At 73.0% G+C, this 55818-nt stretch carries 52 protein-coding genes (2 of these 52 only partly in view); 30 read left to right on the top strand and 22 right to left on the bottom strand.

Annotated features, from left to right (window positions below; translation table 11 throughout):
• The 5 genes from AB5J54_RS11475 to AB5J54_RS11495 all read right to left on the bottom strand — a co-directional run.
• Window positions 1-1587 carry the 5' portion of an efflux RND transporter permease subunit gene (locus tag AB5J54_RS11475; protein ID WP_369143818.1) on the bottom strand. It extends 1527 nt beyond the left edge of the window, so the window shows 1587 of its 3114 coding nt (coding positions 1-1587); its start codon is at window positions 1585-1587; its stop codon lies beyond the left edge, outside the window.
• 160 nt (window positions 1588-1747) lie between these two features.
• Window positions 1748-2437: a response regulator gene (locus AB5J54_RS11480; protein ID WP_369143819.1), complete on the bottom strand. Its 690-nt coding sequence runs from the start codon at window positions 2435-2437 to the stop codon at window positions 1748-1750.
• Complete coding sequence (locus AB5J54_RS11485; RefSeq protein WP_369143820.1) at window positions 2434-3690, bottom strand: sensor histidine kinase; 1257 nt, start codon at window positions 3688-3690, stop codon at window positions 2434-2436. The genes AB5J54_RS11480 and AB5J54_RS11485 overlap by 4 nt, the downstream gene beginning before the upstream one ends.
• Before the next feature lie 293 nt (window positions 3691-3983).
• Window positions 3984-4262: a hypothetical protein gene (locus AB5J54_RS11490; protein WP_369143821.1), complete on the bottom strand. Its 279-nt coding sequence runs from the start codon at window positions 4260-4262 to the stop codon at window positions 3984-3986.
• A 24-nt stretch (window positions 4263-4286) separates the two neighbouring features.
• Entirely contained in the window at window positions 4287-5081 is a 795-nt protein-coding gene (locus AB5J54_RS11495) for a PspA/IM30 family protein (RefSeq protein ID WP_369143822.1), read from the bottom strand.
• Between the two features lie 273 nt (window positions 5082-5354).
• Between AB5J54_RS11495 and AB5J54_RS11500 the strand changes: the two genes are divergently transcribed.
• The 3 genes from AB5J54_RS11500 (at window position 5355) to AB5J54_RS11510 (ending at window position 7934) form a co-directional block, all read left to right on the top strand.
• Window positions 5355-5960 carry a DUF3043 domain-containing protein gene (locus AB5J54_RS11500; RefSeq protein ID WP_369143823.1) on the top strand — a complete coding sequence of 202 codons (606 nt, stop codon included), beginning with the start codon at window positions 5355-5357 and terminating at the stop codon, window positions 5958-5960.
• A gap of 65 nt (window positions 5961-6025) precedes the next feature.
• Complete coding sequence (locus tag AB5J54_RS11505; protein ID WP_369143824.1) at window positions 6026-6802, top strand: class I SAM-dependent methyltransferase; 777 nt, start codon at window positions 6026-6028, stop codon at window positions 6800-6802.
• Between the two features lie 64 nt (window positions 6803-6866).
• Window positions 6867-7934 (top strand): S1C family serine protease, encoded by a 1068-nt coding sequence (locus tag AB5J54_RS11510; RefSeq protein WP_369143825.1) that lies wholly within the window; start codon window positions 6867-6869, stop codon window positions 7932-7934.
• 266 nt (window positions 7935-8200) lie between these two features.
• On the opposite strand, the gene AB5J54_RS11515 is transcribed toward AB5J54_RS11510, so the two are convergent.
• Window positions 8201-8407 (bottom strand): hypothetical protein, encoded by a 207-nt coding sequence (locus AB5J54_RS11515; protein ID WP_351186224.1) that lies wholly within the window; start codon window positions 8405-8407, stop codon window positions 8201-8203.
• Between the two features lie 91 nt (window positions 8408-8498).
• On the opposite strand from AB5J54_RS11515, the gene AB5J54_RS11520 reads away from it, so the two are divergent.
• The 4 genes from AB5J54_RS11520 (at window position 8499) to AB5J54_RS11535 (ending at window position 13386) form a co-directional block, all read left to right on the top strand.
• The gene (locus AB5J54_RS11520) at window positions 8499-9701 is read left to right on the top strand and encodes a bifunctional adenosylcobinamide kinase/adenosylcobinamide-phosphate guanylyltransferase (protein WP_369143826.1); all 1203 of its coding nucleotides are present in this window, start codon (window positions 8499-8501) and stop codon (window positions 9699-9701) included.
• 38 nt (window positions 9702-9739) lie between these two features.
• On the top strand, window positions 9740-10816 hold the full coding sequence (gene cobT / locus AB5J54_RS11525; RefSeq protein ID WP_369143827.1) for a nicotinate-nucleotide--dimethylbenzimidazole phosphoribosyltransferase: 1077 nt from the start codon (window positions 9740-9742) through the stop codon (window positions 10814-10816).
• A gap of 108 nt (window positions 10817-10924) precedes the next feature.
• Entirely contained in the window at window positions 10925-12676 is a 1752-nt protein-coding gene (locus AB5J54_RS11530) for a phosphatidylglycerol lysyltransferase domain-containing protein (RefSeq protein ID WP_369143828.1), read from the top strand.
• The gene (locus AB5J54_RS11535; RefSeq protein ID WP_369143829.1) at window positions 12673-13386 is read left to right on the top strand and encodes a hypothetical protein; all 714 of its coding nucleotides are present in this window, start codon (window positions 12673-12675) and stop codon (window positions 13384-13386) included. The genes AB5J54_RS11530 and AB5J54_RS11535 overlap by 4 nt, the downstream gene beginning before the upstream one ends.
• Here the strand turns inward: AB5J54_RS11535 and AB5J54_RS11540 are convergent.
• Complete coding sequence (locus AB5J54_RS11540; RefSeq protein ID WP_369143830.1) at window positions 13323-14090, bottom strand: hypothetical protein; 768 nt, start codon at window positions 14088-14090, stop codon at window positions 13323-13325. The two genes, AB5J54_RS11535 and AB5J54_RS11540, sit on opposite strands and share 64 nt — an antisense overlap.
• A gap of 67 nt (window positions 14091-14157) precedes the next feature.
• Between AB5J54_RS11540 and cobS the strand changes: the two genes are divergently transcribed.
• On the top strand, window positions 14158-14922 hold the full coding sequence (gene cobS / locus AB5J54_RS11545) for an adenosylcobinamide-GDP ribazoletransferase (protein WP_369143831.1): 765 nt from the start codon (window positions 14158-14160) through the stop codon (window positions 14920-14922).
• Here the strand turns inward: cobS and AB5J54_RS11550 are convergent.
• Genes AB5J54_RS11550 through AB5J54_RS11570 form a run of 5 tightly spaced genes read right to left on the bottom strand, consistent with a single transcriptional unit; the run spans window position 14919 to window position 21479 of the window.
• The gene (locus AB5J54_RS11550; protein WP_369143832.1) at window positions 14919-15734 is read right to left on the bottom strand and encodes an endo alpha-1,4 polygalactosaminidase; all 816 of its coding nucleotides are present in this window, start codon (window positions 15732-15734) and stop codon (window positions 14919-14921) included. The two genes, cobS and AB5J54_RS11550, sit on opposite strands and share 4 nt — an antisense overlap.
• On the bottom strand, window positions 15731-16351 hold the full coding sequence (locus AB5J54_RS11555) for a spherulation-specific family 4 protein (protein WP_369143833.1): 621 nt from the start codon (window positions 16349-16351) through the stop codon (window positions 15731-15733). Before AB5J54_RS11555 ends, AB5J54_RS11550 begins: the two co-directional genes overlap by 4 nt.
• Before the next feature lie 7 nt (window positions 16352-16358).
• Window positions 16359-17792 (bottom strand): hypothetical protein, encoded by a 1434-nt coding sequence (locus AB5J54_RS11560; RefSeq protein ID WP_369143834.1) that lies wholly within the window; start codon window positions 17790-17792, stop codon window positions 16359-16361.
• Window positions 17789-19321, bottom strand: coding sequence for a GT4 family glycosyltransferase PelF (gene pelF, locus AB5J54_RS11565; RefSeq protein ID WP_369143835.1), 1533 nt, complete (start codon window positions 19319-19321; stop codon window positions 17789-17791). Before pelF ends, AB5J54_RS11560 begins: the two co-directional genes overlap by 4 nt.
• A 34-nt stretch (window positions 19322-19355) precedes the next feature.
• Window positions 19356-21479, bottom strand: coding sequence for a hypothetical protein (locus AB5J54_RS11570; RefSeq protein WP_369143836.1), 2124 nt, complete (start codon window positions 21477-21479; stop codon window positions 19356-19358).
• A 304-nt stretch (window positions 21480-21783) separates the two neighbouring features.
• Between AB5J54_RS11570 and AB5J54_RS11575 the strand changes: the two genes are divergently transcribed.
• The 6 genes from AB5J54_RS11575 to AB5J54_RS11600 all read left to right on the top strand — a co-directional run bounded on the left by AB5J54_RS11575 (window position 21784) and on the right by AB5J54_RS11600 (window position 31623).
• Window positions 21784-23292, top strand: a complete 1509-nt coding sequence (locus AB5J54_RS11575) for a leucyl aminopeptidase (RefSeq protein WP_369143837.1) — start codon at window positions 21784-21786, stop codon at window positions 23290-23292.
• 279 nt (window positions 23293-23571) lie between these two features.
• Complete coding sequence (gene lpdA / locus AB5J54_RS11580) at window positions 23572-24960, top strand: dihydrolipoyl dehydrogenase (RefSeq protein ID WP_369143838.1); 1389 nt, start codon at window positions 23572-23574, stop codon at window positions 24958-24960.
• A 62-nt stretch (window positions 24961-25022) separates the two neighbouring features.
• Window positions 25023-26789, top strand: a complete 1767-nt coding sequence (sucB, locus tag AB5J54_RS11585) for a 2-oxoglutarate dehydrogenase, E2 component, dihydrolipoamide succinyltransferase (RefSeq protein ID WP_369143839.1) — start codon at window positions 25023-25025, stop codon at window positions 26787-26789.
• Window positions 26790-26920: 131 nt separating this feature from the next.
• Entirely contained in the window at window positions 26921-27544 is a 624-nt protein-coding gene (locus AB5J54_RS11590; protein ID WP_189802173.1) for a GntR family transcriptional regulator, read from the top strand.
• 304 nt (window positions 27545-27848) lie between these two features.
• Entirely contained in the window at window positions 27849-30554 is a 2706-nt protein-coding gene (gene aceE, locus AB5J54_RS11595) for a pyruvate dehydrogenase (acetyl-transferring), homodimeric type (protein WP_369143840.1), read from the top strand.
• Window positions 30555-30660: 106 nt separating this feature from the next.
• A complete protein-coding gene (locus AB5J54_RS11600; RefSeq protein WP_369143841.1) occupies window positions 30661-31623 on the top strand; it encodes a helix-turn-helix transcriptional regulator in 963 nt (320 codons plus the stop codon).
• Window positions 31624-31653: 30 nt separating this feature from the next.
• On the opposite strand, the gene AB5J54_RS11605 is transcribed toward AB5J54_RS11600, so the two are convergent.
• Complete coding sequence (locus tag AB5J54_RS11605; protein WP_369143842.1) at window positions 31654-32574, bottom strand: SDR family oxidoreductase; 921 nt, start codon at window positions 32572-32574, stop codon at window positions 31654-31656.
• A 99-nt stretch (window positions 32575-32673) separates the two neighbouring features.
• On the opposite strand from AB5J54_RS11605, the gene AB5J54_RS11610 reads away from it, so the two are divergent.
• A complete protein-coding gene (locus AB5J54_RS11610; RefSeq protein WP_369149293.1) occupies window positions 32674-33195 on the top strand; it encodes a DUF4240 domain-containing protein in 522 nt (173 codons plus the stop codon).
• A gap of 42 nt (window positions 33196-33237) precedes the next feature.
• On the opposite strand, the gene AB5J54_RS11615 is transcribed toward AB5J54_RS11610, so the two are convergent.
• Both AB5J54_RS11615 and AB5J54_RS11620 read right to left on the bottom strand, forming a co-directional pair.
• On the bottom strand, window positions 33238-34071 hold the full coding sequence (locus AB5J54_RS11615; protein WP_369143843.1) for an SDR family NAD(P)-dependent oxidoreductase: 834 nt from the start codon (window positions 34069-34071) through the stop codon (window positions 33238-33240).
• The gene (locus AB5J54_RS11620) at window positions 34071-34865 is read right to left on the bottom strand and encodes an SDR family NAD(P)-dependent oxidoreductase (protein ID WP_369143844.1); all 795 of its coding nucleotides are present in this window, start codon (window positions 34863-34865) and stop codon (window positions 34071-34073) included. Before AB5J54_RS11620 ends, AB5J54_RS11615 begins: the two co-directional genes overlap by 1 nt.
• 119 nt (window positions 34866-34984) lie before the next feature.
• Between AB5J54_RS11620 and AB5J54_RS11625 the strand changes: the two genes are divergently transcribed.
• A complete protein-coding gene (locus tag AB5J54_RS11625; RefSeq protein WP_369143845.1) occupies window positions 34985-35656 on the top strand; it encodes a TetR/AcrR family transcriptional regulator in 672 nt (223 codons plus the stop codon).
• 15 nt (window positions 35657-35671) lie between these two features.
• Here AB5J54_RS11625 and AB5J54_RS11630 read toward each other — a convergent pair whose 3' ends face one another.
• Window positions 35672-36187 carry an N-acetyltransferase family protein gene (locus AB5J54_RS11630; RefSeq protein ID WP_369143846.1) on the bottom strand — a complete coding sequence of 172 codons (516 nt, stop codon included), beginning with the start codon at window positions 36185-36187 and terminating at the stop codon, window positions 35672-35674.
• Between the two features lie 46 nt (window positions 36188-36233).
• On the opposite strand from AB5J54_RS11630, the gene AB5J54_RS11635 reads away from it, so the two are divergent.
• Complete coding sequence (locus AB5J54_RS11635) at window positions 36234-37145, top strand: TIGR01777 family oxidoreductase (protein ID WP_369143847.1); 912 nt, start codon at window positions 36234-36236, stop codon at window positions 37143-37145.
• Window positions 37146-37368: 223 nt separating this feature from the next.
• Window positions 37369-38730, top strand: coding sequence for an FAD-dependent oxidoreductase (locus AB5J54_RS11640; RefSeq protein WP_369143848.1), 1362 nt, complete (start codon window positions 37369-37371; stop codon window positions 38728-38730).
• 421 nt (window positions 38731-39151) lie between these two features.
• On the opposite strand, the gene AB5J54_RS11645 is transcribed toward AB5J54_RS11640, so the two are convergent.
• Window positions 39152-40609: a regulator gene (locus tag AB5J54_RS11645; protein WP_369143849.1), complete on the bottom strand. Its 1458-nt coding sequence runs from the start codon at window positions 40607-40609 to the stop codon at window positions 39152-39154.
• Between the two features lie 287 nt (window positions 40610-40896).
• Between AB5J54_RS11645 and lipB the strand changes: the two genes are divergently transcribed.
• The 4 genes from lipB to AB5J54_RS11665 all read left to right on the top strand — a co-directional run bounded on the left by lipB (window position 40897) and on the right by AB5J54_RS11665 (window position 44016).
• The gene (gene lipB, locus AB5J54_RS11650) at window positions 40897-41742 is read left to right on the top strand and encodes a lipoyl(octanoyl) transferase LipB (RefSeq protein ID WP_369143850.1); all 846 of its coding nucleotides are present in this window, start codon (window positions 40897-40899) and stop codon (window positions 41740-41742) included.
• Window positions 41743-41845: 103 nt separating this feature from the next.
• Complete coding sequence (lipA, locus tag AB5J54_RS11655; RefSeq protein ID WP_041128874.1) at window positions 41846-42814, top strand: lipoyl synthase; 969 nt, start codon at window positions 41846-41848, stop codon at window positions 42812-42814.
• Between the two features lie 271 nt (window positions 42815-43085).
• Window positions 43086-43301, top strand: a complete 216-nt coding sequence (locus AB5J54_RS11660) for a hypothetical protein (RefSeq protein WP_041128875.1) — start codon at window positions 43086-43088, stop codon at window positions 43299-43301.
• Window positions 43302-43311: 10 nt separating this feature from the next.
• Window positions 43312-44016, top strand: coding sequence for a DUF4191 domain-containing protein (locus tag AB5J54_RS11665; protein ID WP_369143851.1), 705 nt, complete (start codon window positions 43312-43314; stop codon window positions 44014-44016).
• A 62-nt stretch (window positions 44017-44078) separates the two neighbouring features.
• Here the strand turns inward: AB5J54_RS11665 and AB5J54_RS11670 are convergent, their stop codons facing one another.
• A complete protein-coding gene (locus AB5J54_RS11670) occupies window positions 44079-44546 on the bottom strand; it encodes an RDD family protein (RefSeq protein ID WP_369143852.1) in 468 nt (155 codons plus the stop codon).
• A 221-nt stretch (window positions 44547-44767) separates the two neighbouring features.
• Between AB5J54_RS11670 and glnA the strand changes: the two genes are divergently transcribed.
• The 3 genes from glnA (at window position 44768) to AB5J54_RS11685 (ending at window position 48325) form a co-directional block, all read left to right on the top strand.
• Window positions 44768-46192, top strand: a complete 1425-nt coding sequence (gene glnA / locus AB5J54_RS11675) for a type I glutamate--ammonia ligase (protein WP_369143853.1) — start codon at window positions 44768-44770, stop codon at window positions 46190-46192.
• A 229-nt stretch (window positions 46193-46421) separates the two neighbouring features.
• Window positions 46422-47135 carry a tRNA-dependent cyclodipeptide synthase gene (locus AB5J54_RS11680; protein ID WP_369143854.1) on the top strand — a complete coding sequence of 238 codons (714 nt, stop codon included), beginning with the start codon at window positions 46422-46424 and terminating at the stop codon, window positions 47133-47135.
• Window positions 47132-48325: a cytochrome P450 gene (locus tag AB5J54_RS11685; protein ID WP_369143855.1), complete on the top strand. Its 1194-nt coding sequence runs from the start codon at window positions 47132-47134 to the stop codon at window positions 48323-48325. The genes AB5J54_RS11680 and AB5J54_RS11685 overlap by 4 nt, the downstream gene beginning before the upstream one ends.
• A gap of 57 nt (window positions 48326-48382) precedes the next feature.
• On the opposite strand, the gene AB5J54_RS11690 is transcribed toward AB5J54_RS11685, so the two are convergent.
• Window positions 48383-48658 (bottom strand): hypothetical protein, encoded by a 276-nt coding sequence (locus AB5J54_RS11690; RefSeq protein WP_369143856.1) that lies wholly within the window; start codon window positions 48656-48658, stop codon window positions 48383-48385.
• Window positions 48659-48819: 161 nt separating this feature from the next.
• On the opposite strand from AB5J54_RS11690, the gene AB5J54_RS11695 reads away from it, so the two are divergent.
• The gene (locus AB5J54_RS11695; RefSeq protein ID WP_369143857.1) at window positions 48820-49179 is read left to right on the top strand and encodes an arsenate reductase family protein; all 360 of its coding nucleotides are present in this window, start codon (window positions 48820-48822) and stop codon (window positions 49177-49179) included.
• 58 nt (window positions 49180-49237) lie between these two features.
• Here the strand turns inward: AB5J54_RS11695 and AB5J54_RS11700 are convergent, their stop codons facing one another.
• Window positions 49238-50092: an alpha/beta fold hydrolase gene (locus tag AB5J54_RS11700; protein WP_369143858.1), complete on the bottom strand. Its 855-nt coding sequence runs from the start codon at window positions 50090-50092 to the stop codon at window positions 49238-49240.
• 99 nt (window positions 50093-50191) lie between these two features.
• Here AB5J54_RS11700 and AB5J54_RS11705 point away from each other — a divergent pair, with 99 nt between their 5' ends.
• Both AB5J54_RS11705 and AB5J54_RS11710 read left to right on the top strand, forming a co-directional pair.
• Window positions 50192-50626 (top strand): MarR family transcriptional regulator, encoded by a 435-nt coding sequence (locus AB5J54_RS11705; protein ID WP_369149294.1) that lies wholly within the window; start codon window positions 50192-50194, stop codon window positions 50624-50626.
• Window positions 50623-52044 carry a PLP-dependent aminotransferase family protein gene (locus AB5J54_RS11710; protein WP_369143859.1) on the top strand — a complete coding sequence of 474 codons (1422 nt, stop codon included), beginning with the start codon at window positions 50623-50625 and terminating at the stop codon, window positions 52042-52044. The genes AB5J54_RS11705 and AB5J54_RS11710 overlap by 4 nt, the downstream gene beginning before the upstream one ends.
• On the opposite strand, the gene AB5J54_RS11715 is transcribed toward AB5J54_RS11710, so the two are convergent.
• Complete coding sequence (locus tag AB5J54_RS11715) at window positions 52013-52297, bottom strand: GNAT family N-acetyltransferase (RefSeq protein ID WP_369149295.1); 285 nt, start codon at window positions 52295-52297, stop codon at window positions 52013-52015. The two genes, AB5J54_RS11710 and AB5J54_RS11715, sit on opposite strands and share 32 nt — an antisense overlap.
• Window positions 52225-53130 carry a Gfo/Idh/MocA family protein gene (locus AB5J54_RS11720; protein WP_369143860.1) on the bottom strand — a complete coding sequence of 302 codons (906 nt, stop codon included), beginning with the start codon at window positions 53128-53130 and terminating at the stop codon, window positions 52225-52227. The genes AB5J54_RS11715 and AB5J54_RS11720 overlap by 73 nt, the downstream gene beginning before the upstream one ends.
• 217 nt (window positions 53131-53347) lie before the next feature.
• On the opposite strand from AB5J54_RS11720, the gene AB5J54_RS11725 reads away from it, so the two are divergent.
• A complete protein-coding gene (locus tag AB5J54_RS11725) occupies window positions 53348-54730 on the top strand; it encodes a hypothetical protein (protein WP_369143861.1) in 1383 nt (460 codons plus the stop codon).
• Window positions 54727-55818 carry the 5' portion of a hypothetical protein gene (locus AB5J54_RS11730; protein ID WP_369143862.1) on the top strand. 75 nt of this gene lie beyond the right edge of the window, so the window shows 1092 of its 1167 coding nt (coding positions 1-1092); it begins with the start codon at window positions 54727-54729; its stop codon lies off the right edge, out of view. The genes AB5J54_RS11725 and AB5J54_RS11730 overlap by 4 nt, the downstream gene beginning before the upstream one ends.

A 55818-nucleotide genomic window follows, 5' to 3' on the forward strand; every position in this document is an offset into this window, starting at 1 on the left:
GCGCCGGGTCGCGAACCGCAGCACCGGCACGTACGCGCGCTGCAGCCGGCTCCTGTTCTCCTTCTCCTCGGCCAGCCTGCGGGCCTCCTCCGGGTCCTCCGGGGTGCCCTTGGGGGCGCGCAGGAACCAGTACGAGAGGACCGGCACGACCGTGAGCGAGACGAGCAGCGACGCGAGGAGCGCGGCGGTGACGGTCAGGCTGAACGAGCCGAAGAGTTCGCCGATCATGCCGCCGACCAGACCGATCGGCAGGAAGACGGCGACGGTGGTGAGCGTCGAGGAGGTGACCGCGCCGGCGACCTCCCGGACCGCCGTGACGATCGCGGCCTGGCGCTCCTCGCCGTAGCCGAGGTGCCGCTTGATGTTCTCCAGGACCACGATCGAGTCGTCGACGACCCGGCCGATGGCGATGGTGAGCGCACCGAGGGTCAGCACGTTCAGCGACAGGTCACGGGTCCACAGCACGATGAGGGCGAGGACGACCGACAGCGGGATGGAGACCGCGGTGACCAGGGTGGAGCGCAGCGAGGCGAGGAAGACCAGGATGACGAGGACGGCCATGACGAGGCCGAGCGCGCCCTCCGTGGTGAGGCCGGAGATCGACTTGGCGACGGCCGGGCCCTGGTCGGAGACCACGGTCAGCTCGGCGCCCGCGCCGAGGTCCTTGCGCAGCTGGGGCAGCTTGTCCTGGACCGCGTCGGAGATGGCGACGGCGCTGCCGTCCTTGTCCATGGTGGCCATCACGGCGAGGCTGGGCTTGCCGTCGGTGCGGGTGATGGAGACGCGGCGCGACTCCTCCTGCTGAACGGTGGCGACGTCGCCGAGACGGACCGCCTTGCCCTTCTCGGGCTTGATCCGCAGGTCCTCGATCTGCCGGAGCGAGGTGTAGCCGCCGCCGACCTGGACGGTGCGGCTCTTGCCGGCCTCCGAGAAGGCGCCGGCGGGCATGGTGCCGCCGCCGTTCCTGATCGCCTCGGAGAGCTTCATCGGGCTCAGGCCGGCCGCCGCGAGCTTGCGGTCGTCGGGCGTGACGGAGACCTGGAGGTCCTGCACCCCGTCGACGGTGACCTGGGCGACGCCCTCGATGTCCTCGAGGACCGGGACGACGGTCTTCTCCAGCTGGTCGGCGAGCGCCTGCTGGTCCTTGTCGGAGGTGACGGCGAGGACGACGGTCGGGATGTCGTCGGTGGAGCCGGCCACCACCTGCGGGTCGACCGAGTCGGGCAGCGTGGCCCGGGCCCGGTTCACGGCCTGCTGGACGTCGGCGACGAGCTGCTTGGTCCCCTCGTCCCCGTAGTCGAAGCTGGCCATGATGACGGCGCTGCCCTCGGAGGCGGTGGACGTGATGCCCTTGATGCCGTCGACGGCCTTGAGGTTGTTCTCGATCGGCTGGACCACCTGCTTCTCGACCACGTCGGGCGAGGCGCCCTGGTACGGGGCGAGGATCGAGACCATCGGGAGCTCGATCGAGGGGAACAGCTGCTGCTTCAGCTGCGGGATCGCGATCACTCCGAAGAGGAGCGCGACGAGGGACATCAGCCCGATCAGGGCCCGTTGCGCGAGGCTGAATCTGGACAGCCAGGACATGGGGACTCTCTTCTGTGGCGTACTCGGCGGCCGGACACCCTCAGGGGTCCCCAGGGGTGTCCGCTTATACGATCAGCCACGCGAAGGGCCCGATCCTCGGCCCCCGGGCCCAATTCCTTATGCCGCGCATACCGCGTCTGGAGTACGCCCGCCCCTCGGGTCACTCCACCCTTGGGCGTACGAGCCCCGACTCGTAGGCCGTGACCACCAGCTGCGCCCGGTCGCGGGCGCCGAGCTTGGCCATGGTCCGGTTGACATGCGTCTTCACGGTGAGCGGGCTGACGTCGAGCCGCTCGGCGATCTCGTCGTTGGAGAGACCGCCCGCGACGAGGACGAGGACCTCCCGCTCCCGGGCGGTGAGCGCGCCGAGCCGCTCGGAGCGCGCCCCGGCGCCTTCGCCGACGGGCTCCGCGCCGGAGCCCTGTGCGAGGAAGGTGGCGATCAGGCCCTTGGTGGCGGCCGGGGAGAGCAGCGCCTCCCCGGCGTGCGCGATCCGGATCGCGCCGAGGAGCTCCTCCGGTTCGGCGCCCTTGCCGAGAAAGCCGGAGGCGCCGGCGCGCAGCGACTGCACGACGTACTCGTCGACCTCGAAGGTGGTCAGCATGACGATCCGTACGTCCGCGAGCTCGGGATCGGCGGTGATCATCCGGGTGGCGGCGAGGCCGTCGGTGCCCGGCATCCGGATGTCCATGAGGACGACGTCGGGCCGCGTGGCACGGGCGAGCGCGACCGCCTCGGCGCCGTCGGGCGCCTCCCCGACGACCTCCATGTCGGCCTCGGAGTCCACCAGGACCTTGAAGGCGCTGCGGAGCAGGGCCTGGTCGTCGGCGAGCAGTACCCGGATCGTCATGTGCGGTCCTCCCCCGTGCGGGACGTCACCGGCAGTATCGCCTGGACGCGGAAACCGCCGCCGTAGCGGGGGGCGGCGGTGAGGGTGCCGCCGAGCGCCCCGACCCGCTCCCGCATGCCGAGCAGTCCGTGGCCGCCGACCGGGGGCTGCTCGGAGGCCTGCGGCGGGACCGTCCGGGGCGTGCCGTTGTCGAGGACGGTGATCTCGACCGTACGGCCCACCCGGACGATGCTCACCTCGGCCTTCGCGTCCGGGCCCGCGTGCTTGCGGACGTTCGTCAGTGCCTCCTGCACGATCCGGTACGCGGCGAGGTCGACGGTCGCGGGCAGCGTCAGGCCCTCGTCGGCGCGGGCCAGGGCGACCGGGAGACCGGCCTTGCGGAAGCTGTCCAGCAGCCCGTCGAGGACGGCGAGGCCCGGGGCGGGCTCGGTGGGGGCCTCCGGGTCGCCGGACTGGCGGAGGAGGCCGACGGTGGCGCGCAGCTCGTCCAGGGCGGACCGGCTGGCCTCGCGGACGTGCGCGAGGGCCTCCTTGGCCTGGTCGGGGCGCTTGTCCATGACGTGGGCGGCGACGCCGGCCTGGACGTTCACCAGGGCGATGTGGTGGGCGACGACGTCGTGGAGGTCGCGGGCGATCCGCAGCCGCTCCTCGGCGACCCGGCGCCCGGCCTCCTCCTCGCGGGTCCGCTCGGCCCGCTCCGCGCGCTCCCGGATCGCGTCGACGAAGGCGCGGCGGCTGCGGACGGCGTCCCCGGCGGCCGCGGCCATGCCGGTCCAGGCGAAGACGCCGAGGTTCTCCTGCGCGTACCAGTGGGTCGGCCCGAAGACCATGGCCGCGGCGGTCAGCACCGCCATCGTGACGAGACCGACCCGCCAGGTGGTGGGGCGGTCGGTGCGGGAGGCGACCGTGTAGAGCGCGACGACGGCGCTCATCGCGATCGGGGCGGGGCGGTTGTCGTTGACGAGTTCGAAGAGGCTGATCGTGACGGTGAAGGCGAGCACCGCGAAGGGGCTGCGGCGGCGCATCACGAGGGCGGCCGCCCCCGCGATCATGATCAGCACGCTCCACACGTCGGGGCTGTGGTCCCCGAACGTCGGCCCGTCCGGGCTGCCGTGCGGGTCGGTGAACGACCCGGCGATCATGGCGACGAGCGCGCCGGCGGCGATGGTCGCGTCGAACGCGAGCGGGTGCGCGCGGAACCAGTCACGGAGACGGGCGTAGAGGGTGCCGGTGGCGGGGCCGGTGGGGGTCACGGGAGACAACGGTACGGGGCCGTTGTGGGACGCCCGTTGTGGGCAGGCGTTCCGCCGGGGCGATGGGGGTCCCCCTGCTCGAGCGAAGCCGAGAGCTTGGGGGAGGGTGGGCACAACGGACGGCGCCCTTGCCGGCGCCAGAGGCTTCCGTGCCTGGACCCGCACCCCTGGTGACGGCACGCTCGTGGTGCGGGTCAGGGCGCGGAACGCGGAGGCGCCGCTAGGGGCGCCGTCCCGTGTGCCCACCCGTCCCGCCCTGCGGGACGATTGCCCACACGGGCAGGGCGCGGGTGTCAGCCGGGGATCAGGCCGTCGTCCGAGAGCATCGCCCGGACCTCCTCCAGGCCCGCGTCAGGCGCCGGGAGGATCAGCTCCGAGGGCTCCAGGGCGTCGTCCGGCAGCGGGGCGCCGAGGCGGCGGACCGCGTCGAGGAGGGCGCCCAGCGTGCGCCGGAAGCCGTCCTCGTCCCCCGCCTCCAGCTCCGCGAGCAGCTCGTCGTCCAGCTTGTTGAGCTCGACGATGTGGCTGTCGGCCAGCGTCAACTGGCCCTCCCCCATGATCCGTACGATCATGACGCGTCCTGTCTGTCGCCGAGGCTACTTCTCGAAGCGCGGGTGCTGCTGCTGAGTGCGGTCCTGCGGCGCGGCCGCGCCGCCGCCCTCGATGGCCTGCTGCTGCGACGAGGGACCCCCGGCCAGCTCGGCCTTCATCCGCTGGAGCTCCAGCTCGACGTCCGTGCCGCCGGACAGCCGGTCCAGCTCCGCCTGGATGTCGTCCTTGGCCAGGCCCGACTGGTCGTCGAGCGCGCCCGAGGCGAGCAGCTCGTCGATCGCGCCGGCGCGCGCCTGGAGCTGGGCGGTCTTGTCCTCGGCCCGCTGGATCGCCAGACCGACGTCGCTCATCTCCTCCGAGATGCCGGAGAAGGACTCGGCGATCCGGGTCTGCGCCTGGGCCGCCGTGTAGGTCGCCTTGATGGTCTCCTTCTTGGTGCGGAAGGCGTCCACCTTGGCCTGGAGACGCTGGGCGGCGAGGGTGAGCTTCTCCTCCTCGCCCTGGAGCGTCTGGTGCTGCACCTCCAGGTCGCTGACCTGCTGCTGGAGCGCGGCCCGCCGGGACAGCGCCTCGCGCGCCAGGTCCTCGCGGCCGAGGGCGAGGGCCTTGCGGCCCTGGTCCTCCAGCTTGGCGGACTGGCCCTGCAGCTGGTTCAGCTGGAGTTCGAGCCGCTTGCGGGAGGTGGCGACGTCGGCGACGCCCCGCCGCACCTTCTGCAGCAGCTCCAGCTGCTTCTGGTAGGAGTAATCGAGCGTCTCGCGCGGATCCTCGGCCCGGTCAAGGGCCTTGTTCGCCTTCGCGCGGAAGATCATCCCCATACGCTTCATGACACCGCTCATGGGCTTCGCGCGCCCCCTTCTGACGGACTCGGCTCCAGCTCTTCAACAGGATCCACACTACGGGCCCTGTCTCCATTACCGCACTGTTCGGAGCGGGATGCGCTCCTCCCCAAGGACGACTGCGCGGGGTGTTCCCTCCCGCGCAGGGAGTAGACGGATCTCCGGGAGACCCCCGCCCCGCCCTTCGTACCTACCGCCCAAGACGCAGTCCGTTAGCGGATCGTTCCCGCCCAGCATGGGGTTCATGCCCGCCACCCCGTACCCTTGGGTTTTGTGTTCCGTAGCCGTTCGAAGGACGAGAAGGCCCCCACCGACAAGGTGACGGCGGACCTCTCCACCAAGCAGCCCCGCGACCCCGAGGCCCCCAAGGGCCGCCCGACCCCGAAGCGGAGCGAGGCGCAGACCCAGCGCCGCCGCGCCGCGACGGTGCCGACCGACCGCAAGGAGGCCGCCAAGCGCCAGCGCGAGGCACGCCGCTCGGACCTGGCCCGTCAGCGCGAGGCGCTGGCCAGTGGCGACGAGCGTTACCTGCCGCCCCGCGACAAGGGTCCGGTCCGCCGTTTCGTGCGCGACTTCGTCGACTCGCGGTTCGCGATCGCCGAGTTCTTCCTGCCGATGGCCGTGGTGATCCTCGTGCTGTCGCTGTTCGGCAACGCCAACCGGTCGCTGCAGAACATCTCCCTGCTGCTCTGGCTCGGTGTGATCATCCTGATCGTCATCGACTCGATCGGCATCTGGATCCGCCTGCGGAAGCAGCTCAACGAGCGCTTCCCGAACGAGCCGAAGCGCGGCGCCATCGCCTACGGCCTGATGCGCACGCTTCAGATGCGCCGACTGCGTCTGCCGAAGCCGCAGGTCAAGCGCGGAGAGCGGCCCTGAGCGCCGACAGCTCGGAGTTCGACGGGCGCGCGTTCGGCGAAGCCACGTCGGAGTCGGGCGGCCCGGTGCTGCCCGTCGTCGCCCACTGGCCCGCCGGTCCCGGCGGGCTGCGGGACACCATCCGGCAGGAGATCATCGCCCGTCAGCTCGACGAGCAGATAACCAGCCGCTACCCGGTGGGGCAGCGACTGCGGATCCTCGACGCGGGCATGGGGCAGGGCACCCAGGCCCTGCGCCTGGCCCGGGCCGGACACACCGTGACCGGATTGGAGGCCGACCCCGACCTCCTGAAGGCGGCCCGTGAGTCGCTGGCGACGGAGCCCGCCGGGATCCGCGAGCGGGTCCGGATGATCGAGGGCGACGGGCGCGAGACCGGGGTGCACTTCCTGCCCGGCAGCTTCGACGTGGTGCTCTGCCACGGCGTCCTCATGTACGCGGACGAGCCCGACGCGCTGCTCGCGGGCCTGGCACGGATGCTGGCCCCCGGCGGCCTGCTGTCCCTGGTGGTGCGGAACGCGGAGGCCCTGTCCATGCGGCCGGGGCTCGCCGGGGACTGGTCGGGGGCGCTCGCCGCCTTCGACTCGGACGTCTACACGGACGACAACGGCGTGAAGGTGCGGGCCGACCGGCTCGACGCGCTCACGGCGACGCTCGCGGGGATCGCGGCGCCGCTGCACGCCTGGTACGGGGTGCGGGTCTTCACGGACGACGTCCCCGCCGAGGCGGGGCTGCCCGCCGCCGAGGAGCTGGACCGGCTGCTCGCCGCCGAGGACCGGGCGGGGCGGACGGATCCGTACCGGCGGATCGCGGCGCTGCTGCATCTGTGCGGGGTACGCGGCTGACGACGCACGCCTGATCGGGTGCGCTCGCCGGGCCCGGGCCGGGACGGAATCGGATACTCCGGACATGGACGCCGTATCCCGTGCCCGCCGCCGCCTCCTCCTTCCGTTCACCGCCGGGGCCTGCGCCCTCGCGCTGGTCGGCGGCTGCTCCTCCGGCGGGGACGCCGCCGCCCCGGAGCGTTCCACCCAGGCGGCGGCGCCGCTCGCCGCCAACGAGCTCCAGGACGACTACCAGGCCGTCATCAGGAACGTCCTGCCCTCGGTCGTGCAGATCGAGGCGTCGAACAGCCTCGGCTCCGGGGTCGTCTACGACGCCAAGGGGCACATCGTCACCAACGCGCACGTCGTCGGCGAGGAGAAGTCCTTCAAGGTCACGGCGGCCACCGGCGGGCAGCCCGTGACGGCGCGGCTCGTCTCCTCGTACCCCGAGCAGGACCTCGCGGTGCTCAAGCTGGACACCGTGCCGAAGGGGCTGAAGGCGGCGACGTTCGGCAACTCGGCCACCGTCGACATGGGTCAGATCGTCCTCGCGATGGGCTCCCCGCTGGGCCTGTCCGGCAGCGTGACCCAGGGCATCGTCTCCGCCACCGGCCGGACGGTCAGCGAGGGGCGGACCGGGGGCGGGACGGGCGCGACGATCGGGAACATGGTCCAGACGTCCGCCGCGATCAATCCCGGCAACAGCGGGGGCGCCCTCGTGAACCTCGACAGCGAGGTCATCGGCATCCCGACGCTCGCCGCGACCGATCCCGAGCTGGGCGGGGGCTCGGCGCCCGGCATCGGCTTCGCGATCCCCGCGTCGATGGTGAAGACGGTCGCCGGCCAGATCGTCAGGAGCGGCAAGGTGACGGACTCCGGCCGGGCCGCCCTGAACATCACCGGCCGCACGGTCCTCGACGACAACTACGAGCCGGCGGGCGTGGCGGTGGTCGAGGCGCCTTCGGACGGGGCGGCGGGGAAGGCGGGCCTGAAGCCGGGCGATGTGATCACGCGCGTCGGCGACATGGACATCACGACGATCACGTCGCTGTCGGAGGCGCTGGCGTCGATGAAGCCGGGGGACGTGGTGACGGTGGTGTACACGCGCGGCACGACGACGCACAAGACCCAGGTCACGCTGGGCGAGCTGTAGCCCCGCGCGCCCGCGTGTGGGGCCCGCGCCCGTGTGGGCAATCGTCCCGCAGGGCGGGACGTGGGCACACGGGACGGCGCCCTCTCGCGGCGCCCCCGCGTTCCGCGCCTGGACCCGCGCCCCGAGCGGCGGTGCACACGGGGTGCGGGTCAAGGCGCTGAAGCCTCTGGCGCCGGCAAGGGCGCCGTTCCGTTGTGCCCACCCGTTCCGCCCCTTGCGGAACGCCTGCCCACAACGGACGGAAGCGCGCCCACAACGGGGGGTGCTCAGCCCTCCGCGTTCAGGGGCATCGGGCCGTAGATCTTCGCCCCGTCCTCCGACAGCGTCACCTGGTCCGCGCCTCCGCCCAGGAGGTCACGCCAGTTCTCGCCGAGCCAGCTCTCCGCGTCGCCCTGGGTGGTGAACTCCTCGGGGGTCACCACCGGCTCGACCTCGGTGCCGTCGGACTTCTCGAACCGCCACGTCCATGCCATGCAAGCCTCCTGGCGCTCACCGGATGATCGGTTTCCTGCCCGCAGCGTAGCCGGGCGCGCACGCCTCGCGGTGGCGCGGGAGGATCTGAGGGTGGAACTGACTCTGCTCGGCACCGGCGCCCCGCTCGGACTCCCCCGCCCCGACTGCCCCTGCGCCGTGTGCGCGCTGTCCCGTGGGGGGCGGGCGAGGGCTGCGACCTCGCTGCTCGTGGACGGGGCCCTGTTGCTCGATCTGACCCCCGGGGCCGCCCTCGCGGCCGCCCGGTCGGGGCATTCGTTGGTGGGAGTGCGGCAGGTGCTGCTCACGCATCCGCATGACGGGCCCGCCGTGGAAGTGCCCGCCGGGCTTCCCACTGCCGGGCGCGTCCCGGACGGACGCGAGTTGACGCTGATCAGCGGGCACCGGGTGCGGGCGGTCCCGATGGACTCCCCGGGGACCGGGTACGAGGTGACCTCGGCCGACGGGGAGCGGTTGCTGTATCTGCCGCCCGGGGGCGCGCCCGCGGGGATCGGGGACGAGCACCGCGCGCCGTACGACATGATCGTCGCCGATGTCACCGGGCGGCCGGACGGCCTGGCCCGGCTGCGGTCGACGGGAGCGATCGGCCCGGCGACCGAGGTGATCGCGGTGCACCTGGACCATGACGCGCCGGCGGGCGCGGAGCTGGACCGGCGGCTCGCGGCGGCGGGGGCGCGGGCGGTGCCGGACGGGACGACGCTGTACATCGGCGACTACCACGAGGTGCCGGAGGTGCCCCGGCGGACGCTGGTGACGGGCGGGGCCCGGTCGGGGAAGTCGGTGGAGGCCGAGCGGCGTCTGGAGACCTTCCCCGAGGTGCTGTACGTGGCGACGGGCGGGACCAGGGAGGGCGACCCGGAGTGGGCCGAGCGGGTGGGGCTGCACCGGGAGCGGCGGCCGGCCTCGTGGCGTACCGCCGAGACCTGCGAGCTCGTACCGCTGCTCGCGGAGGACGGTCCGGCGCTGCTGATCGACTGTCTGTCGCTGTGGCTGACGGATGCCATGGACCGGGTGGATGCCTGGGACGACGAGCGGTGGCGGGACGGCGGGCAGGCGGCGCTGCGGGAGCGGACGGCGGAGCTGGTGGCGGCGGTGCGGGCGACGGGCCGCACGGTCGTGACGGTGACGAACGAGGTCGGCTCGGGGGTGGTGCCGGCGACGGCGGCGGGGCGGCGGTTCCGGGACGAGCTGGGCCGGCTGAACGCGGCCTTCGCGGACGAGTGCGAGGAGGTCGTCCTCGTGGTCGCGGGTCAGGCCCTGGTGCTGCGCGGGTAGGGTGCGATCACCGAATTGGCTGTCACTAGGCGGAACCCTTGAACCTCGACGACTTCTCCGATCTGATCGAGCGCCCCGACGGCGGGATACGGCGTGATGCCGAGGAGCGCCGGGAGCGGCTGACCGTGCCGCCGGGGGCGCTGGGCCGGCTCGACGAGCTGGGCGAGTGGCTGTCCGCGGCCCAGGCCTCGGTCAAGGTGCGGGCGATCGAGCAGCCGAAGGTCGTGCTGTTCGCGGGCGACCACGGGGTGGCCTCGCTCGATGTGTCGGGCCGCGCGGCGGGTACGGCGCACGAGCTGGTGCGCGCGGTGCTGGACGGGGCGAGCCCGGTGGCCGTGCTGGCCCGTTCGATGGGTGTGCCGGTACGGGTCGTGGACGCCGGTCTGGACTGCGATCCGGAGCTGCTGCCCGCCGAGGTGGTACGGCACCGGGTGCGGCGCGGCAGCGGCCGGATCGACGTGGCGGACGCGCTGACGGCCGAGGAGACCGAGGCGGCGGTCCGGCTCGGGATCGCGATCGCGGACGAGGAGGCGGACTCGGGCACCGATCTGGTGGTGCTCGGGGATCTGAGCGTCGGCGGCACGACGCCGGCGTCGACGCTGATCGCGGCGCTGTGCGGGACGGACGCCTCGGTGGTGACCGGCCGGGGCGGTGCCGGGATCGACGATCTGGCGTGGATGCGCAAGTGCGCGGCGATCCGGGACGCGCTGCGGCGGGCCCGGCCGGTCCTGGGTGACCAGCTGGAGCTGCTCGGGGCGGTCGGCGGGGCGGACCTGGCGGCGATGACCGGGTTCCTGTTGCAGGCGTCGGTGCGGCGGATGCCGGTGATCCTGGACGGTGTGGTGGGCGCGGCCTGTGCCCTTGTGGCGCAGCGGGCGGCGTTCCGGGCGCCGGACTGGTGGCTGGCGGGTCAGGTGAGCGGGGAGCCGGCGCAGGCGAAGGCGCTGGACCGGATGGCGCTCAGCCCGCTGCTCGATCACGGCGTCCACGTGGGTGAGGGAACCGGGGCATTGCTCGCACTTCCCCTCGTCCAGGCCGCGGCGGCGTTCGCCGCGGAGCTGCCCGAGCGTCCGGATCCGACCACTCCGGATGCCGAGGACGCGGCGGAGGGCTGAGCGGGGGCGGAACGGAACGACTGAGGTCGGAGGCGGTCACGCGCGACGCGCGCGTGGCCGCCTTCGGCGTCTCCGCATGGCATGCGATGCCCCATATGATCCCTTTTCATGGGAGAAGTCCGCTTGCCTGCCGAAGCAGCACCCCGGGGCACGACCGCCCGTTCGCGTCGCAGCGCCGCGTTCGCCGTCTGGTACCTGCGCGTCGTCACGTTCATCAATTTCCTCGGCGCCGTCTGGGTCTCCTTCGGACAGGACCTGCGCCGCCACAACGAGGACAACTACTTCACCCCCTACCTGCTCACCGCGGGCTTCGCCTCGGGGGTCTTCACGCTCTTCCTGGCGATCACCATGCGGCGCCGCAAACGGGCCGCGTGGATCCTCAACATCGTGCTCAGCGGCCTCTTCCTGCTGCTCTTCGCCCTCGTGATGTTCTTCCCGGAGATCCGGCAGCACGCCCAGAACTGGATCTCGCTGGTCCTCACCGCCGCGTTCGTGCTCGCGCTGCTCCTCGGCCGCAAGGAGTTCTACGCGAAGGGCGACCGCTCCAACCCGAAGCTCGCGGCCGGGGTGGCCGTGGGCGGACTGCTCGTCACCTCGCTGCTCGCCGCCGTCCTGGTGACCGTCACCACCGAGTCCACCGGCTCCACCTTCCTGGAGCGCTGGAAGTACGGCGTGATGCGGCTGGTCACACTGGCCTCCGACGGCTCCGGCATCCACCCGCCCGGCTGGGTCGACGTCACCATCAACATCATGTCCACGCTGCTGCTCTTCGCGGTGCTCTTCGCGGCCTTCCGCTCCCGGCGGGCCGTCGACCCGCTGACCGCGGAGGACGAGGACCGGCTCCGGGTGCTGCTCGACAAGCAGGGCGAGCGGGACTCCCTCGGCTACTTCGCGCTGCGCCGCGAGAAGAGCGTCGTGTGGTCGCCGAGCGAGAAGGCGGCCATCGCCTACCGGGTGGTCGGCGGGGTCTCGCTCGCCTCCGGCGATCCGATCGGCGACCCCGAGGCCTGGCCGGGCGCCATCGAGCCCTGGCTCACCGAGGCGCGCGAGCACGGCTGGATCCCGGCGGTGATGGGCGCGAGCGAGGAGGCCGGGGTCATCTACGCCCGGCACGGTCTGGACGCCCTGGAGCTGGGCGACGAGGCGATCGTGGAGACCGACGAGTTCACCCTGGACGGCCGGGCCATGCGCACCGTCCGGCAGGCCTTCAACCGGGTCAAGCGGGCCGGGTACGAGGTCCGCATCCGGCGCCACGAGGACATCCCGGCCGACGAGATGGCCGAGCTGCTCCGCAAGGCGGACGACTGGCGCGACGGGGCCACCGAGCGGGGCTTCTCGATGGCGCTGGGCCGGCTCGGCGACCCCCGGGACGGCCGCTGTGTGATGCTGGAGTGCACCGACGAGAAGGGCGAGCTGCGGGCCCTGCTGTCCTTCGTCCCCTGGGGGCCGAAGGGGCTCTCGCTGGACCTGATGCGCCGCGACCGGGACTCCGAGAACGGCCTGATGGAGTTCATGGTCATCGAACTTCTGCAGCGCGCCAAGGAGATCGGGATCACTCAGGTCTCACTCAACTTCGCGATGTTCCGCTCCGTCTTCGAACGTGGCTCGAAGCTCGGGGCGGGACCCGTGCTGCGCATGTGGCGTTCACTGCTCAGCTTCTTCTCCCGCTGGTGGCAGATCGAGTCGCTGTACCGCGCCAACGCCAAGTACCGACCGATCTGGGAGCCCCGATTCATGCTCTTCGAGAAGAGTGCGGACCTGCTGCGCATCGGCCTCGCCGCCGGTCGGGCCGAGGGCTTCCTGGAGGCCCCCGGTCTGCCGAAGTGGCTGCACCGCAGGCATCTGGAGAGCAGCCGTTGAGACAGGCAGTGAGGGAGTTCGCCCACCGCGAGTGGGGGCCGCTGTTCAGCACCGTACGGACGGCGCTCGTCACGAAGAAGTGGAGGGCGGCTCCCCTGACGCTGGGCGCCGTCTGCCTCACCTCCCTCTTCCAGATCGTGCAGAACCAGGACTGGGGCTATCAGCCGGTCCAGGACATCGGTTCCGTACGGGCCGAGGACCCGCTGTGGCTCGCGCTGCTCCGGACCCCGCTCTCGCTGTTCGTGCCCGCGCTCGACCTGCCCGTGTGGGGCGCCCTGGCGCAGGTCCTGCTGGTCTTCGGGATCGCCGAGATCTGCGTGGGGCGGTGGCGGACGCTCGGCATCGCGTACCTCGCCACCGTCGTCGGCACGCTCTACGCGCGCGTGGGCATCGCGCTCGGCCCGGACAGCCCGTTCGGGCTGCCCGCCTCGGACGCGCTGGTGGTGGACACCGGCCCCTCGGCGGCGGTGGTGGGCCTCGCCGTGTACGTGTGCTGGCGCTACCGGGCGTACTGGACCGGCGGGCTCGTGGTCGTCGCGATGGTCGTCGAGGTGATCGTCAAGACGAACCTGGCGGGCAAGGAGCACCTGGCGGCGATCGCCGCCGTCCTCGTCCTGATCGCGGTCGAGGCCCGGCGCGGACGCGGTCAGGACGGCGGGGTCGAGCCGCGCCCGGGGACGCGCTCCTGGAAGCCGCCGATCAGGTCCTGAACGCGGCGCCGGACCTTGGTCCAGCGCCTGTCGTGGCGGTACGTACGGATCCGGGAGCGGGCCCTGGCCCGGTGGCGGTTCCGGTAGAAGCGCCTGGACCACCAGGAGCCCGGGCGGGCCAGCCGGACGGCGCCGACGATCGCCACGAACGGGACGAGGGCCCCGAACACGGCCATCCGGAACTTCCCCTTCACCAGGGTGACCAGGATGAGGAGGAAGTTCAGCGCGAGGGTCAGGATGAAGGTGACCCGGTCCTGCTGCTCCTCGGCGGTCATGTCGTTGACGCCGAGCGGCGAGAAACCGCTGAGCGTGAGCCCCACGAGGGCGGTGGTGAGCACGACCACCTCGACGCTCTTGCGGCCGTCCTCCGACCAGTACACGTCGTCGAGATGGAGGATGAGCGCGAACTCGTCCAGGACGAGCCCCGCGCCGATCCCGAACACGACCGCGAAGATCGCCCCGCCGGCGCCGTGCCGGTCGCTGGCCACGGCGCCGAAGCCGCCGAGGATCGTGAGGACGACGCCCGGCACGACGTGATGGATGTGGACGCCTCCGGAGGAGACGTTCCGGAAGGGCCCCTTCCCCGCCCGGATGAGCCGGGTGACGGTGCGGGTGACCAGGAATGTCAGGACGAAGGAGGTCAGAGCGAGCAGCATCGGAAGCTTGCCCGGCTCGACGATGTTGCGGGAGAACCAGTGACCCATGCCACCCCGTTCCGATATGCGCGGTATGCGCAATCTACCGTCCCGGGGCGGCGATTACCCTGCCCGGATGGACGGCCTGCGTTTCGCCTTCGGGACCCTCACCGTGTTCCCCGCCCGCATCACCCGCTGGGACCGGGACGCGGCGCGCGCCGGCATGCTCTCGGCCCCGCTCGCCGGCCTGGCCGTCGGGCTCTGCTCCGCCGCGGCCGGCGGTCTCTTCCTGCTGCTCGGCTCGGGCCCGCTGCTCGCGGCCGTCGCCGCCACCGCCGTCCCCGCCCTGCTCACCCGGGGCCTGCACCTCGACGGCCTCGCGGACACCGCCGACGGCCTCGGCAGCGCCAAGCCGGCCGAGGACGCGCTGCGCATCATGAAGCAGTCGGACATCGGCCCGTTCGGCGTCATCGCCCTCGTCCTCGTGCTGCTCGCCCAGGTCGCCGCGCTGTACGAGCTGTACGGGGAGGGCTGGGCGCACGGCACCGTCGCCGCCGCCCTCGCCGCCACCGTCGCCCGCCTCGCCCTCACCCACGCCTCCCGGCACGGCGTCCCGGCCGCCCGCCCCGAGGGCCTCGGCGCGATCGTCGCCGAGACGGTCCCGACCCGGTCCGCGACCCTCACGACCGCCCTGGTCCTGGTCCTCTGCGCCACGGCGGGCCTCCTGCTCTCCCCGTACGACGCCGTCCGCTCGGTCCTCGCGGCCGGTGCGGGCCTCGGTGCGGCGGCGGTGCTGCTCCGGCGGTGCGTGCGGCGCTTCGGCGGGGTGACGGGCGATGTGTTCGGCGCGGTGGAGGAGACGGCGGCCACGGCGGCGCTGATCGCGCTGACGCTGGGTTAACCGCCGGACCGGCAGGGCTCGCGCCACGCGTCGAGCGCGTACCGCTTCCGCATCGAGCTGAGGCCCAGCTTCCTCGCCTGGGGGCAGAACTGGTCGGTCGTCCGTTCGTACTCGACGTGGAAGACGGCCTTGCCCGCCGCCACGAACGGCGCGAGACGGCCGCACTCGTCGTACTCGGCGCACTGCTCGTTGACCGCGAAGTCGAAGTCCGGGAGCAGCTTCGGGATCTGGTCCAGGTCGTTCTTGAGGCCGACCGCGAGGCCCCGGTCGTGGGCCATGGTCGCGATGAGGCGGTTGTAGCGGAGCTGGTCGGCGGCGGTGAGGGGGAATCCCGTGCGGTTCTTGTAGCCGTCCATGTTGTCGGGTTCGACGGCGTCGAAGCCCTTGTCCCGGCACATGTCGAGGCGCTTCGCCATGAGCGGTCCGAGGAGGTCGGTGCGGCGGATGTCGAGCCAGCGCTCGCCGTCCCAGCCGTTGCCCTCGCCGAGGAGGCCCTTCGGGAAGTCGTCGGCGTCGGGGCGGAAGTCCTCCCAGGCGCCCGTGGACAGATAGCAGATGACCTTGCGGCCGCGGCGGTGGAGGTCGGCGACGGTCGACGCGGGGTGGTCGAAGCCGTCGATGTCGTACACCGGGACGTCGACGGCCGGGTCGAGCCGGCCGCTGAGCTGCCACTGCCAGGCGAGACCGGGGGCGGGCCGCCAGCGCTGCTCCCCGGTGGTCTTCGGGTCGGGGGCGGGGTCGGGGCCGGGGGCCGCCGTACAGGCCGTGGCGAGCAGGAGGAGCCCCACGAGCGGCGGCAGCGGTCGTCTCATCGGGCGGGCTCCAGGAGGTGCGGAAGGGTGCCCCAGGGGTGGGCGCCGGTGCCGGGGACGGCGCAGTGCACCGGGGTGGCCGGGCGGAAGCCCGCGGGGGCGGCGTACACGAGGTGGCAGTAGTGGGCGGCGACCGGCAGGTCGAGGGTCCGGTACGTGTCCCAGGGGCCCTCGAAGGTGACGAGGAGGTCGGCCTGGGCCTCGTAGCCCGGGTCCGGGTGGGCGCCGTGGTTGAAGACGAGGGTCGCGGCCCCGGCGGCCCGGGCGGCGACCGCGATGCGGCGGTAGTGGGCGAGGGCGGCGGGCGCGGTCGCCACCTGGTCCAGGAAGGCGCCGTCGGCGCCGTACCAGTCGCGGTGGCGGAGCAGTTCGGCGACGGCCTCGGCGTGCGGGCGGCGGCCGTAGGCGGTGTCCACGTAGCCGAGGACCCGGACCCCGGCGGCCCGCAGCCGTGCGGCGGCCTCGGCGAACGCCGGGTCGGGCGCGGCACCGGCGCCGCTCGCCGGGTTGAGGACGACGCCGTACAGGGTCGGCGCCGCGTCGACGAGCGCCGACCAGGCCTCGGGGCGTTCGGCCGGGTGCTCGTAGTACGGCACCAGGAGGGAGGGGTTGGTCATGGCGTCCCTAAGCGCGGTGGGCGGTCGGTCGTACCAGGAGGGCACAGGTCAGGGCGGCGAGCACCGCGGCCGCTCCCCCGGCGGCCACCGGGCCCGCCACCGATTCCACGGTCTGCGCCGCCGCCGCGAGCAGGCAGACGGTGGCGGCGCTGAGCACCGCGCCGAAGGCCTGGAGCAGCAGCCCGAGCCAGAGCACGGTCCCGATCAGGAGCAGGGTGAGCAGGCGCGGGAGCGTCGGCCACGGGACCCCGGGCCAGGCGAGGGTCGCGGCGAGCGCGAGGGCGAGGAGGACGGTGAGGTAGCCGCCGAGGCAGAGCACGAGGGTGCCGGTGACGGCCCGGCGGAACTCGCGGGCGGTGGTGAGGGTCCGCAGCCGGGTCAGGCTGCCGTCCCGGAAGCGGTACAGCAGCCATTCCGCCGGCCCCATGGAGAGGGTGAGGGCGATGACCGCCCCCGCGCCGCTCACCCTGGTGTCCCCCACGCCCGCGTGGAGGACGAGCAGGCCGCTGCCGAGGCCGAAGAGGCCGTACGGGAGGGAGGCGGCGCGCGGGGGTCCGCCGCGGCCGCCCGCGTCCCGGCGGAGGCCGGGGCGCAGGACGAGCGCGGCGAAGGCGACGGAGGCGGTGAGCGAGGCGAGGAGGAGCCCGGCGCGCAGGGCGTCCGGCAGGTCCCAGCGGAAGGCGGCGGCGGCGCCGGTGAGCGGCAGCAGGGCGCAGAGCAGGGCCCGTTCGCGGCCGAGGACGAGGAGCACGGTCGCGGCGGCGAGGTAGAGCGACTGTCCTGCGGCGAAGACGGCGGCGGGGGTCTCGCCGGGCGCGGCGGTCGCGAGGGCGACGGCCGTCCCGGCGAGGGCGCCGGCCGGGGCGCCGGTGAGCAGGGCGCGGGCGGCGGCGGGCCGGTCGCCGAGCCCGAGCCAGGTGTACGCGCGGTGGGAGAGGGCCTGGTTCCAGACCCAGCCGGTGACGGCACCGGCGAGCAGGGGGACGGTCCCGGCGGGGAGCCCGAACCGGCCGTGCCCGCCGGCGAGCAGCGGTGCGGCGAGGACGTACGCGAGGCCGGGGAGCGCGAAGACGAGGCCGCGCAGCAGACAGCCGGCGAGCTCGCCGTACCAGGCGCCGGAGGGTGGTGCCGCCGGTTCGGGGTGGCGCCGCTCCACGCGCGCGTAGAGGTCCTCGGCGAGGGAGAAGGAGTCGGCGCGGCCGTAGGTGAGCCGGATGTGCTCGTCGGTCATGCCGTCGGACTCGAGGAGCGCGGCGATCTCGTCCGGGTGTACGGCGACGGCGACGAACCCGTCGAGCCGCCGGGCGAGTTCGTCGAGCGGATCGTCGGCGAGGCCGCCGCCGTCGGGGGTGCGGGCGGGCTCGGCCGGCCGGCGCGGGCGCGGGATCGCCGGAAGCGGGGTCTCCGTCTTCGGGGGTGTCAGCCAGAGGGAGCCGCTCATGCCCGGGTGCCTCCTGTGGCGAGGGCCGCGGTGGTACGGCGGGGGGCGGGGATGCGGAGGCGCAGGGGTTCCTGGGGCAGCGGGACCGGGCGCGCCGGGCGGGCGCCCGCCAGTTCGCGGTAGATCTGGCGGAAGCCGTCCACCGAGCGGTGCAGGGTGAACTCGTCGATGACCCGCTGCCGGGCGCGGCGGCCGAGTTCGGCGCGGCGGGTGCCGTCCCGGAGGAGGGCGGAGACGGCGGCGGCCATGACGGCCGGTTCGCGGGGCGGGACGACGATCCCGGTGTCGCCGACGGCCTCCCGTACGCCTCCGACGTCGGTGGAGACGGTGGCGCGGCCGCAGGACATGGCCTCGATGAGGGAGAAGGGGAAGCCCTCGCTGATGGAGGAGAGCATGACGACGCTGCCGGCCGCGTAGGCCGAGGGGACGTCGCTGATCCGGCCCTCGAAGGACACCCCGTCGGTGACGCCCAGCTCGGCGGCGAGCTTCTCCAGGCGGGTCAGGTAGTCCTCGTTCCCGGCGGGGACCGGGCCGAACAACCGGAGCCTGAGCGAGGGGAGTTCGGCCCGGCAGATCGCGTACGCCCGGATCAGGGTCTCCAGGTCCTTGATGGGGTCGACGCGGCCGCACCAGCTGAGGGTGGGGGTCTCGGGTTCGGGTCCGGCCTCGGGGAAGAGGGCGGGGTCGACGCCGTTGTAGACCGTGCGGATGCGGTCGGCGGGGGCTCCGCCGCGCTCCTCCCAGCGCCGGTTGTACTGGTTGCAGGGGGTGATGAGGTCGGCCTTGCGGTAGCCGAGGGTGTTGAGTTCGCGGTAGAAGCCGAGCATGAGGGCCTTGACGGGCCAGCGTTGCGCTTCGCTGCGGTAGCCGAGGTAGCGCTCGCGGAGGTAGATGCCGTGTTCGGTGAGCAGGAAGGGCACCCCTTCGAAGTGCTGCGCGGCGAGGGCGGGCAGCGTGGCGAGACCGCTGGAGACGGCGTGCGCCACGCCGCCGCAGGCTATCCGGGCGGCGAGCGGACGCAGGGCGTGTTCGAGCAGGTCGGTGGCGGTGAGCGCGTCGTGGACGGTGGGCCGGGCCGCGAGCGTGGGCAGGTGCGGCATGGTCCAGATCCACATGAGGGAGCGCAGGGCCGGCTCGGAGCGGAGGGCGGCGGTCAGCCGTCCCTGCCGGGCGAGTTCGGCGAGTTCGTACAGGCCGGTGCCGAAGTCGCAGCCCGCCTCGGGGTCGAGGAGGGCGAGCAGGAGGCGCTCGTACGCGTCGAGGAAGCGGCGGCGTTCGCGCCCCCGCAGGGGCCGGCGCACGGCCGGTCCCTGCGGAGGTCCCCACAGGGGGTACGCGGTGTGCCGGGTGACGTTGGGCGGCAGCTCCCAGGTGACGGGTTCGCGGCCGCTGCCGGTGAGGGCGAGGATCTCGAAGTCGACCTCCGGCATGCCACGGACGAGCTGGTCGCACCAGGTGCTGACGCCGCCGTGGACATGCGGGTAGGTGCCTTCGGTGAGCATGGTGACGTGACGGCCACTGCTCGGCATGAGCGGGTTCCCCCCAGGACGTGCTGGTCAGGCGTCAGGCGGTCGGGAGCGTGAGGGTGACGGCGGTCTGGAGCGGTTCGGGTGTGGTCCAGGCGGAGCGGGTGCCCGCGTAGGCCGTCCCGAAGGCGGTGCTGCCGAGCAGGAGCTTCTTCCGCGTGCCCTCGGGGGCGGTGACGGGCACGGTGACGCCGGAGGGCGCCTTGACGGTGACCGTGGTGCCGATGCGGTAGGCGGTGACCTTTCCGGCGGCGACGGCCTGGTCCCAGGCGGCGCGGCGGCCCAGTTCGGTGCCGACGTCCTTCTGGGCCGGGTTCACCAGGGGCGCGTTCGCCGCGAACAGGGCCCGGTAGTCGGCGAGTACGCGGTCGAGGACCGGGTAGAGGAGCCGCTCCTCGGCGAGGTTCGACTGGTGGACGTAGTGCGGCCGGGGGTCGTTGCCCAGGACGTGGGAGAGGGCGGTGCGGGCCTCCTGCGGCACGATGTGGTCGGCGTAGCCGGTGGCCGTGGGGAGCGGGGCGGGCAGGCAGGTGGAGGCCGGGTTGGACTCGCAGATCCCGCTGCCGCCGTCGGCGCGGGAGGTGTAGATCCAGTTGTACTCATCGGCCATCTCGGCGGCGGTGCCCACGTTGTAGTACACGTTCATCGGGTGGCGGGGCACGGTCTTCGCGGCGCCGGTCCCGACGGGACGCTGCTGGGGCTCGCGGGAGTTGTCGCTCGCGGTCCACTTCACGCCGTTGTCGGCGAGGGCGCCGGCGAGGTTGGGGTTGTCGACGGGCTGCTGGGGCAGGGTCTTGAGGCCGGAGTGCTCGCCGGTGACGAGTTCGGAGCGGTCGACGGAGATGCCCTTGCCGACGGCCCAGTTGTGGTTGTCGCGGATCTGGCCGGAGAGCTCGGAGCGGCTCACCCAGAGGGTGTTGCCCGCGGTGTCCTTGGCGCACTGCCAGGGCACGACGCTGTTGTCCTGGACGCAGCCGAGGAAGGGGTGGGTGTAGGTGTGATTGATCCACCGGTACTGGGCGCGGTCGGCGACGAGCCGGTCGGTGAGCGCGTCGGTGCCGCCGTGCTCGGTCTTCCACTGCTCGCCCTGGCCGCCGTTGTAGACCATGTCGAGCGTGAAGCCGGAGGCCTTCTGCCAGGCGGCGGCGTACTGGGCGTCGGCGACGGTCATGCGGATCGGGTCGACGCCCTCGCCGTCGTCGCCGACGCAGTCGAAGTCGCCGGGGGTGCAGTCGAGCGTCCGGTCCCAGCGGGCGTCGGGGGCGAAGACGTCGTCGACGTGGACGGAGAGGTAGTTGCGGCTCTGGCCGAGGTGGACGCCCTGGGTGAGCCAGTCGACGATGCCGCGGGCGAGGGCCCGGAACTGCCGCTGGTACTGGTTGTAGGCGAAGGTGACGACGAGTTCGCGGCGCCCGTCGGCGGCGTACTCGCCGACGAGGCTGGCCCGGCCGCCGCCGGCGGCGCTGTCGACGGGCACGTCGAGGTAGCTGGTGTAGCCGGCCCGGGGGCGGCCCGCGTAGCCGTAGCTCTCGGAGATCGTGGGGTCGTTGTCCTCGAAGGTGAGCGCCCCGGCGAGGTAGCGGAAGGGCCCCGCCTGCCCGGCGGCGGTGACGCCGGCGGTGGTGCCGTCGAGGACGCCGGACCAGCCGCCCTGGTCGGTGTAGTCGAGGCCGACGCCGGGGTGCGACCAGGTGTAGGCGTCGACCTGCGGGATCCCGAAGGTCCGCTCGTACGTCCGGAGGGCGGTGGCCTCGGCGGAGTCGGGGCCGAAGGCGCTCTCGTGGGGCAGGACGACGCCCTGGTACTTGGCGCGGGGCCGCCCGTCGACGCTGTCGCTCAGGAAGGCCGTGTCGACGACGGGCCGGTTCGGGTCGTTGAGGTCGATCCTGCGGTACGGGACGCCGGAGCCCTTCAGCTCGGCGGTGATCGCCCCGACCGCGCTGCCGCCGTCGTCGACGACGAGGACGGTGAGGTCCACCCGGGGCGCGGTCGCGGCGGCCGCCTGCGCGGAGGGGACGACGGTGGCGAGCAGCGCGGCGGCGGCGAGGGCCGCGATCCTTCCCGTACGAGGACCGGTACGGGAACCGCCGCGGGGCGCGGTGCGGGCGCCGGCGGCGGTGCGGCGTGCGGTTCTGGGCGTACGGATTCGGCCGGAGTCCATGGCTGGTGTCCCCCCTCGACGGGCCCCGCCCGAACCGGCGGAACGCGTGGAGATGTCGCAGATGAGGCGAAGAACGGTGTGTCGTCCTTGCGTGAATGAGGCGAGTGTGACCGGGCGACAGAGGCCGGAAGGGTAAACATGAAAGAGACACCACGGATGAGTGAATCCCCGCCGCCGTGAGCGAACCGGGCGAGCGAGCGTAGGCTCGTTCTCGGCGCTCTCCGGGCCGAAATACGATGCGGCGGGCACGGTCGGCCCATCCCTCGACCGCCACAGAACTCAATGGAAGCGAGATTTCACCACCGTGACTGCTCTCACTCTCAGCACTGCCGGCGCGGCGACGCTGCGCGCCGACGCCCTCGTCGTCGGCGTCGCGAAGTCCGGGAAGACGCTGGTCGTCGCCCCGGGCGCCGAGGCCGTCGACAAGGCCTTCGACGGCCGGCTCGCCGCCGTCCTGGAGACCCTGGGCGCCTCGGGTGCCGAAGGTGAGGCGACGAAGCTGCCCGCCCCCGCCGGTCTCAAGGCCCCCGTCGTCCTGGCCGTCGGCCTGGGCGCGGCGCCCGAGGACGGCGAGTCCTTCGGCGCGGAGATCCTGCGCCGCGCCGCCGGCACCGCCGCCCGCACCCTGACCGGCTCGAAGAAGGCCGCGTTCGCGCTGCCGATCGCCACCGCCGACGACGCCGCCGCCATCGCGGAGGGCGCCCTGCTCGGCGCGTACGCCTACACCGCGTACCAGGAGAACGGCAAGGACGCGAAGAAGCCCCTCGCCGAGGTGGCCCTGCTCGGTGCCAAGCCGCGCGACAAGGCCCACAAGGCCGCCGCCGAGCGCGCCCAGGCCGTGGCCGAGGAGATCAACCGCGCCCGCGACCTGATCAACCAGCCGCCGAACGACCTCTACCCGGCCACCTTCGCCGCCGCCGTCCAGGCCGCCGGCAAGGAGCACGGCCTCAAGGTCCAGGTCCTCGACGAGAAGGCGCTCACCAAGGGCGGCTACGGCGGCATCCTCGGCGTCGGCAACGGCTCCGTGAACCCGCCGCGCCTGGTCCGCGTCGCCTACACCCACCCGAAGGCGGAGAAGACCCTCGCCCTGGTCGGCAAGGGCATCACCTACGACTCGGGCGGCATCTCCCTGAAGCCGGCCGGCCACAACGAGACGATGAAGTGCGACATGGCCGGCGCCGCCGCCGTGTTCTCCACCGTCGTCGCCGCGGCCCGCCTCGGCCTGGAGGTCAACGTCACGGGCTGGCTCGCCCTCGCGGAGAACATGCCGTCCGGCTCCGCCACCCGCCCGGGTGACGTCCTGAACATGTACAGCGGCAAGACCGTCGAGGTCCTGAACACCGACGCCGAGGGCCGGCTCGTCCTCGCCGACGCGATCACCAAGGCCTCCGAGGAGCACCCGGACGCGATCGTCGACGTGGCCACCCTGACCGGCGCCATGGTCCTGGCCCTCGGTGACCGCACCTTCGGCATCATGGCCAACGACGACGACTACCGGACCGCGATCCACGAGATCGCCGAGGAGGTCGGCGAGCAGTCCTGGCCGATGCCGCTCCCCGCGGACCTGCGCAAGACCATGGACTCCCCCACCGCCGACATGGCGAACATGGGTGTCCGGATGGGCGGCGGCCTGGTCGCCGGTCTCTTCCTGCAGGAGTTCGTGGGCGAGGGCATCACCTGGGCCCACCTGGACATCGCGGGCCCCGCCTTCCACGAGGGCGCCCCGTACGGCTACACCCCCAAGGGCGGCACCGGCTCCGCGGTCCGCACCCTGGTGAAGCTGGCCGAGCGCACGGCGGCCGGCGAGCTCTGAGCACACCCGTGACAGGGACGGCCCCGGGCTCCGTGCCCGGGGCCGTCCCTGTTCGCCGACGACGAAATCCGTAGGTTCGTCCGTGCCCGTGAGCCCGCCGTACGGACGATCGGCCGTCTCAGAGCACGGCCCCGCGTCCCGTCGTCCGTCAACAAGTGCGAAGATGGGTTCTCGGCAGGACAGGGCCCCCACCACAGGGCCGAAATAAAGCGGCCGGACACCAGCCGCCGCCAGGTCGTCGACGACCGGCGACGAGCGCACATGCATGGAGGACGTGACGTGGCGAACGACGCCAGCACCGTTTTCGACCTAGTGATCCTCGGCGGCGGTAGCGGCGGTTACGCCGCGGCGCTGCGCGGAGCGCAGCTGGGCCTGGACGTCGCACTGATCGAGAAGAACAAGCTCGGCGGCACCTGCCTGCACAACGGCTGCATCCCGACGAAGGCCCTGCTCCACGCCGGCGAGGTCGCCGACCAGGCGCGCGAGGCGGAGCAGTTCGGTGTCAAGGCCTCTTTCGAGGGCATCGACATCAAGGCCGTGCACAAGTACAAGGACGACGTGATCTCGGGCCTGTACAAGGGCCTGCAGGGTCTCGTCGCCTCCCGCAAGGTGACCTACATCGAGGGCACCGGCCACCTGTCCTCCCCGACCTCCGTCGACGTGGACGGCCGTCGCGTCGAGGGTCGTCACATCCTCCTGGCCACCGGTTCCGTGCCGAAGTCCCTGCCCGGCCTGGAGATCGACGGCAACCGGATCATCTCCTCGGACCACGCGCTGACCCTGGACCGGGTCCCGGAGTCCGCGATCATCCTCGGCGGCGGCGTCATCGGCGTCGAGTTCGCCTCGGCGTGGAAGTCCTTCGGCACCGACGTCACGGTCATCGAGGGCCTGAAGCACCTGGTCCCGGTCGAGGACGAGAACAGCTCGAAGCTTCTTGAGCGCGCGTTCCGCAAGCGCGGCATCAAGTTCAACCTCGGCACCTTCTTCCAGTCCGCCGAGTACACCGACAACGGCGTCAAGGTCACCCTGGCCGACGGCAAGACCTTCGAGGCCGAGGTCCTCCTGGTCGCCATCGGCCGCGGCCCGGTCTCCGCCGGTCTCGGCTACGAGGAGCAGGGCGTCGCGATGGACCGCGGCTACGTCCTGGTCGACGAGTACATGCGTACCAACGTGCCGACGATCTCGGCCGTGGGCGACCTCGTCCCCACGCTCCAGCTCGCGCACGTCGGCTTCGCCGAGGGCATCCTCGTCGCGGAGCGCCTGGCCGGTCTGAAGACCGTCCCGATCGACTACGACGGTGTGCCCCGGGTGACGTACTGCCACCCCGAGGTCGCCTCCGTCGGCATCACCGAGGCCAAGGCCAAGGAGATCTACGGCGCGGACAAGGTCGTCGCCCTGAAGTACAACCTCGCGGGCAACGGCAAGAGCAAGATCCTCAAGACCGCGGGCGAGATCAAGCTCGTCCAGGTCAAGGACGGTGCCGTGGTCGGCGTCCACATGGTCGGTGACCGCATGGGCGAGCAGGTCGGCGAAGCGCAGCTGATCTACAACTGGGAGGCGCTGCCGGCCGAGGTCGCGCAGCTCATCCACGCCCACCCGACGCAGAACGAGGCGCTCGGCGAGGCCCACCTGGCCCTGGCCGGCAAGCCTCTGCACTCCCACGACTGACGCTCACGTCATCACAGGGCGCGACGACCACTTTCCGCAATTCGTTAGGAGCAACTGAAACCATGTCGGTTTCCGTAACCCTGCCGGCGCTCGGCGAGAGCGTCACCGAGGGCACCGTCACCCGCTGGCTCAAGGCCGAGGGTGAGCGTGTCGAGGCCGACGAGCCGCTGCTCGAGGTCTCGACCGACAAGGTCGACACCGAGATCCCCGCCCCCGCCTCCGGCATCCTGGCCTCCATCAAGGTCGCCGAGGACGAGACGGTCGAGGTGGGCGCCGAGCTCGCCATCATCGACGACGGCACGGGCGCCCCGGCCGCCGCTCCGGCCCCGGCCGCCGAGGCCGCCCCGGCTCCGGCCGCCGCTCCGGCCCCCGTGGCCGAGGCCCCCGCCGCTCCGGCGCCGGTCGCCGAGGCTCCGGCCGCCGCCCCCGCCGGTGCCGCCCAGGGCACCGACGTCGTGCTGCCGGCGCTCGGCGAGTCCGTCACCGAGGGCACCGTCACCCGCTGGCTGAAGTCGGTCGGCGAGACCGTCGAGGCCGACGAGCCGCTGCTCGAGGTCTCCACGGACAAGGTCGACACCGAGATCCCCGCCCCCGCCTCCGGCGTTCTCCTGGAGATCGTCGTCGGCGAGGACGAGACCGCCGAGGTCGGCGCCAAGCTGGCCGTCATCGGCGCCGCGGGTGCCGCTCCCGCCGCCGCTCCGGCCCCGGCCGCCCCGGCCCCCGCCGCGGCTGCCCCGGCCCCCGCCGCTGCCCCGGCTCCGGCCGCCCCGGCTCCGGCCCCCGCGCCGGTCGCCCCGGCCGCTCCGGTCGCCGCCCCGGCTCCGGTCGCCGCCGCCCCGTCGATCGCCCCGGCCGTGGTCACCCCGGTCCCGGCCGCCCCCGCCGCCGCACAGCCGGCGGAGGACGGCGCCTACGTGACCCCGCTGGTCCGCAAGCTCGCCACCGAGAACGGTGTCGACCTGGCGTCCGTCAAGGGCTCCGGCGTCGGCGGCCGCATCCGCAAGCAGGACGTCCTCGCGGCCGCCGAGGCCAAGAAGGCCGCCGCTGCCGCACCCGTCGCCGCCGCCCCGGCCGCCGCCGCGAAGGCCCCCGCCCTGGAGGTCTCCCCGCTGCGTGGCCAGACGGTCAAGATGACCCGCATGCGCAAGGTCATCGGCGACAACATGATGAAGGCGCTGCACGGCCAGGCCCAGCTGTCCTCGGTCGTCGAGGTCGACATCACCAAGCTGATGAAGCTGCGCGCCCGCGCCAAGGACGCGTTCGCGGCCCGCGAGGGCGTCAAGCTCTCCCCGATGCCGTTCTTCGTGAAGGCGGCGGCCCAGGCGCTGAAGGCCCACCCGGTCATCAACGCCCGGATCAACGAGGACGAGGGCACCATCACGTACTTCGACTCGGAGAACATCGGCATCGCCGTGGACTCCGAGAAGGGTCTGATGACGCCGGTCATCAAGGGTGCGGGCGACCTGAACATCGCCGGCATCTCCAAGGCCACGGCCGAGCTGGCCGGCAAGGTCCGCGCCAGCAAGATCACGCCGGACGAGCTGTCCGGTGCGACCTTCACCATCAGCAACACCGGCTCGCGCGGTGCGCTGTTCGACACGATCATCGTCCCGCCGAACCAGGTCGCCATCCTGGGCATCGGTGCCACGGTCAAGCGTCCGGCCGTCATCGAGACCGCCGAGGGCACCGTCATCGGCGTCCGCGACATGACCTACCTGACGCTCTCCTACGACCACCGTCTGGTGGACGGCGCCGACGCCGCCCGCTACCTGACGGCCGTCAAGGCGATCCTGGAGGCCGGCGAGTTCGAGGTCGACCTCGGTCTGTAAGGCGAACGGCAAGGAGCGTCGCCGAAAGGCAACGTAACGAGCCTCACCTGCGGCGCCCCCGCCCGGAAGTGTTTCCGGACGGGGGCGCCGCCGTATTGTCTAAGGGTCAACACTCCCCGAGGAGCCGCTTCATGACCGTCCCCGTCGTCCACTCGCTGCGCGAGCAGATCCGCGAGCACATCGTGGAGGGGATCGTCAGCGGCCGCTGGAAGCCGGGCGAGCGCATCGTGGAGCGCCGGATCGCGACGGAGCTGGAGGTCTCCCAGACCCCGGTCCGCGAGGCGCTGCGCGAGCTGGAGTCGCTGCGGCTGATCGAGTCGGCGCCCAACAAGGGCGTCCGGGTCCGCAACCTCACCGCGGCCGACCTGGAGGAGAGCTACCCCGTACGCGCCGGTCTGGAGCAGATCGCGGCCGAGCTGGCGGCCGGGCGGCTCGCGGCCGACTGCTCGGCCCTGGAGCCGCACGTGGCGGCCCTGTACGAGGCGGACGCGACCTCGGACGGTACGGCGCAGGTGCGGCACACGGTGGCCTTCCACCGGGAGCTGGTGAAGGCGGCCGGGAACGGCGTCCTGCTGCACACCTGGGAGACGCTCGGCATCGAGGTCTTCACGGCCCTGTCGATCCGCTGGCTGGGCACGGTCCAGAAGTCGTACGCGGAGGAGCACCAGGAGCTGGTGGAGGCCTTCCGGCGGGGCGACCCGAACATCGGTGCGCTCGTGAAGGCGCATGTTCTGGGCTGCGCGCCGCGAGCCTGAGCCCAATGCTTTACGTACGGTGAGCGGGTCCGTCCTGTCGGCGGGCCCGCTCATTCGTGCGCGCACACCCTCAGACAACCGGCCCCACCTGCGAAAACAGGACAGAAAACAAGGCACCGGGTGCCCGTTTCCTTGGCACCCTGTGCCGACTTTCTCGATCTGAAGAGGTTTTCCCCATCAACCCTTTGATCGATCATCGATCGCCGGTTTACAGTCTTCGGCGGGCCGTCACCCGGCCCTTCGCCCTGTCCTGCCAGACAAGGCCCCCTTATCTCCACCCCCACCTGTCCGGAAGGCGGCGATCATGACCGATCCCGTAGGCAAGATTCCGAGCGAGCTCGACCAGCTCCCGGACCGTGACACCGAGGAGACCGCCGAGTGGGCGGCCTCCCTGGACGCCGTCACCAAGGCCGCCGGCCCCCACCGGGCCGCCTACCTGATGCGCCGTACCCTCCAGCACGCCGAGGGTGCGGGCCTGGCCCTGCCCAAGCTCCTGGAGACGGACTACGTCAACACCATCCCCACCTCCGCCGAGCCCTCGGTCACCGAGACCGGCGGCGACGAGGAGATGGAGCGGAAGATCACCGCGTGGAACCGCTGGAACGCGGCCGCGATGGTCACCCGCGGCTCCAAGCACGGCGTCGGCGGCCACATCGCCACCTTCGCCTCCGCGGCCTGGCTCTACGAGACGGGCTTCAACCACTTCTTCAAGGGCAAGGAAGCCGACGGTTCCGGCGACCAGCTCTACATCCAGGGCCACGCCTCCCCCGGCATCTACGCCCGCGCCTTCCTCGACGGCCGCCTGAACGAGGCCCACCTCGACAACTTCCGGCAGGAGTCCGGCGGCAACGGCCTGCCCTCCTACCCGCACCCGCGCCGCCTCCCCTGGCTGTGGGAGTTCCCCACCGTCTCCATGGGTCTGGGCCCGCTCTCCGCGATCTACCAGGCGCGCTTCAACCGCTACCTGACCAACCGCTCCATCAAGGACGTCTCCGCCTCGCACGTGTGGGCGTTCCTCGGTGACGGCGAGATGGACGAGCCCGAGTCGACCGCGGCCCTCGCCCTGGCGGCCCGCGAGGGTCTGGACAACCTGACCTTCGTCATCAACTGCAACCTGCAGCGCCTCGACGGCCCGGTCCGCGCCAACTTCAAGATCGTGCAGGAGCTGGAGGCCCAGTTCCGCGGCGCCGGCTGGAACGTCGTGAAGTCGCTGTGGGGCAACGCCTGGGACGAGCTGTTCGCGCTCGACACCACCGGCGCCCTCGTCCGCCGCCTCCGCGAGGTCCCGGACGCGCAGGTCCAGACGTACCAGACCCGCGACGCCGCCTACATCCGCCAGGACTTCTTCGGCAAGGACCCGGCGCTCGTCGCGATGGCGCAGCTGCTGTCCGACGACAAGATCCTCGAGTGTTTCCACCTCTCCCGCGGTGGCCACGAGCCGCGCAAGGTGTACGCCGCGTACAAGGCCGCCCTGGAGTTCAAGGGCGCGCCGACGGTCATCCTGGCGCAGACCGTCAAGGGCTTCACCCTGGGTGAGGGCTTCGCGTCGAAGAACGCGAACCACCAGATGAAGAAGCTGACGACGGACGAGTTCAAGAACATGCGTGACCTTCTTGAACTGCCCATCTCGGACGCGCAGTTCGTCGACGGCGTGGTCCCCTACGGCCACCCCGGCGCCGACTCCCCCGAGGTCCGCTACCTCCAGGAGCGCCGCGCGGCGCTCGGCGGCCCGGCCCCGGCCCGCCGCACCCACGCGCTCGCCCCGCTGCCGGCCCCGGCCGACAAGGCGTTCGCCGCGTTCGACAAGGGCTCCGGCTCGCAGTCGATGGCCACGACGATGGCGTTCGTGCGACTGATCAAGGACCTGATCCGCGACAAGGAGACCGGCAAGCGCTGGGTCCCGATCGTCCCGGACGAGGCCCGTACCTTCGGTATGGAGTCGCTGTTCCCGTCGCTCGGCATCTACTCGCCGAAGGGCCAGACGTACGAGCCGGTCGACCGCGACCAGCTGATGTACTACAAGGAGGCCGTCAACGGCCAGATCCTGAACGAGGGCATCACCGAGGCCGGCTCGATGGCCGACTTCATCGCCGCGTCCACCGCGTACTCCACGCACGGCGAAGCGATGATCCCCTTCTACATCTTCTACTCGATGTTCGGCTGGCAGCGGACCGCCGACCAGATGTGGCAGCTCGGCGACCAGCTCGGCCGCGGCTTCCTCGTCGGCGCGACGGCCGGCCGCACGACCCTGACCGGTGAGGGCCTCCAGCACGCCGACGGCCACTCGCCGGTGATCGCGGCGACGAACCCGGCGGCGCTGACGTACGACCCGGCGTTCGCGTACGAGGTCGCGGTCATCGTCAAGGAGGGTCTGCGCCGGATGTACGGCGAGGCCGCCGAGGGCGAGGACCAGAACGTCTTCTACTACCTGACGGTCTACAACGAGCCGATGCCGCAGCCGGCCAAGCCGTCCGGCATCGACGAGGGCATCGTCAAGGGCCTCTACCGCTTCAACACGGCGGAGTCGGCCGGTCTCGACCTGCCGGCGAACGCCTCGCGGATCCAGCTGCTCTCCTCCGGCACGGCCATCCACTGGGCCCTGGAGGCGCAGAAGCTGCTCGCCGCCGAGTGGGGCGTGGCCGCCGACGTGTGGTCCGCGACCTCCTGGACGGAGCTGCGCCGCGACGCGCTGGAGGCCGACGCGGCCCTCCTGCGCGGCGAGGAGCAGGTGCCGTACATCCGCAAGGCCCTGGAGGGCGTCGACTCCCCGGTCCTCGCCGTCTCCGACTACATGCGCCAGGTCCCCGACCAGATCGCGCAGTGGGTCGAGCAGGACTACACCTCGCTGGGCGCCGACGGCTTCGGTCTCTCGGACACCCGCGACGCGGCCCGCCGCCACTTCGGCGTCGACGCCCAGTCGATCGTCGTCGCGGCCCTGGCCCAGCTGGCCCGCCGCGGCGAGGTCCAGGCGACGGCCGTGAAGGAGGCGCGCGAGCGCTACGGCCTGTAAGGCCTCCCATCCGTCCGAGGGGTCGCTTCCGTACGCACATACGGAGGCGGCCCCTCGGCGCGTACGTACGGCCGTCGGGTGGGCACGCGTACGGCAGTCTGGTGGGATGCGTGCCGCCCGACTCATCAAAATGGTCCTGCTCCTCCAGAACCGGCCGTCCATGACCGCCGCCGAACTCGCCGCCGAGCTGGAGGTGTCGGAGCGGACCGTCACCCGGGACGCGCTCGCCCTGTCGGAGGCGGGGGTGCCGGTGTACGCGGACCGGGGCCGGGCCGGCGGCTACCGGCTCGTCGGCGGGTACCGGACGCGACTCACGGGGCTCGCGCGCGGCGAGGCGGAGGCCCTGTTCCTGTCGGGACTGCCGGGCGCGCTGCGGGACATGGGCCTGGAGGACGCGGCCTCGGCGGCCCGGCTCAAGGTGTCGGCGGCGCTGCTGCCCTCGCTGCGGGACGCGCCCGAGTCGGCGGCGCGGCGCTTCCATCTGGACGCGCCCGGCTGGTACCAGGAGCCGGAGACCCCGGAGCTGCTCGCGCCGGTGGCGGAGGCGGTGTGGGACGACCGGTGGGTGTCGGCCCGCTACCGGCGCGGGGACGGCGAGGAGGTGGAGCGGGAGCTCCAGCCGTACGGCCTCGTCCTGAAGGCGGGGGTCTGGTACGTGTGCGCCCGCTCGGGTTCCTCCTTCCGTACGTACCGGGTGGACCGGTTCACGGCGGTGGCCGTCGGCGAGGAACGCTTCGAGCGGGACCCGGACTTCGACCTGTCCTCCTTCTGGGAGGAGCGGGCGGCGGAGTTCGCCCGGTCGATCCTGCGCGCCGAGGTCGTCGTACGGCTGACGGAGACGGGGGCGCGCAGGCTGCCGTACGTGACGGACCGGGCCGCGGCCGGGGAGGCCCTGGCGACGGGGACCGCCGAGGACGGCCTGGTGCGGGTGGTCCTCCGGGTGGAGAGCGAGGAGGTGGCCTTCGGTCAACTGCTCGGTCTCGGCCCGGAGGTGGAGGTCCTCGCCCCGGCCGCGCTCCGGGAGCGGTTCGCGGAGGCGGCCCGGGGCATGGCGGAGCGCTACCGGTAGGCGGCCCGGCGCGGCTCCACCGGTCGGGTGCTACCGGTAGTCGGCGAGGTCCGGCTTCCCGGTCTCGCTCGCGACGATGAAGCCCCAGGCGTCCGGCCGTGAGCCGTCCGCGTCCGTGAAGCCGTACTCCTTCGCCAGCTCGCCGCTGGAGAGCGACTGTCCGGTCCAGCGGTTCCGGTCGGGGTCGGCGGCGAGGGCGGCGACGGCCCGGCCGACGTACACCGGGGACTCGGAGACGCCGAAGTCGGGGATCTTCTCGGTGGCGTCGCGCCAGTTCTCCTCGGTGACGCCGAAGCCGGCGAGCATCTGCTCCGACCGGAGCCAGCCGGGGGTGACGGCGACGGCCGTCCCGCCGTACTCCGCCAGCTCCTTCGCGAGGCCGAAGGCCATCCGGACGGGGGCGTTCTTGGCGAGGTCGTAGAAGAGGTTCTCGCGGAAGCGGGTGCCGTTGTACGCGGCGGTGCCGTCGGTGACCTCGACGACGAGCCCGCCGGGGTTGCGGGTGAGCAGCGGCAGGACCGCGTGGGAGGTGATGACGTGCGTCTTCACCCCGAGTTCGAGCATCCTCAGACCTCCGTCGAGGTCCATCTCCCAGGTCTTCTTCCCGAAGGTGACGAGGTGCTCGCCGCCCCACACGTCGTTGACGAGGACGTCGAGCCGGCCCCGCTCGCGGTCGATCCGGTCGACGAGGGCGCGGACCTGCTCGGGTTCCAGGTGGTCGGTGGGGACGGCGATGCCCTCGCCGCCGGCGGCCGTCACCAGTTCGGCGGTCTCCTCGATGGTCTCCGTGGCGCGGCCGACCTCGCTGACCTTCTCGCGGGTCGTGCGGCCCGTGACGTACACGGTGGCTCCGGCGGCGCCGAGCTGGACGGCGATGGCCCGGCCGGCGCCCCGGGTGGCACCGGCGACCAGGCAGATCCGTCCGCGCAGGGGTGTGGTCTCAGTCGTCATGGGGACCAGACTGGCAGGAAAGCCCGACATCTTCTGTCCGGATTCATTTCGGGCTTTCCGGGTGCGTCGGACTCTCCGAGCCACGATGCTGGTGCCGTGATGGACGAGACCGAGTTCTGGGAGCTGATCGACGCCACCCGCGAGGAAGCCGAGGGCGACCCCGAGGAGCAGGCGGATCTGCTCGTGGAGCGGCTGACCCGGCTTGACCCCGACTCGGTGCTCGACTACGCGCGCCATTTCGAGGCCCGTTTCAACCGCGCGTACCTCTGGGATCTGTGGGGTGCGGCGGCGGTGCTGTTCGACGGGGCGGGCGAGGAGACCTTCGACTCGTTCCGCTGCTGGCTGATCGGCCAGGGCCGGGAGGTGTACGAGGGGGGCGTGCACGATCCGGACGCGCTGGCGGAGCTGATCGGCGACTTCGACGTGGAGATCGACGGGGACGGCGAGGAGATCGGCTTCGCGGCGGACGAGGCGTACGAGGCGCTGACCGGGGCCGAGACTCCCGACCTGGGCATTCCGATGCCGGGCGGGGAGCCGCTCGGCGCCCCCTTCGACCTGGAGGACGACGACGTGCTCGCGGCCCGCTTCCCCCGGCTGTGGGAGCGCTTCGGGACGGTGTAGTGACTCGGGGGTGCGGAGGGCGGATCCGCACCCCCGGAAGTCTCAGCCGAGCTGGAGCCGGGGGTTCTCCCGGCCGAGGATCATGTCGGTCCTGGGCTGGAGGGCCGGGAAGAGCTGTTCGGGCTGGGGGATCGCCCAGTACCTGCCCTCCGCGACCATCTCGAAGACCCTCTCGGCGTGCTCCTCGGGCGTGAGCCCGTGCTCGTCGGCCATCGCCTGCAGCCGTTCGTTGAAGGCCGCGATCTCCGGCGGGTCGGTCTCTCCGGGCCTGGCGGCCCTGAAGATCTCGCTCCTGACCGAGCCGGGCGTCACGACGGACACCTGGATCGGGGCGCCCTTCATCTGCATCTCGTAGTGCAGCGACTCGGTGAGGGCGAGCGTGCCGAACTTGGTGACGCTGTACGGGGCCATCAGCGGGCTCGGCAGGAGGCCGCCGATCGACGAGACGTTGACCACCCAGGCCTTCTCGCCGCGCTCCAGCATGCGCGGGACGAAGGCCCGGATGCCGTTGACGTACCCGCCGATGTTGATCCGGAGCATGGCGTCCCAGCGCTCCGCCGGGATCTCCCAGGAGTAGCCCATGGCCATGATCCCGGCGTTGTTCACCAGCAGGTCGACCGTGCCGAACCGGGTGTACGCGGTGTCGGCGAGGGCCTCGACGGAGGCGGGGTCGGCGACGTCGGTGACGACGGCGGTGACCTCGGCGCCGGTGGCGGACAGCTCGCCCGCGAACTCGGCGAGCCGTTCGGCGGCGATGTCGGCGAGGACCAGTTTCATGCCGAGCCCGGCGGCGTGCCGGGCGAGGCCGGCGCCGATCCCGGAGGAGGCGCCGGTGATGACGGCCGTGCGACCGCCGAAGACCTCGGCGGCGGTCATCAGAAGTGGGTCCCGCCGTCGATGCGCACCTCGGTGCCGGTGATGAACCTGCCGTCCTCGGAGGCGAGCATCGCGACGACGCCGGCGACGGTCTCGGGGCCGGCGAAGCCCTGGCCGAGGGCGGGGGCGAGCTTGGCGAAGAGGGACCAGTCGGTGTCCTCGGGCAGGCCGGGGCCGGCGGACTGCTTGCTGGCGCCGGAGCCGTCGGTCATGCCGGAGGAGATGGAGCCGGGCTGGACGGCGGTGAAGCGGATGCCCTGCTTGGCGTACTCGGCGGCGAGGGCGTGGGTCATGGACTGGATGCCGCCCTTGCTGGCCGCGTAGGCGGACATGTAGGGGTGGGCGAAGAGCGCGGAGGTGGAGGAGAAGTTGACGACTGCGGCGTCGTTGCCCTCCAGGAGGGCGGGGATCGACTCGCGGATCACGAGGAAGGTGCCGGTGAGGTTGATCCGGATCACCTGCTCGAAGGCGTCCAGGCTGGTCTCGTGGGTGTGCGAGGAGCGCAGGATGCCGGCGGCGTTGACGAGGACGTCCAGACCGCCGAGCGCCTCGACGGCGGCGGCGACGCCGGCCCGTACGGAGGCCTCGTCGGCGATGTTCACGACGAGGGTGGTGAGGCGGTCGGCGGCGTCGCCGGCCTTGGCGACGGTGTCCTTCAGGCCGTCCTCGCTGATGTCGGCGGCGACGACCCGGCCGCCCTCGGCGAGCAGGCGCAGGACGGTGGCCTGGCCGATGCCGGAGCCGCCGCCGGTGATGAGGGCGCGGCGTCCTTCGTAACGGGTCAGCTGGTTCATGTCGGCAACCTCTCGATGTCAAGCTTTCCGGGAAATGCTGCCACCGTACGCCGGAGTGGCACGTTTTGCCACACCTGCACGTCATGCACCTTCGGCAGTCGCAGGCGTAGGCTTCGTGGGTGAGCACCAAGCCCGAGGGCGCCGCGCCCCCCACCCCCTCGCTCCCCTCACTGACGGAGCGCCGCAAGGCCGCCACCCAGCTGGACATCGCCCGCGCCGCCGCCGAGCTCTTCACCGAGCGCGGCCCCGACGGCACCACGGCCGAGGAGATCGCCCAGCGGGCCGGCGTCGCCCTGCGCACCTTCTACCGCTACTTCCGCTCCAAGCAGGACGCCGTCGCCCCGCTCCTCGCGGGCGGCGCCGACCGCTGGCGGGAACGCCTCGCCGCGTCGGGCCCCGGCGCGGGCGTGCCCGAGGCCCTGGAGCGCTCGATCGCCGACTCGCTCACCCCGGAGACCGACGCGGAGGCCGAGGGCCTGCGCTGGACGCGCGGGCTGCTGCGGGCCGCCGCCGAGGACCCCGCCCTCCGGGCCGTCTGGTACCGGGTCAACCAGGAGTCCGAGGAGCGGCTGCGCGAGGTCGTGGCCGGGCTCGCCGGACCGGACGCCGACCCGCTGGAGGTACGGCTCGCGGCGGCTGCGGCCACCGACGCCATCCGGATCGCCCTGGAGAGCTGGGCGGAGACGGACGCCCCGGAGCGCGGGGAGGGCGCGCCGGCCGCGCTCGCGGTGCGCTGCCTGCGGGAACTGATGGGCGGGATGCGGCTGTTGAGGGACGGCTCGGGCGAGTAGCGGCCGGCCCGGGCGTCAGGGACCGAGGGACCGGCCCATGAGGACGTCGTCCACGTACGCGCCGTCGAGGAAGATCTCCCCCGGCAGCACGCCCTCGACCGCGAAGCCCTCCGAGGCGTAGAGCGCGCGGGCCGGGGCGTTGTGCCCGAGGACCCGCAGGGTGATCCGGACCGCGCCCTCCGCCCTGGCCCGGTCCACGGCGGCCCGCAGCAGCGCCCGCGCGATCCCCAGACGCCGCGCCGCCTCGGCGACGGCGAGGCCCTGGATCTGGCGGACGTGGGCGGTGACGGCGAGCGGGGTCGGCGGCGCCACCCGGACGTAGCCGAGGAGGGCCGCCCCGCCGACGACCTCCCCCTCGCCCACCGCCACGAGGTAGTCCTCGGGCCGGTGGCGCTCGTCGAAGAAGGGGGTGCCCGGCTCCGGCCGGGGCTGCACGGCGTGGAGGGTCGACCAGGTGTTCCGGTCGAGCGCGGCGAGGAACCGGTCGTCCCCGGGGGCGGCAGTGCGTATCGCGAACTCCGGCACGAGCATGAAGGCCACTGTGCCACGGCGGGGGCGGGAAGGGCAGGATGGGGCCATGCAGCGTTCCGCCACCCGCAAGCGCGTCGCCGTCACCGGCGCCTCCGGCCTCATCGGCTCGGCCCTGGTCCGTTCCCTGCGCGCCGACGGCCACGACGTCCTCCGCCTCGTCCGCCGCCCCGCCCGGACCGCCGACGAGGTCGAATGGGACCCCAAGCGGCTGTACGTGGACGCCGCCGGGCTCGTCGGCGTCGACGCCGTCGTCCACCTGGCGGGCGCCGGCGTCGGCGAGCGCCGCTGGAACGAGGCGTACAAGAAGGAGATCCGGGACAGCCGGGTCCTCGGCACGACCGCGATCGCCCAGGCGCTCGCCTCGCTCGCCGACCCCCCGGAGGCACTGGTCTGCGGCACGGCACTCGGCTGGTACGGGGACACCGGCACGCGCGCGGTGGACGAGAGCGCCCCCGCCGGGACCGGCTTCCTGCCCTCGGTCTGCGTGGAGTGGGAGGCCGCGGCCGCCCCCGCCGAGGAGGCCGGCATCCGGGTCACCTACGCCCGCACGGGCCTGGTCGTGGCCCGCCAGGGCGGCGCCTGGGGACGGCTCTTCCCCGTCTTCCGCGCCGGGCTCGGCGGGCGGATGGGCGACGGCCGCCAGTACTGGTCGCACATCTCCCTGCACGACGAGGTGGCCGCCCTGCGCCACCTCGTCGACACCCCGTCCGTCTCGGGTCCGGTGAACCTGACCGCCCCCGAGCCCGTCACCAACCGCGAGGTGACGGCGGCGATGGGCCGGGTGCTGCACCGCCCGACCCTCTTCACCGTCCCCGCGCCCGCCCTGAAGGTGGTCCTCGGCGACTTCGCCCAGGACGTGCTGGGCAGTCAGCGGGTGCTGCCCGGGCGGCTGTTGGAGACCGGATTCGATTTCGCCTTCCCGACGATCGACGAGGCGATCCGGGCGGCACTGCGCTGACGTCCCTTCTTCGGCGCGTGCTCCCCCGTGCTGCGTGCACCCCGCCGCGCGCGGGCCGACTTCCGCACGGCCGCTGCCTAGGCTCGACGCCCACCGCTCGATGACCAAGGTTCGAGACCACCGTTCGACGACCACCGTTCGATACGGACGCGAACTCGGGCATTCCGGGGGCCCGTTGGGGGCATAAGGCCTCCCACCGGCGCGCCGACCTGGGGAGGGGCACGTGCTCAGTACCGCAATCAGCGCACAGCACAGGGACGTCGTGGAGGCCGTCGACGTCGTCATCGTAGGAGCCGGGATCGCGGGGCTCGCGGCCGCGCACCGGCTCACCGGCGCGGGGCTCTCCGTCGCCGTCCTGGAGGCGGAGCCGCGGGTCGGCGGCCGGCTGGCCACCGACCGCGTGGACGGCTTCCTGCTCGACCGGGTGGGCCCGCTGCTCACCCTCTCGCCCGAGGAACTGCGGGCCACGCCGGGCCTTTCCGGGCTCGCGCTGCGCCCGTTCGCCCCCGGAGTGCTCGTCCACAGCGACGGGCGGTACGCACGCTGGGGCGTCCCGCACCCGCGCCGGGCGGCCGGCCACCGGGGCGGCGGGGTCCACCGGGGCGTGGGGGGAGCGTTCAGCATGGCGCGCGCCCTCGCGAGCGCCCCCCGGAATCCGGCCGCCTCGCTCGACCAGGCGCGGCTCGGCGCGTCCCTCGTCCGGCTCGCCGCGACACCGACGCAGCGGCTGCTCGCCCGGCCCGAGCGGACCGCCCGGGAGGCCCTGACGGCCCGGCTGCCCGCCCGTACCGTCCAGGGGGTGCTGCGGCCGCTGCTCGCCGCGCTCCTCGCCGACCCGGACCTCTCCCTGTCGAGCCGTCAGGCGGACCTGGCGCTGCGGGCCTTCGCCCGGGGGCGGCCGGCCGTCCCCGAGGGCGGTTCGGCGGCCCTGCCCTCGCTGCTGGCCGCCTCGCTGCCGCCCGGCACGGTCCGGACGGGCGTCCGGGTCACGGACGTGTCCGTCTCCCGGGTCACGACGGCCGAGCACGGGGCCATCGGCTGCCGCTCGGTGCTCCTGGCGACGGGGGCGCGTACGGCCGCCGGGCTGCTGCCCGGGCTGCGGGTCCCCGCCTTCCACCCGGTCACGGTCCTCCACCACACGGCTCCCGTGGCGCCGTGCGGGGACCCGACCCTGCTCCTGGAGTCGGACCCCGGCGGGCCGGTGGCGCACACGGCGGTGATGAGCGCGGTGGACCCGACGCGGGCGCCGGGCGGCCGGCCCCTGATCACTTCCACGGTCCTGGGCACTCCCCCGGACGACACGGAACGCCGGGTCCGCAAACACCTCGCCACGCTGTACGGCACGTCGACGGACGACTGGGAACTCCTGGCCCTCCACCACACCCCGGAGGCGGTCCCCTCCATGCGACCCCCGCACGACGCGCACCGCTCGGTCCGGCTGCTCGCGGGCCTGTACGTGTGCGGCGACCACCGTGACACGAGCACGATCGGCGGCGCCCTGACCTCGGCCGACCGCGCGACGAGGTCCCTCCTGACGGACCTGGGCGTCCGCCGCCCCTCGACGGAACCGGGCGCAGCGGCCTGACGCGGCCGTTGCGGGCCTGCGCCCGGCCGTTGTGGGCAGGCGTTCCGCCGGGGCGGTGCCCGCCCGCAACGGAGCGGCGCCGTCCCCGTTGTGGGCAGGCGTTCCGCAAGGGGCGGAACGGGTGGGCACAACGGACGGCGCCCTTGCCGGCGCCAGAGGCTTTCGCGTCCTGACCCGCACCGGATGTGCCCCGCCGCTCGTGGTGCGGGTCCAGGCGCGGAACGCGGAGGCGCCGCTGGGCGCGCCGTCCCGTGTGCCCACCCGTCCCGCCCTGCGGGACGATTGCCCACACGGGGGGGCGGGGGCACCGCCCCGCAGGGCGCGGGCCACACGGGCGGGGGCACCGCCCGGTACGGGTGCGGGCCCCACACCGGGGGCGGGGAGCACCGCCCAGCCGGGCGCGGGCCCGCACGCGGGGTCGTCAGCCGATCGCGGCCACGCGGTCGCGGTACGTGCGGGCCGCGGCCGCGTCGCGGTACGGCTCCAGGCGGCGTTCGAAGTCCCGGACGTATTCGACCGCCCGCGCCGACCGCATCTCCGAGGCCTGCTGCGCCGCCTCCGCGCCCAGCGCGCAGGCCTGGTCCAGTTCCCCCAGGGCCAGCCGGGACGTCGCCAGGACCACCCGGCAGAAGAGGCGGCTGCGGGCGAAGCCGGGCGCCCGGAGCTGGAGCGCGCGCTCGGCGTGCTGCGCGGCCGGGCGGTACTGCTGGAGGTCCCGGTGGCAGTGTCCGAGTTCGTCGGCGAGCTGCGCCTCGTCGAAGTGGCGGGCCCAGTAGGGGACCTCGTCGCCGGGCCGGGCCGCCTCCAGGGCCCGCTCCGCCCGGACCAGGGAGGCGCTGCAGGCTCGCGCCTCGCCGAGGACCGCGTGGCCCCGCGCCTCGACCGCGTGCAGCATCGCCTGGACGACGGGCGGCGCGGCGGGCCCGACGCCCTGCTGGGCGACCCGGGCGAGCTGGACGGCCTCGCGCCCGTGGCCGAGGTAGACGGCCTGGCAGCTCATGGTGAGGAGCACGTACGAGCCGTACGCCCGGTCCCCGGCCGCCTGGGCGAGCCGCAGCGCCTGGACGAAGTACCGCTGCGCGAGGCCGTGGGCGGCGATGTCGTACGAGGTCCAGCCCGCGAGCCGGGTGAGGTCGGCGGCGGCGGCGAAGAGGCGGCGGCCCGTGTTCTCCCCGTACGTGCCGCGCAGCATCGGCTCGGCCTCGTGCTCCAGGTAGCGCACGAGGGCCTGCCGGGCGTGCCCGCCGCCGTAGGCGTGGTCGAGGGTGCGGAAGAGCTCGCCGACCGAGCGGAGGGCGGCGATGTCGCCGCTGGAGACCCGCTGTCCGGGCCCCCGGTCCGTACCGCGCTGGCGGGGCACCGAGAACCGTCCCTGGGAGGGGACGCGGGGGTCGTGCGGGGGCGCCGCCGGGGAGGAGGGCTCGCCGCGGGCGACCCGGTCGTCGGCGCGGCCGATGAGCCAGTCGCGGCTGGGGACGACGAGACCGGCCGGGGTGAAGGCGATCTTGCGGAGCTCGGCGTGGCTGCCGGAGTCCTTGCGCCACAGGCCGCTGACGATGTCGACGGCCTCCTCGGGGGTGGCGGCGAACTCCAGGCCCGCGTAGACGGGGGCGCAGGCGTCGAGGCCGAGGTCCTGGGCGGAGAGGCGGCGGCCGAGGCGGCGGGTGAAGACCTCGGCGATGAGGGCGGGGGTGGTGCCGCGCGGCTGCTGACCGCGGAGCCAGCGGGTCACGGAGGTCTTGTCGTACCGCAGGTCGAGCCCGTGTTCCAGACCGAGCTGGTCGACCCGTCTGGCGAGCCCCGCGTTGGAGAACCCGGCTTCGGCGATGAGCGCGGCGAGCTGGCGGTTCGGGATGCGCTGCGGTGGTCGTTCCGTCATCAGCTGTGCGGTCTCCTGCCTTCCGGGTCCGGGCGGCAGCCCCGTCGGACCCTCATGGAACGGCGCGAATTTAGCGGTCCTCACGGCCCGTACCGCCACCTTCGCCCCACATTCATCCGATCGTGTGAGGATTGACGGCACCGCTGACGTAGGCGCCCCCGTCCACCTGCCGGAGGGGTGTCCCCGGCGCCGCCGTACAGTGGCATGGGCGCGAATGACGCATGGTGCCGCGCCGGCCCGGGATGATCCCCGGTCCCCGGAACCGGCACCCAGGAGGAGGCATGGCCGTGAGTGAGCTGCGATTCGTCCGCCTTGGGTTCGGCGAGGAAGCCGTCGAGTACCGGGTGGCCTGGGACAAGCAGCGCGACGTGCACGCCGCGCGGTTCGCCGACGAGATCGACGACACCTGTCTGCTCGTCGAGCACCCGCCGGTCTACACGGCCGGACGGCGCACTCAGGAGAGCGAGCGGCCGCTGGACGGGACGCCGGTGGTGGACGTGGACCGCGGCGGCAAGATCACCTGGCACGGCCCCGGCCAGCTGGTGGGCTACCCGATCATGAAGCTGCCCCGCCCGGTGGACGTCGTCGCGCATGTGCGCCGCCTGGAGGAGGCCCTGATCCGTACGGCCGCCGAGTTCGGCGTGGAGACGACGCGGATCGAGGGACGCAGCGGGGTGTGGGTCCTGGGCGACCCCGTCGAGCAGCGGCCCTCCCTCGGCGGGCTCTCCCTCGACTTCGACCCGCGTCTGACCGACGAGGAGTTCGACCCGCGCCTGAACGGCCCCGAGTACGCCCCGTCCAACGCCGGCCAGCGCCGCGAGGACCGGAAGCTCGCCGCCATCGGCATCCGGGTCGCCAAGGGCGTCACGATGCACGGCTTCGCCCTCAACGTGAACCCGGACAACACCTGGTTCGACAAGATCATCCCGTGCGGCATCCGGGACGCCGGCGTGGCCTCGCTGGCCGACGAGCTCGGCCGGGACGTCACCATCGAGGAGGTGCTCCCGGTCGTGGAGAAGCACCTGCGGGACGTCCTGGAGCACGCGGAGCTGAAGCCGCGGACCGTCGAGCGCGCGAGCGCGGGCACGGACGAGCGCGCGGAGGAGCGGGCCCCGGAGCCCGCCTCGGCCTGAGGAATGCCCGGCTCTGGCCAGAGGTTGGCCAGACGTAGGCAAGGCATGGAAGCAACGGGCGTACCCTGGTGTGCGCCGAAGAATCGAAGCTACAGGAGCCGATGTGTCCGCAGTCGCACCCGACGGACGCAAGATGCTGCGCCTGGAGGTCCGGAACGCCCAGACCCCCATCGAGCGCAAGCCCGAGTGGATCAAGACCCGCGCGAAGATGGGGCCCGAGTACACGAAGATGCAGGGCCTCGTGAAGAGCGAGGGCCTGCACACGGTCTGCCAGGAGGCGGGCTGTCCCAACATCTTCGAGTGCTGGGAGGACCGCGAGGCGACCTTCCTCATCGGCGGTGACCAGTGCACCCGGCGCTGCGACTTCTGCCAGATCGACACGGGCAAGCCCGAGGCCCTCGACCGTGACGAGCCGCGCCGCGTGGGCGAGTCGGTCGTCACGATGGACCTGAACTACGCCACCATCACGGGCGTCGCGCGCGACGACCTGGAGGACGGCGGCGCCTGGCTGTACGCGGAGACCGTGCGCCAGATCCACCAGCAGACCGCGGACCGCGCCGACGGCCGGACCAAGGTCGAGCTGCTCGCCCCCGACTTCAACGCGGTGCCGGAGCTCCTCAAGGAGGTCTTCGACTCCCGTCCCGAGGTCTTCGCGCACAACGTCGAGACCGTCCCGCGGATCTTCAAGCGGATCCGTCCGGGCTTCCGCTACGAGCGCTCCCTGGACGTCATCACCCAGGCCCGCGACTACGGTCTGGTCACGAAGTCGAACCTGATCCTCGGCATGGGCGAGACCCGTGAGGAGATCAGCGAGGCGCTGCAGCAGCTGCACGACGCGGGCTGCGAGCTCATCACGATCACGCAGTACCTGCGCCCCTCGGTCCGGCACCACCCCGTGGAGCGCTGGGTGAAGCCGCAGGAGTTCGTGGAGCTGAAGGAGGAGGCCGACGAGATCGGTTTCTCCGGTGTGATGTCGGGCCCGCTGGTCCGTTCCTCGTACCGCGCGGGCCGGCTGTACCAGCAGGCGATCGAGAAGCGCGGCGCGGTCGACAACGCCACGCAGGCCGTCTGAGCCTCGCCCCCGCCGTGTGAATCGGCGCACAAGTAGTTACCGGCCGGTAGTGGCCGGATCCGGTGCGGTCCGTACGACCCCGCAGCTCAGCGGGGCGGACGGGCCGCACTGTCGTCGGTCCGCTCGCCCGACCGGCCGCATCAACGTTTCATCAGTGTTTGACCACCGGGTCACGCCCTGGTAACACCGATCTGTGAGTCTGGTTTCACTCACCGCCACCACCCGCTCACACCCCCCACCTCGTCTCACCCGCAATCGAGGGAGGACCCGCATGCCGGCCGCATCGACGCACGTCCGCGTCACCGCGATCCCGTCCGTCACCGACGCCCTGAAGGCCGTCGAGGCCCTGCTCCTGGGCGCAGGACAGCGCACCGCACGGCGCAACGCCTGGAACTCCGTCCTGGAGGACCGCCGCCGCGCGAAGGACCGGGTGGAGGCCCAGCACGTGATGGAGGTCGCGTCGGGCCGGGCTTCCCGGGCCACGTAAACTTCAGGACATGGCGAGGAGTGCAAACACGGGCAGCGCTGACGCTGCGAACCCCGGGCGACTGAAGCAGATCGCCCTCACGTACCAGATGACCCGGAAGGCGGACCCGAAGGTCGGTCTGGTCGTCGCGGGCGTGGGCATCGTCGTACTCGGTGTCCTCCTCGGGATCGGCTTCCTCATCGGTCATCCGGTCTACCTGGGCATCCTGGGCTTCGTCCTGGGGCTCCTGGCGGCGGCCATCGTCTTCGGACGGCGTGCCGAGCGCGCGGCCTTCGGGCAGATGGAGGGCCAGCCGGGCGCGGCCGCGGCGGTGCTGCAGAACGTCGGGCGCGGCTGGACGACGACCCCCGCGGTCGCGATGAACCGCAGCCAGGACGTCGTGCACCGCGCGGTCGGCCGGGCCGGCATCGTGCTGGTGGCCGAGGGCAACCCGAACCGGGTCAAGACCCTGCTCGCGGCCGAGAAGAAGCGGATGAGCCGCGTCGTGGTGGACGTGCCGGTGCACGACCTCATCGTCGGCGACGGCGAGGGCCAGGTGCCCCTGAAGAAGATCCGTACGACCATGCTCAAGATGCCCCGCGTGCTCACCGGCCCGCAGGTGACCGCGGCCAACGACCGGCTGCGGGCGATGGGCGACCTGATGAGCAACATGCCGCTGCCGAAGGGCCCGATGCCCAAGGGCATGCGGATGCCGCGCGGCGGAAAGACGCGCTGACCCCCGACCTGACGAGAAAGGCCCCGGACCTCGCGGTCCGGGGCCTTTCTCGTCTCACCGGTTCAGATGCGGACCTGGACGGCGCCGGAGAGGCGGTCGTGGAGGCCGCGGCCGTCACGGTCCCAGATGAGGGCCGGGATCGCCAGGCAGACGAGCAGGGAGCGCAGCGCCACCCGGAACAGGCCGAGGCGCCCGCCGTTCGCGGAGACGACGCGCAGGCCGAAGAGCCGCTTGCCGGGCGTCGAGCCGACGGTGCCGACCGTCAGGACGCTCAGTACGAACAGGATGACCAGGGCCCAGTTGCCCGTCGCCTGGTTGTAGCCGTCGGTGATCAAGCCGTATGCGATCAGGATGCAGAGGGCCCAGTCGAGGGCGAGGGCGCCGAGGCGCCGCCCGGGGCGGGCGATCGAGCCGGGGCCTTCCTCGGGCAGCCCGAGCTGCTGACCGCGGTAGCCGAAGTCGACGCCTGCGTCCTCGGCCGCCGCGCGGGGGCCGGAGAGCCAAGATCCGAGTGCTTGCCTGTTGTCCACCCGACCACGGTACTGTGCCCGTTTTTGATCACTTCGGCCCGGGTGTGCGTACGGCCCCGGTGCGGCCGGGGAGCACCCAGCCCGGTTAACTTCGACGAAACAAATGGGTCATGCTTGAGAAATCCCGGCTGCCTATGGTCGGGTCCAGCGTGTGCCACCGCACTGGCCGCACGACCGCTGCAAACCCCGCCCCTCCCCGGGCCGGGAGTAGGAGGAGTGGGATGTCCCAGACCAACGGGTTCCAGAACGCCGACGAGGTCCAGAAGTTCATCAAGGACAACGACGTCAAGATGGTCGACGTCCGGTTCTGCGACCTTCCGGGTGTGATGCAGCACTTCACGATCCCGGCGACGGCCTTCGACCCGTCCGAGGAGCTCGCGTTCGACGGCTCGTCGATCCGCGGTTTCCAGGCCATCCACGAGTCCGACATGGCGCTCCGCGCCGACCTGTCGACGGCCCGCGTGGACCCCTTCCGCCGCGACAAGACGCTGAACATCAACTTCTTCATCCACGACCCGATCACGGGCGAGCAGTACAGCCGTGACCCGCGGAACATCGCGAAGAAGGCCGAGGCGTACCTCGCCTCCACCGGCATCGCCGACACCGCCTACTTCGGCCCCGAGGCCGAGTTCTACGTCTTCGACTCGGTGCGGTTCGAGACCTCCGCGAACCAGGGCTTCTACCACATCGACTCCGAGGCCGGCGCCTGGAACACCGGTGCGGAGGAGAACAACCGCGGCTACAAGGTCCGCTACAAGGGCGGCTACTTCCCGGCCCCGCCGGTCGACCACTTCGCCGACCTGCGCTCCGAGATCTCCCTGGAGCTGGAGAACGTCGGCCTCCAGGTCGAGCGCCAGCACCACGAGGTCGGCACCGCCGGCCAGGCCGAGATCAACTACAAGTTCAACACGCTGCTCGCGGCGGCCGACGACCTGATGCTCTTCAAGTACATCGTGAAGAACGTCGCCTGGCGCAACAACAAGACCGCGACCTTCATGCCGAAGCCGATCTTCGGCGACAACGGCTCGGGCATGCACGTCCACCAGTCGCTGTGGGCGAACGGCGACCCGCTGTTCTACGACGAGACGGGCTACGCCGGCCTCTCGGACACCGCCCGCTACTACATCGGCGGCATCCTCAAGCACGCCCCGTCGCTGCTCGCCTTCACCAACCCGACGGTGAACTCGTACCACCGCCTGGTCCCGGGCTTCGAGGCCCCGGTCAACATGGTGTACTCGCAGCGCAACCGCTCCGCCGCCATGCGCATCCCGATCACGGGCTCGAACCCGAAGGCCAAGCGCGTCGAGTTCCGCGCGCCGGACCCGTCCTCGAACCCGTACCTCGCCTTCTCGGCGCTGCTCCTCGCGGGCCTCGACGGCATCAAGAACAAGATCGAGCCGGCCGAGCCGATCGACAAGGACCTGTACGAGCTGGCTCCCGAGGAGCACGCGAACGTCCAGCAGGTCCCGACCAACCTGGAGGCCGTCCTCAACGCGCTCGAGGACGACAACGAGTACCTCCAGGCCGGCGGCGTCTTCACCTCCGACCTGATCGAGACCTGGATCGACTACAAGCGCACCCACGAGATCGCGCCGATCCAGCTCCGCCCGCACCCGCACGAGTTCGAGCTCTACTTCGACCTCTAAGCCGAGGCTGCACCCTGACGAGGCCCGTCGCCCCCTTTGGAGGGGGCGGCGGGCCTCGCCGTTTTCCGGCCAAGATCACGGAAGTGTGAACAGCTGACGAACTCCCCTCCGTACCTGCGAGTAAGGGGTTCACGCTCCGCGACCGGTCGATAGCGTGTCGTCGTCGCTGCCGCCACACCCGGAGCACAGGGCTCCGCCGGGACTAGCTGGCGCGATGAGGACTGCCTACGTGACTCAGGCGGCTTTCGCCCCTGCAGAGACGCTCAGACTCCAGCCGTACACCGATCACTGCCGCGTCATCGCCGACGAGGGCGCGCACGTGGTCATCGGCGTCTCACCGGGGAACAGTTATTTCACCGCCCAGCGGCTGCGCGAGCTGACGCGCTGGGGCTTGGACCATTTCGATCAGGTCGATCTCGTCTACACCGATCTGCATGTCGCGAACATGTACGAGGCGCTGGGGTACGGGGTCGACGAGGCGCGGCGGAAGGCCGTGAAGAACCTGCGGGGGGTCCGGGCCAAGGTCGGGGCGGCCGTGGCCGAGGCCGACCCCACGGGGACACGGGTGCGGGCCCGCGGGATGTCGGAGTTCCAGGCCCTGCCCGCGTACCAGGAGCTGCACCGCCAGGTCGTGGCGGCCGTCGACGGGGATCCCGTGGTGCGGGAGACCTGCGACGCGCTCACCGGGATCTTCCTGGCGGGGAAGCTGACGCCGGGGCAGGAGGCGAGCGCGCTCCAGAAGGACGTGTGCCGGGCGTACATCAGCGCCGAGGTGCCGCTGTTCCTGGACACCCCCGCGATCCTCGGGGTGCCGTCCTCGCTCAACTGCTACCACCAGGCCCTGCCCCTCGCCGATCTGCTCTACGCCCGGGGTACCGGGCTGCGTGCCTCCCGCAACCAGGGGCACGGCATCCTCACGCCTGTCGAAGGAGACGCGCGATGACCACGGTCACGACGAACGAACCGCCCGCCTTCCCCTTCGACTGGGACGGGACCCGGCTGCCCGCCGAGATCGACGCGCTGCGCGCCGAACCGGTCCGCAGGGTCCGCACGATCGCCGGGGCCGAGGCCTGGCTGGTCTCCTCGTACGAGCTGTGCCGGCAGGTCCTGGAGGACCCGAGGTTCAGCCTGAAGGACACCTCGGCCCCGGGAGCGCCGCGCCAGTACGCGCTGACGATCCCGCCGCACGTGGTGAACAACATGGGCAACATCACCGGCGCCGGGCTGCGCAAGGCCGTCATGAAGGCGATCAACCCGAAGGCACCCGGCCTGGAGGAGTGGCTGCGGACGCGGGCCGGGGCCCTGGTGGACGCGCTGGTCGCCGAGGGGGCGCCCGGTGAGCTGCGGGGCGCCTACGCCGATCCGTACTCGGCGGGGCTGCACTGCCGGATGCTGGGCATCCCGGAGGAGGACGGGCCCCGGCTGCTGCGCAGCCTGGACGTGGCCTTCATGAACGCACCGCGCGCGATCGAGGCGGCCGGGCTCAACTGGGACCGGGACATCGCCTACATGACCGAGCGCCTGGACGATCCGGCGACGGGCGGGCTGGTCGCGGAGCTCGCGGCGCTGCGCGAGGATCCCGACTACGCGCATCTGACGGACGAGATGCTGGCGACGGTCGGCGTGACGCTGTTCGGCGCGGGGGTGATCTCCACCGCCGGTTTCCTGACGATGGCGCTGGTGTCGGTACTGACCAGGCCCGATGTGCGGGAGGCGCTGACCGGTGGCGGTGGCCGGGTCGCGGGGGCGATGGACGAACTGCTGCGGGTCAACCTGTCCATCGGGGACGGACTGCCGCGGCTCGCCCTGGAGGACGTACGGCTCGGGGACACGCTGGTGCGGGCCGGTGAGCTCGTCCTGGTGCTCGTGGAGGCCGCGAACCACGATCCGGAGCACTTCCCGGACCCGCTGGCCTTCCGGCCGGACCGCGAGAACGCCTCCGACCACCTCTCCTTCGGCGGCGGATCGCACTACTGCCCGGCGACGGCGCTCGGCAAGCGGCACGCCGAGATCGCCCTGGAGACGCTCCTCGACCGGCTGCCGGGGTTGCGGCTCGCGGTGCCGGTCGAACAGCTGGTGTGGCGCACCAACTTCATGAAGCGGCTCCCCGAACGACTGCCGGTGGCCTGGTAGCGGACGGGATCCGACGACGGCGCTGCCCGGCTCCGGCCGGGCAGCGCCCCTCGGATGTCAGCGGCCGTAGCGGATGAGTGCCCGCACCATGCGGCAGGTGGTGTCCGAGGGCGGGTGGATGCCGATGGTCTCGGCCGTCGTGCGTATCGTCGCGTTCGTCGCCTTCGACGGGACGTAGACGCCGGCGTCGAGGAGGGCGATCGCGAGGCGCATGGCCTTCAGTCGGCGGTTGTGCGACACGTACCACTCGCGGGGGCGGCCCGCGGGGAGCGGCTTCTTCTGGAGCGGCTTCCAGGGTTCGAGGGACGGCGTCCGGATCACGGCGAGAGCCATGGGCTACCTCCTGGCGAACGGTGGGGTGGGGGCCCTCCCCGGGACCCTCACCTTCACCCCCTATTTTAGAGACCCCCACTGACAATCGCCCCTGGCCAGATGGGGTTTGGGGGGTGCTGGAGGGGGGCTTGGGGGGTGCCGGTACGGGTACCGTGTGGGGCATGGAGATCTGGATCAATCCCGCCTGTTCCAAGTGCCGCAGCGCCCTCACCCTGCTCGACGCGGAGGGCGCCGACTACACCGTGCGCCGCTACCTGGAGGACGTGCCGTCGCCGGAGGAGATCCGCGCTGTCCTCAAGCGGCTCGGCCTGGAGCCCTGGGACATCACGCGGACCGGGGAGGCCGTCGCCAAGGAGCTCGGGGTGAAGGAGTGGCCCCGGGACGAGGCGAACCGGGAGCGGTGGATCGAGGCGCTCTCCGCGCACCCCAAGCTGATCCAGCGGCCCATCATCACGGCCGAGGACGGCACGGCCGTCGTCGGCCGGACCGAGGAGGCCGTGCGGGACGCCTTGTCCCGCTGAGAGGGGGACGCCTTGTTCCGCTGAGCCGCCGTCCCGCTGAGCCCCCGTTCCGTTGGGCTCAGACCGACAGGAAGGCCCTGAGCGCCGACAGCGCGGACGGCGGCAGGTCCGCCGGGAGCGTGTGGTGGGTCGCCGTCGGCAGGGTCTCCGTCACGATCCCGGGGATCGCCGCCCGGGCCCGCTCCGCGATCCGGGCCGCGTCGTGCACCCGGCTCCGCCCGGCCGTGAGCAGCAGCGTCGGGGGCCGCAGGGCGGCCAGTTCGGCGCGGGTCGGGCGGGGGCCGGTGACCGGGCGGTGCCGGGGCAGCTCCGCCGCCAGGGCGTCCAGGCGCCGCACCCCCGGGTCCTGCTCCGCCCCGCCGGTCTCCCAGGCGAGCAGGGCCTCCGCCCGCGCGGCCGTCGGACGCAGCAGCAGGGGCAGCGCGCGCAGGAGGTAGCCGGGGCGGAAGCCGGCGAAGCAGCCGGTCGGGTCGAGGAGGGCGAGGCGGTCGGTCCGGTCGGGTGCCGCCAGGGCGTACCGGAGCGCGATCCACCCGCCGTACGAGTGGCCGCAGAACGACGCCGACGTCAGCCCCAGGCCGTCGAGCACGGCGTCGAGCCAGGCCGTGAGGTCGGCGGCGGTACGGATCGGGCGGCCGTCCGCCCGGCTGCGGCCCGGTCCGCCGACGAGGTCCACGGCGTGGACCCGGTGCGTCGCGCCGAGCGCGGCCGCCGCCGTCCGCCAGGAGCAGGCGGTGGCCCCGCCGCCGGGCAGGAGGAGGAGCGGCCGGCCGTCCTCGGGGCCGTGGTGGAGGACGTGGGTGGTGCCGTGGGGTGTGCGGAGTTCCGAGGTGGTGGTGGGACGGGGCCACGTGGCGAGGACGTCCTCGTAGGCCCTGGCGAAGGTGCCGACGGTGGTCTCGGCCTGCGGCATCACACGTGTCCTCTCGTTCGGCAATAATCTCGTTCGGCGACCATCTCGCTCAGCGAGATATCTGGATCATAGGAGGATGTCGTGGCTGCGTCACCGGAGATGCAGATCTTTCATCTGCTGCGCGAGGTCACCGTCGAATACGGCCTGCGCCAGAACGAGTTCGCCGCCCGCAACGGCATGCACCCGACGGACGTACGGGCCCTGATCTGCCTCCTCGACGCCGAGCGCGCCGGCACGGACGCCACCGCCGGATGGCTCGGCGAGCGCCTCGGACTCAACTCGGCCGGCACGACCGCCGTCGTCGACCGGCTCGAACGGCTCGGCCACGTCGCCCGGGCCCGCGACGCCCGGGACCGGCGCCGCGTCCTGCTGACCGTGGAGGACCGCGCGAAGGAACTGGGCCGCGCGCACTTCGGACCGCTCATCGACGGGACGGTCGCGCTGCTCGGCGGCTTCACCGAGGACGAGACCGGGGCCGTACGGCGGTTCCTGACCGGGGTACGGGACCTCATGGACGACGGCGAGGAGCGGTGAGCGGCACCGGCGCGCTCGGGAACGATCTGCATCTCGACCTCGGGGCCGGCGGCAGCCGCCGGGCCGCGCTCATCCGGGCCCTGCGCGAGGCCGTGCGCGAGGGGCGGCTCGCCCCCGGCACCCGGCTGCCGCCCTACCGCTCGCTCGCCGCCGACCTCGGGATCGCCCGCAACACCGTCGCCGACGCGTACGCCGAGCTGGTCGCCGAAGGCTGGCTCACCTCCCGCCAGGGCTCCGGCACCCGCGTCGCCGACCGGGTCGCCGCGCCCGCCCCCGGGCCCGTACGCCCGGCCGCGCCGCCACCGCTCCCGTACGACCTCGTCCAGGGCAGACCCGACCCCGGCTCCTTCCCGCGCGGCCCCTGGCTGGCGGCGGCCCGGCGGGCCCTGACCGACGCGCCGCACGAGGCCTTCGGGACCCGCGACCCGCACGGCCGCGTCGAACTGCGCCGGGCCCTCGCCGAGTACCTCGCCCGCGTCAGGGGCGTGCGCACCGGCCCCGACCGGATCGTCGTCTGCTCCGGCGCCGCCCACGCCCTGCGGCTGCTCGCCCGGGCGCTCGGCACGGAACGCCCCTGGGCCGTCGAGGCGTACGGGCTCCCCTTCCACCGGGGCCTCCTCGGCGAGGCAGGCGTCCGTACCGTGCCCGTGGCGGTCGACGGCGACGGGGCCAGGACCGGGGAGATCCCGCCCGGGGCAGGCGCCGTGCTGCTCACGCCCGCCCACCAGTTCCCCACCGGCGGGCCGCTGCACCCCGAGCGCCGGACCGCCGTCCTGGAGTGGGCGCGGCGCTCCGGCGGGCTCGTCGTGGAGGACGACTACGACGGGGAGTTCCGGTACGACCGGCGTCCCGTCGGCGCCGTCCAGGGCCTCGACCCCGAACGGACCGTCCTCCTCGGCTCCGTCAGCAAGAGCCTCTCCCCCGCGCTGCGGCTCGGCTGGATGTGCCTGCCGGCGGCGCTCGTGGACGCCGTCGCCGCCGCGAAGGGCGAACGCGAGCCGTACGCCTCCGCCCTGGACCAGCTCACCCTCGCCGACTTCCTCGGCTCCGGCGCGTACGACCGGCACGTCCGGGGCATGCGCCGCCGCCACCGGGAGCGGCGCGACCGGCTGGCCGCCGCACTCGCCGAACGGGTGCCGGAGGTACGGGTGACGGGCATCGCCGCCGGTCTGCACGCCGTCCTGGAACTGCCCCCGGGCACGGAACGGGCGGCGCTCGCCGCGGCCGCCCGGCACGGGGTCGCCACGGAGGGCCTCGCCTCCTACCGCCACCCCGACGCCCACGGCCCCGCCCACCCGGACGGCCTGGTCGTCGGCTACGCGACCCCGCCGGAACGGCTGTACGGGGCGGCCCTCGACGCCTTGTGCGGGGCGCTGGCGGAGACGCTCAGCTCGCGGGCGGCAGACGCTTCGTCATGACCCGTTCCTGACCCGCGCGGCCGTCCGGCGCGTACCCGAGGCGCTCGTACAGCGCGATCGCCGGGGCGTCGGCCGCCGGCACGGAGAGCCGGATCGCCCCCGCTCCGGTGTCGTGCGCCCAGGTCTCGACGGACGCGATCAGGCGGGCGGCGAGACCGTGGCCCCTGCACCCCGGGGTCGTCAGCCGCGGGCCGCACGGGCCTCCGCCTCCGTCAGGATCTCCGTGAGGCGCAGGCCGAAGCGGGCGTCGCAGGCGTGGGGTTCGCCGGTCCGGGCCGCGGTGACGAGGGCGTCGACGGCGGTGGCGAACGCCCCCACCGCGCCATTCCAGCGGGGCAGTTCGGCGCGGCCCCCGGTGCCGTACAGGGCGAGGGCCGCCTCCGCCGCCTCCGGAGGCGCGCTCAGCGTGAGCGTGGCCGTGCTGCTCGCGCCCGAGGCGTGGCGCAGCACGAGGTGGTGGGTGTCGTCGGGACCCGGGACTGCGGTGACGTCGGTGACGTCGCCGAGGACCGGCAGGAGGACGGAGAGGACATGCGGGCCGACGTCCCACAGGCCGCCCTTCTCCCGCCGCCAGGGCGAGGCCGCGTACGCGCTGGTGGAGCCGGGGCCGTAGAGCGAGCCCAGCCAGTGGGCCTCGCCGAGGAACCAGCCGCCCGCCGCCGTCTGCTCGTCGATCCAGCGGGCCGTCGGCTCCGCGAACCGGAGGGTGCAGAAGACCACCGAGGCGACACCGGCCGCCTCGACCGCCTCGGTCACCTCACGGGCGAGCGCCACCGTCGTCGCGACCGGCTTGTCGAGCAGCACATGACAGCCGGCGGCCGCGGCCCGGACGGCGAGCGGGGCCTGGACGTCCGGCGGCAGGGCCAGGGCGACGGCGTCGCTGGCGGCGAAGAGGGCATCCAGGTCCTCGTACGCGCGCGTGCCGGACGCGGCGGCGAGCTCGGCGGCCGCCTCGGGGCGTCTGCCCCACACCCCGCTGAACTCGACGCCCGGATGCCCGGCGAGGGCAGGCGCGTGCGTACGGGCGGCCCAGGGGCCGGTGCCGAGGAGTCCGATACGGGGCTTCACACCCAGGAGCTTCGCCATGCCCCCAGTCTGCCGGGCGCCACCGACAACGAACGCCGCCCGTCCACCGGCGACGGCCCGAAATCCGCTGGCGGTCCTCCCCCGGCCCGGTGTTAGCGTTCCTGCGCCGGCCGCGGGACTCCGGTGCGACTTCCGGAACCTGCCTCTGAAGCAACGTCTTCGCTGTTCGCGCCCCCATTCCCCGGCCGGCATCCACGTGCAGGGAAGGGAAAGCGCCGTGTCCGAGCTCGTCGCCGCCGAGGACGTGCTCCTCTTCGTCAACGCCGCCGTGACCGCCACCGGCCAGCGCGAGTTCCGCTCCTCGGCCGCCGAGCAGCGCTTCTCGCTCGCCTTCCTCCACGAGTACGTACGGGTCAACTACCGGCCCGTGTACGCCGCCGCCCTCGCGCTCGACATCAACGACCACAACGCCGCGCTCGTCATCGAGCACCTGCTCCGCACCCCGAAGGAGGCGGAGCCGGGCGAGGGCCGGCTGATCGCCGCGCGCCTCGCGCTGATGCCGCCGCAGCGGGTCTACCGGCTCTTCGGCGCGCTGCGCGACGCCGGGGTCAACAACCGCCGCACGCGCGCGATCGTGCGCGCGTGGCTCGCGGCCCGCCCCGACCCGGCCCTGGACGCGGTGAAGTACCGGACCGGTCTCAAGGCCGCGCTCCGGCACGTCCACGGGCGGCCGGCCGACCCGGAGACCGGTGACTTCCTCTTCGCGCCGGGCCGCCGGGTCCGGTACGAGAACGCCGCGCTCGACGCGCACCGGCGGGCCCACTACGAGCAGGGCGCGCTGTACGAGCTGCCGTTCACGGTCGCGGAGGGCTTCGCCGCGAAGCACGGGATACCCCGCGCGGTGTTCCTGGAGCGGATCGCGCCCCGGATGACCCGGCTCGAACGGCTGCGCACGGACCGGGCCGCCGATCTGTCGGTCATGCCGCTGACCCGGCTCGCCCTGTACGTCCTCGCGCTCCCGTTCGCCGAGCGGGTGGAGCGGCGGGCCGAGCTGACGGCCGCGCTGCGGGCGGCTGCCCGGCGCGCGGCGGGGCCGTACGCCGGGACATGGGGCCGGGTGGCGGCCGTGCTCGACGACAGCTTCTCCTCCTCCGGCTCGGCGGTGAAGCGACGCCGTCCGCTGGCCGTGGCCCTCGGCTGCCACTTCCTCCTGGAGGCCCTCGCCTCCCCGGGGGCGTACACCCCGCTGTGGACCTCGGGCCGGGACGATCCCCTGCTCGTCCACCCTCACGGACCGACCCCGCTCGGCCTGCGCGTCCTGGACGCCCTGGAGACCGGTCCTGAGCGTCTGGTGATCGTCTCCGACGGCTGGGACAACGCCCCTCCGGGACTCGCGGGCGAGGTGCTGCGGGTGTGGCGCACGCGACTGGACCCGGAGCGGCGGACGAGCGTGGTGCACCTGAACCCCGTATACGACGCGGAGGGCTTCGACGTGCGCCGACTGGCGCCGAGCGTGCCGACGGCGGGGGTCAGGGACGCGGAGGATCTCGCGGCCCTGGTGGAGATCGCCCAGTTCGCGGAGGGGCGGACGGGCTTCGCGGAGCTGCGGGCCTATCTGGACCGGCGGGTGGAGCTGTTCCTGAAGGGGGCGGAGGGATGACCCGGATCGATCTCGGCGGGCTGCGCGTGCGGCCCGCGCAGGTGTGGGGCGGGGTGCGGATCGTGCCGCTCGTGCGGGACGAACCGGTGCCGGGACTGCGGCTGCGCCGGGAGGTGTACGAGGGGTGGGGTCCGGCCTCCGTCGAGCTCGGCGACCGGACCACGTACACCTCGTACATCCCGCACGGCTTCGTCGCCGACTGGACGGGGGCGGGCGCGGAGGCCGCCGCGTACGGGACGCGGCTCGGAGGTGAAGGGGAGCCGGCGGCCGTGCCCGTCCGCCGGCTCCACCGGCTGGCCAAGCGCCGGCGGGACAAGGACGGGCGCGCCGAGCGGCGGCTGCGGTTCCTGCCGCTGCACCTCGCCCTGGAGGGATACCTCTCGCTGCACTTCGGCGGACCGACCGTGGTGTGGGACGACTGGTCCCGGGAGGCGCTGCGGCGCGGGCTCTCGCCGCGGGCCGAGGCGGCGTACGCGGGGTGGACGGTGCCCGGGCTCGGGGAGGCGCTGCGGATCTTCGAGCTGCATCCGGGGCAGTGCGGGCTGCTCCTGTACGTGGCCGACGCGCTGGCCGCGGCCTTCGTGGTGCCGCACCCGGACGACTACCGGCGGCTGCACCCGACGCTGGTGGAGGACCTGTACGGGGAGCTGGTCCACCAGTACGCGTACTACGGCGCCCCCGTGCCCGAGTTCACGGCGCGGATCAGGGACGGCGCCGGCGGCATCCGGGGCCTCGCGGATCTGCGGGCGGCGGCCCTGGAGCAGGAGCGGGTCTGGGCGGCGGCGCACGACGGGCTGATGGCGCGGGACCTCCTGGAGACCTCGTACTCCTTCGAGCGGGTGCAGCGGATGGGGGCGTTCGATCTGTACCGGTTCCTGCCGCCGTTCGAGCGGGGCGGCCGGGAGCAGCACATCGGCGAGGTGATCACCGACCGGAAGGGGCGGGCGGCCTATCTGAAGACCTTCCGGCTCTCCGAGAACCAGATCCGGAAGGGGTACCTCCTGAACCGGCTCGCGGACTGCGACTGGCACCTCGGGCGGACGGCGGAGGCGTTGGGGACCTCGTACGCCGAGGTGGTGCGGCGGGTG

The sequence above is a fragment of the Streptomyces sp. R44 genome (assembly GCF_041053105.1).
Lineage (GTDB): Bacteria > Actinomycetota > Actinomycetes > Streptomycetales > Streptomycetaceae > Streptomyces.

What these genes read in the sequence shown, in the direction of transcription:
- AB5J54_RS11480 (WP_369143819.1), bottom strand. Translation starts at nt 2,437, where the DNA reads ATGACGATCCGGGTACTGCTCGCCGACGACCAGGCCCTGCTCCGCAGC.
- AB5J54_RS11490 (WP_369143821.1), bottom strand. Translation starts at nt 4,262, where the DNA reads ATGATCGTACGGATCATGGGGGAGGGCCAGTTGACGCTGGCCGACAGC.
- AB5J54_RS11495 (WP_369143822.1), bottom strand. Translation starts at nt 5,081, where the DNA reads ATGAGCGGTGTCATGAAGCGTATGGGGATGATCTTCCGCGCGAAGGCG.
- AB5J54_RS11510 (WP_369143825.1), top strand. Translation starts at nt 6,867, where the DNA reads ATGGACGCCGTATCCCGTGCCCGCCGCCGCCTCCTCCTTCCGTTCACC.
- AB5J54_RS11515 (WP_351186224.1), bottom strand. Translation starts at nt 8,407, where the DNA reads ATGGCATGGACGTGGCGGTTCGAGAAGTCCGACGGCACCGAGGTCGAG.
- AB5J54_RS11530 (WP_369143828.1), top strand. Translation starts at nt 10,925, where the DNA reads ATGGGAGAAGTCCGCTTGCCTGCCGAAGCAGCACCCCGGGGCACGACC.
- AB5J54_RS11540 (WP_369143830.1), bottom strand. Translation starts at nt 14,090, where the DNA reads ATGGGTCACTGGTTCTCCCGCAACATCGTCGAGCCGGGCAAGCTTCCG.
- cobS (WP_369143831.1), top strand. Translation starts at nt 14,158, where the DNA reads ATGGACGGCCTGCGTTTCGCCTTCGGGACCCTCACCGTGTTCCCCGCC.
- AB5J54_RS11550 (WP_369143832.1), bottom strand. Translation starts at nt 15,734, where the DNA reads ATGAGACGACCGCTGCCGCCGCTCGTGGGGCTCCTCCTGCTCGCCACG.
- AB5J54_RS11555 (WP_369143833.1), bottom strand. Translation starts at nt 16,351, where the DNA reads ATGACCAACCCCTCCCTCCTGGTGCCGTACTACGAGCACCCGGCCGAA.
- AB5J54_RS11560 (WP_369143834.1), bottom strand. Translation starts at nt 17,792, where the DNA reads ATGAGCGGCTCCCTCTGGCTGACACCCCCGAAGACGGAGACCCCGCTT.
- pelF (WP_369143835.1), bottom strand. Translation starts at nt 19,321, where the DNA reads ATGCCGAGCAGTGGCCGTCACGTCACCATGCTCACCGAAGGCACCTAC.
- AB5J54_RS11570 (WP_369143836.1), bottom strand. Translation starts at nt 21,479, where the DNA reads ATGGACTCCGGCCGAATCCGTACGCCCAGAACCGCACGCCGCACCGCC.
- sucB (WP_369143839.1), top strand. Translation starts at nt 25,023, where the DNA reads ATGTCGGTTTCCGTAACCCTGCCGGCGCTCGGCGAGAGCGTCACCGAG.
- AB5J54_RS11590 (WP_189802173.1), top strand. Translation starts at nt 26,921, where the DNA reads ATGACCGTCCCCGTCGTCCACTCGCTGCGCGAGCAGATCCGCGAGCAC.
- aceE (WP_369143840.1), top strand. Translation starts at nt 27,849, where the DNA reads ATGACCGATCCCGTAGGCAAGATTCCGAGCGAGCTCGACCAGCTCCCG.
- AB5J54_RS11600 (WP_369143841.1), top strand. Translation starts at nt 30,661, where the DNA reads ATGCGTGCCGCCCGACTCATCAAAATGGTCCTGCTCCTCCAGAACCGG.
- AB5J54_RS11605 (WP_369143842.1), bottom strand. Translation starts at nt 32,574, where the DNA reads ATGACGACTGAGACCACACCCCTGCGCGGACGGATCTGCCTGGTCGCC.
- AB5J54_RS11610 (WP_369149293.1), top strand. Translation starts at nt 32,674, where the DNA reads ATGGACGAGACCGAGTTCTGGGAGCTGATCGACGCCACCCGCGAGGAA.
- AB5J54_RS11615 (WP_369143843.1), bottom strand. Translation starts at nt 34,071, where the DNA reads ATGACCGCCGCCGAGGTCTTCGGCGGTCGCACGGCCGTCATCACCGGC.
- AB5J54_RS11620 (WP_369143844.1), bottom strand. Translation starts at nt 34,865, where the DNA reads ATGAACCAGCTGACCCGTTACGAAGGACGCCGCGCCCTCATCACCGGC.
- AB5J54_RS11630 (WP_369143846.1), bottom strand. Translation starts at nt 36,187, where the DNA reads ATGCTCGTGCCGGAGTTCGCGATACGCACTGCCGCCCCCGGGGACGAC.
- AB5J54_RS11635 (WP_369143847.1), top strand. Translation starts at nt 36,234, where the DNA reads ATGCAGCGTTCCGCCACCCGCAAGCGCGTCGCCGTCACCGGCGCCTCC.
- AB5J54_RS11645 (WP_369143849.1), bottom strand. Translation starts at nt 40,609, where the DNA reads ATGACGGAACGACCACCGCAGCGCATCCCGAACCGCCAGCTCGCCGCG.
- AB5J54_RS11660 (WP_041128875.1), top strand. Translation starts at nt 43,086, where the DNA reads ATGCCGGCCGCATCGACGCACGTCCGCGTCACCGCGATCCCGTCCGTC.
- AB5J54_RS11665 (WP_369143851.1), top strand. Translation starts at nt 43,312, where the DNA reads ATGGCGAGGAGTGCAAACACGGGCAGCGCTGACGCTGCGAACCCCGGG.
- glnA (WP_369143853.1), top strand. Translation starts at nt 44,768, where the DNA reads ATGTCCCAGACCAACGGGTTCCAGAACGCCGACGAGGTCCAGAAGTTC.
- AB5J54_RS11685 (WP_369143855.1), top strand. Translation starts at nt 47,132, where the DNA reads ATGACCACGGTCACGACGAACGAACCGCCCGCCTTCCCCTTCGACTGG.
- AB5J54_RS11690 (WP_369143856.1), bottom strand. Translation starts at nt 48,658, where the DNA reads ATGGCTCTCGCCGTGATCCGGACGCCGTCCCTCGAACCCTGGAAGCCG.
- AB5J54_RS11695 (WP_369143857.1), top strand. Translation starts at nt 48,820, where the DNA reads ATGGAGATCTGGATCAATCCCGCCTGTTCCAAGTGCCGCAGCGCCCTC.
- AB5J54_RS11700 (WP_369143858.1), bottom strand. Translation starts at nt 50,092, where the DNA reads ATGCCGCAGGCCGAGACCACCGTCGGCACCTTCGCCAGGGCCTACGAG.
- AB5J54_RS11705 (WP_369149294.1), top strand. Translation starts at nt 50,192, where the DNA reads ATGCAGATCTTTCATCTGCTGCGCGAGGTCACCGTCGAATACGGCCTG.
- AB5J54_RS11720 (WP_369143860.1), bottom strand. Translation starts at nt 53,130, where the DNA reads ATGGCGAAGCTCCTGGGTGTGAAGCCCCGTATCGGACTCCTCGGCACC.